A 55,837-nucleotide genomic window follows, 5' to 3' on the forward strand; every position below is an offset into this window, starting at 1 on the left:
CCGGCATCGTCGTGGCCGATGGCGAGGGCACGCTGCACATCCCCCGCACCGTCCAGCTGGCGCTCCGCGACGGCTGTGTCCGGCGCAGCCACGCCGCGCTGCGACCCTCCCCCAGCGGCTCCCCGCTCACCGAGCGCATCCCCGGCTCCCGCTCCGCCCAGGCCGTCGAGCGGGCCTTCGAAGCCCTACGGCTGCTGGGGACCGTGCGCGGATTCGACGAGGATCCACCGGGGGTGCTGCGCAAGGGCGGGCTGCCCCAGCGCGACCTGCGACGCCTCGCCGACCGTGCCGGCACGACCACCATCACCTACGCCACCGTGCTGCAATCCGCCTGGCAGGCCGGGCTGATCGGCCATGACGGGCAGGAATGGCATCCCACCCGGGACTGGGACGCCCACCGCGTCCAGGCCGCCGAGCAGCGTTGGGCGGAGCTGGTCCTGGCCTGGGCGCTCGGCCACCACCTCGCAGCCGTGGTCGGCACGCCCGACGCGGCGGGCGCGAACCGCTCCCTGCTCTCGGACCTCACCCGGCGTGACGGCGTGCGCACCCGTCGCGGCAGCCTGCTGCGCACCCTGCGCACCTGCCCCGGTCTCAGCGTCGACGAGGACTCCCTGGCGCTCTCCCTGGCCTGGGCGTTCCCCCTCGTCCCCGCCGACGTGATCGAGGAGGAGACCGCCGCGCTGCTCGTGGAGGGCGAAGCGCTCGGCGTGCTCGATGACGGGGCGCTGACCGTGCTCGGCCAGGAGCTGGTGCTCGCGCTGGACGAGGACGTCACCCAGGCCGATGCCCGCCTCGCCGGAGCACTGCGCACAGCGGCCCCCGCCCCGGTGGACGAGGTGCTGCTGGACGCGGATCTCACCGTCGTCGTCCCGGGCCGGCCCGCCGAGCGTCTGCTGCCCCTGCTGGACTGGGCGGAGGTCGTCTCCCGCGGAGGCGCGCTCACGCTGCGGTTCAGCACCGCCTCCGTCCGCCGGGCCCTGGGGTCGGGGCGTGATGCGGAGGCCCTGCTGGCGCTCCTGAAGAGCTCCTCGCGATCCCCGATCCCGCAGGGGCTGAGCTACCTGCTGCAGGACGAGCAGCGTCGTCACGGACGGATCCAGATCTCCCGGGCCACCACGGTGCTCACGGCGGACGCCGAGGTGCTCGATCTCCTGCAGGTCGCTCCCGAGGCGGCGGCGCTGTCGCTGTATCGCCTCGCCCCGACCGTCGCCGTGACCCTCTCCGACCCCGGCTTCGCCCTGCATATGGCGCGCGCGGCCGGGCTCTCCCCGCAAGCGGTGGGCCCCGACGGCAGCGCCGCCGGCCCCGAGCTCGCGCACTCCCTGCCCGGCGGCCCGGTCGACCCGGACCTGGTCACCGTCGACGGACCCGATCTGCGGGTCCCGGCGTTCGAGGCCGTCGGCAGGATCCGGGCGGCGGAGGCCGGCGCGACGGACCTGTCGGTCACCGACCGTCTGCTCGAGGCGATCGCGCAGGAGAGCGAGATCGCGATCGGGATCGTCGACGGACGCGGCGGAGTGGTCGTGAAGCAGGTGCACGCGCTGTCCCTCGAGGGCGGCAGATTACGGGCCCGCGAGGCGGGGAGCCCCGAGGAGTTCACCGTGCTCGTGCACCGGGTGACGCTGGGCTGACCGGACCGGCAGCGCTACGAACCGACCCATGGGGACTATTCCCCATAGCGGCGCCCCTCCTCCTTCACGTTAGAATTCGCTCGCCAGGAACGGAATGTCGAGAACATCCGGCCTGGGGAACGGGCGCATCTGCGGGCCCGGGATAGTGATCATCAGGAAGAAGGAATCCCATGACCATGCCCACCTCGAGCTTCGACATCGAGAAGATCAAGAAGAGCGCGCTCATCGCGACCATCGTCGGATTCGTCTGCGGCGGCGCGATCCCTGGGGTCCTCGGCCTCCTCGGCTACCTCAAGGCTGACACCGAGCCGGACACGGCGAAGAAGTTCACCAAGTGGGCCTGGATCGCCTTCATCATCATGTGGATCATCGCGATCATCATCATCGTCATCAACGTGATCGCCGCGATCGCACTGGTCAACAGCGCACCCACCACATACTGACTGATCAAGAATTCATCGATCTGCCCGTTCTGAGAGATTGCTCGACAACCCGGCGGATCCACGGACGTGGGGACTGCTCCCCATAGCGCATCAGGGTCTTCTCAGGGTTATGATTCCTCCCGACGTCGAGCGGGATCTCCGCGGCGACTGATGACACGTTCAGGGGACTCAACCCTTAGGAACCTCGAAGGGACCACCATCATGACCAACCCGAACTTCGCTCCTGCCGCGCCGACCGGAGGCGCCCCCGTCAAGAAGACCAAGTGGATCGTCCAGCTGATCGTCTCGATCCTCTGCGGCGGCAACATCATCACCCTGGTCCTCGCGATCGTCGGACTCGTCAAGGCGGATACCGACCTCCCGCTGGCGAACAAGCTCTACAAGTGGGGTTGGATCGTCTTCGCGATCATCTGGATCCTCTACATCATCCTGATCGTGATCGTGATCGCCACCGGGGGACTCTCCGCGAGCGTCAACACGTACTGATCTGCGGATCGAGGCGCGGAGGAGTCACCGCTGGCCCGCCAGCAGCATGAGGAAGGCCCGGACCGAAACGGTCCGGGCCTTCCTCATGTCCCTGTACGGAGCGGACGACCAGTCCCGACCGGTCGTCCGCTCCGAGGCGGATCAGTCCTGCTTGGTCTCGCGACGATCCTCGGACCACTCCACGTGGAAGGTGCCCTCGGCGTCGACGCGCTGGTAGGTGTGCGCACCGAAGTAGTCGCGCTGGGCCTGGACCAGGGCGGCGGGGAGGCGCTCGGAGCGCACCGCGTCGTAGTACGACAGGGTCGAGGCGAACACCGGCACCGGGTAGCCGCTGGCGGCCGCGAAGGCCACCACACGACGCCACGCCGGGATGCACTTGGCGATCTCGGTGGTGAAGTACTCGTCCGAGAGCAGCAGCGGCAGCTTCGCGTCGCGCTCGTAGGCCTCGGTGATGCGGTTGAGGAAGCGGGCGCGGATGATGCAGCCCCCGCGCCAGATGCGGGCCATCGCGCCGAGGTCGATGTCCCAGCCGTACTCTGCAGCGCCGGCCGCGATCTCGTCGAAGCCCTGCGAGTAGGAGACCAGCTTCGCGGCGTAGAGCGCCTTCTGCAGGTCGTCGATGAACTGGGCCTCGTCGGCGATCTCGAGGGTCTGCGCCTCGGCGGGGAGCACCTTGCGGCCGGCCTCGCGCTGCGGCGTGGAGCCGGAGACGGAGCGGGCGAAGGTGGCCTCGGCGATGCCGGTGACCGGGACGCCGAGGTCCAGGGCCGTCTGCACGGTCCAGGCGCCGGTGCCCTTCTGGGCGGCGCGGTCGAGGATGACGTCCACGAACGGCTTGCCGGAGGTGACATCGGTGTGGTGGAGCACCTCGGCGGTGATCTCGATGAGGAACGACTCGAGGTCGCCCTTGTTCCACTCGGCGAACACGTCGCCGATCTCGCCGGCGTTCTTGCCCAGGGCCTTGGACATGAGGTCGTAGGCCTCGGAGATGACCTGCATGTCGGCATACTCGATGCCGTTGTGGACCATCTTCACGAAGTGGCCGGCGCCATCGGCACCGACGTGGGTGCAGCAGGGGTCGCCGTCGACGTGCGCGGAGATCTTCTCGAGCATCGGGCCGAGGCGCTCGTAGGACTGCTTGGTGCCGCCGGGCATGATCGAGGGGCCGTTGAGGGCACCCTCCTCGCCGCCGGAGACGCCGGAGCCCACGAAGTGCAGGCCCTTCTCACGCAGATCGGCCTCACGACGACGGGTGTCGCCGAACAGAGCGTTGCCGGCGTCGACGATGATGTCGCCCTCGTCCATCAGACCGGCGAGCTCGTCGATCACGGCGTCGGTGGGCTTGCCGGCCTTGACCATGATGATCGCGACGCGCGGCTTCTGCAGGGAGGCGACGAAGTCGGACATCGACTCCGAGGGGTAGAACTCGCCGTCGGTGCCGTGATCGGCCATGACCTTCTCGGTCTTGCCGACGCTGCGGTTGTGGAGCGCGACCTTGAAGCCGTTGCGGGCGAAGTTGCGGGCCAGGTTGGAGCCCATCACCGCCATTCCGGTGACACCGATGTCCGCGACATCGGCGGGGGACGGAGCGAAGCTAGCCATGGGTTCTCCTCAGATCAGGTGACTGTCGGGCCGGGCCGGACCGCATCGTCGAAGACGTCGACGGGCTGCGGGGCCCGGTCCATCGCCACCCATTCTAGTGAAAAGCCCACGGGGGTAGCCCCACGTGCCAGGGCTTGCCGTGGTGCGGTGCCTGGGACGCACCGGGGAGCACGTCGTGGGGCGCTTCGTACTCCACGGATTCGAGGCGGTCGACTCCCTCCGTCCGTCGACCGGGATCGTCCGATCGTCGGGTATCGCCGAGGGCGGCCCCGCCCGTACCGTGTACCTGCGTGCGCCGCGGAACGGCGCCGCGAGCCGAGCCGCTTCGGCCCCTGAGGACCGGCCTGCACGGGCCGGGACGCCGCGACCGTGAGAGAGACCCGACACATGACAGTCCCCCCGCCCCCGCACGAACCCTCCCCGTACGGACAGTCCGCCCAGCCGGGAGGGGCGAGCCCTCATGGACAGCCCTCCCCTGCCGGCGACTACGGCCAGCCGTCCCCAGCCGGGTCCTACGGCCAGCCCTCCGCAGCAGACCCTTACGGACAGGCGTCGCCCGCGGCGGCCTACGGCCAGCCGTCTCCCGCCGGGGCCTACGGGCAGCCGGCGCCTGCGGGCCAGGCGGGCCAGCCCGGCCCCTCGCACGATGCCGCGTGGGGGCTGCAGGATGGCCAGGTCGGGTCGGGCGTTCCCGCTCCTGGGCAGGACCTCGGCGCAGATCTGGGGGCCGCCCTCAAGTTCGCCGGCAACGGGTTGCTGCGCAACTGGGTGACCTACCTGGTCAGCGGGCTGATCTTCTGCCTCATCTACCTGGTGCTCATCGGCGGCGGGCTCGGCGTCGGGATCGCACTGATGATCCCGCAGCTCGACGGAGCAGCGACCTCCGACACCGCCGAGTTCGGCGCGATCATGACTCTGTACGGAGCACTTTTCGTGGGCGCTCTGCTGTGCATGCCCTTCTCCCTGCTCTGGCAGTCGGGCGCGGCCCGCTCCGCCGAGATCGTCCGTGAGGGCGGTCGCCCGTCGATCGGCCAGGCGATGATCGGGCCGGGACGGGTGATCCTCACGGCTCTCCTGTACGGCGTGATCGTGTTCGTCGGCATGCTTCTGCTCTACATCCCCGGCCTCATCGCCGCGGTGCTCTTCATGTTCGCGGTCCCCGCTGCGCTCCGCGGCGCGTCCCCCGGGAACGCGCTCAAGGAGAGCATGACGCTGGTCCGCGCGAACCTGGGCACGTCGATCGTCGCCTACCTCGTGCTCATGGTGATCACGTCGGTCGCCTCCGCGGTCATGCTCCCCCTCCTCGTGCTCACCCCGTTCATGCTGCTCTTCGAGCTCGGGATGTACGAGCGGCTGAACCGCCGAGAGCTCCCCGAGCCCGCGAAGGCCTGAGCCCCGCGCCGTCGACGGCCCTGCGGTCCGGCGGGCCGACCGACTGGCAGGCCATCTGGCCGACAGGCCGACGGGCCGACGGGGAGTGTCCCGGCACACCCCGTCGGCCCGTCGCCTGTAGGCACCTGCGGCGTAGCCTGAGGGGATGACCGACGGCCCCCTCATCGTCCAGAGCGACAAGTCCCTCCTGCTCGAGGTCGGACATCCGAAGGCGCAGTCAGCCCGCGCCTCGATCGCCGCCTTCGCCGAGCTCGAGCGGGCCCCCGAGCACGTTCACACCTACCGCATCACGGACCTCGGTCTGTGGAACGCGCGCGCCGCCGGCTACGACGCGGAATCCGTGGTCGCAGCCCTCGTGGACAACTCCCGCTACCCGGTCCCCCATTCGCTGCTCATCGACGTCGCGGACACGATGGACCGCTATGGCCGCCTGCAGCTGCGCTCGGATCCCACCCATGGGCTCGTGCTCCACGCCCTGGACCGCGCGGTGCTCGAGGAGGTCTCGCGGGCGAAACGGATCCAAGGCATGCTCGGCGAGCGTCTCGACGAGTCGACCGTGCTCGTGCACCCCTCCGAACGCGGCGCGCTGAAGCAGGCGCTGCTCAAGCTCGGCTGGCCCGCGGAGGACCACGCCGGGTACGTCGACGGCGAGCACCATCCCATCGCGCTGCGCGAGGACGGCTGGCAGCTGCGGCCCTACCAGGCCGAGGCCGTGGACGGCTTCCGCCATGGCGGCAGCGGGGTCGTCGTGCTCCCCTGCGGAGCCGGGAAGACCCTGGTGGGCGCGGCCGCGATGGCGGCGATGCAGCGCACCACCCTCATCCTCGTCACCTCCACGGTCTCCGCACGGCAGTGGAAGAGCGAGCTGCTGCGCCGCACCGACCTCACCGAGGACGAGATCGGCGAGTACTCCGGAGCCACCAAGGAGATCCGTCCCGTCACCATCGCCACCTACCAGGTGCTCACGATGAAGCGGAAGGGCATCCATCCCCACCTCGAGCTCATGAGCGCCCGCGACTGGGGACTCATCGTGTACGACGAGGTGCATCTGCTGCCCGCGCCCGTCTTCCGCATGACCGCCGATCTGCAGGCCCGTCGGCGGCTGGGGCTCACGGCGACGCTCGTGCGCGAGGACGGCCGCGAGGGCGAGGTGTTCTCCCTGATCGGCCCCAAGCGCTACGACGCCCCCTGGAAGGACATCGAGGCCCAGGGCTACATCGCCCCCGCGGACTGCACCGAGGTGCGGGTCGCGATGCCGGCCGACGACCGCATGGCGTACGCGATGGCCGAGGCCGCCGATCGACCCCGGCTGGGGGCGGCCCATCCGGCCAAGAACGCCGTCGTGGAGCGGATCGCCGCTCGGCACGAGGGCGAGCCGATGCTCGTGATCGGGCAGTACATCGACCAGCTGGAGGAGCTCGCCGCCCATCTCGACGCCGAGCTCATCACCGGCAAGACCCCGGTGCGGCGCCGCCAGGAGCTGTTCGACGCCTTCCGCGCCGGAGAGCTCACCCGCCTGGTGGTCTCGAAGGTCGCGAACTTCTCGATCGACCTCCCCGAGGCATCTGTCGCCGTGCAGGTCAGCGGCGCCTTCGGTTCTCGTCAGGAAGAAGCCCAGCGGCTGGGTCGCCTCCTGCGCCCGAAGGCCGACGGCCGCACCGCACACTTCTACACGGTCGTCATGCGCGACACGCAGGACCAGGACTTCGCGGCGCACCGCCAGCGCTTCCTCGCCGAGCAGGGCTACGCCTACACGATCCTGGACGCCGACCAGCTGGACGCACCGGCCGCTACGAACTGAGGACTCCCGGACTGAGCGTTCCCGGAGCGGACGCTCGGAATCGCTAGAGTGTGCTCAGCGGCGACCTTCCTCCGAAGGCCGCTCGGGACACTTCCCCAGGACCCGACATCGAGGAGCGACCATGAGCACCGGACCTGAGAACACAGGACACCCCCTCGACCGCGAGCCGGTCGATCGTGCACCCGAGGCTGCGCAGCCCGCCGCCGCGGACCGTGCCCCGGAGGACCCGGCCGCCGGCCGCCGCGCCGCCGATCCGGCTGGCGGGGTGACCGATCCTGTCCGCGACGCCCCGCGCGAGAGCACCGGCCGCCGCGCCTCCCAGACGCCCACCGAGCGCACCTCTGCTGATCGGACGCCTGCCGAGCGGACGCTGGCCGAGGAGCCGCTGGAGGCTCCCCGCTCCGGCGGCAAGACCGCCGGACTGTGGATCTCCCTGATCCTCGGCGCGATCGTGCTGGTGCTGCTGCTGATCTTCGTGATCCAGAACAGCCAGAGCGCGAGCTTCGAGTACTTCAACGCCACCTTCGACCTGCCGCTCGGTGTGGCCATGCTCCTGGCCGCCATCGCCGGCGCGCTGGTCATGGCGCTGGTGGGCTCGGTGCGGATGTTCCAGATGAGCTGGACGATCCGCAAGATGCGCAAGCAGCAGGAGAAGATCCAGCGCGCCGTCCGCTGATCTCGCCCAGGAGACGTCCAGCTGATTCCCACACTGCAGGAGCACGGTAGGGGCATGAACACGACTGCAGAACAGGACTACGAGGCTCGGCTCCTCGTCGTCGACGACGAGCCGAACATCCGCGACCTCCTCGCCACCTCCCTGCGCTTCGCAGGGTTCGAGGTGTTCACCGCCTCCACCGGCAACGAGGCGATCCGTGAGGCCACCGAGCATCAGCCCGATCTCGTGGTCCTCGACGTGATGCTGCCGGACATGGACGGCTTCACCGTGACGCGGCGCCTGCGGGATCGGGGGGAGCAGTACCCGATCCTCTTCCTCACTGCGCGGGACGAGACCCAGGACAAGGTGGCCGGGCTCACCGTCGGCGGGGACGACTACGTCACCAAGCCGTTCAGCCTGGAAGAGGTCGTCGCCCGGATCCGGGCCGTCCTGCGCCGTACGCACGGCGGCCACGCCGCGACCGTCGACAGCTCCCTGGTGGTCGGCGACCTCCGCCTCGACGAGGACTCCCACGAGGTCTACCGGGCAGACGTCACGATCGAGCTCTCCCCCACCGAGTTCAAGCTCCTGCGCTACCTCATGCTCAACGCGGGCCGTGTGGTCTCCAAGACGCAGATCCTCGATCACGTCTGGGACTACGACTGGTCCGGCGAGGTGGGGATCGTCGAGTCCTACATCTCCTACCTGCGTCGCAAGATCGATGTCATCGGCGATCCGATGATCCACACCAAGCGGGGCATCGGGTACGTGCTGCGCGCCTCCGAAGGCAGCTGACGATTGGCGCTGCCGACCCTGCGCGCTGAACGGCCCGTGTCCCTGTGGACCCGGATCGTCGCTCTCATCTCGCTGCTGCTGGTCGTCGGCGTCGTCATCACCGGGAGCCTCTCGCTCTTCCTGCTCAACCGCACCCTCATCGAGTCGGTCGACAACAACCTCCATGCGAGCACCCGCGAGATGATCGCCCTCGCCCAGGAGGCGCTCTCCGGGAAGGAGGAGGCGGCCGCGCCCAGCAGCGCGTACACGCCCGTCGAGTACGCGGTGGAGATCCGCGACGCGCACGGCGAGGTGGTCCATCGCGACGTCATCCGCTACGAGAACTCCCCCGTCACGGTTCCTTTCCCTGATCTGAGCGAGGAGCAGATCGCTGCGCGTGACGGCCAGCCGTTCACCGTCCTGGACTCCTCGGAGAACCGCTGGCGGGTGGTCGCCCTGGTCACCCCCGGACCCGACAGCGGCGCCGTCTACGTCGCCCTGCCCCTGACCGGGGTGGACCGCACGATGCACGAGATGGCGCTGGTCATCGTGCTGGTGGGGACCCTCGTGGTGCTGGTCGGCATGGGCCTGGGCGGCTATGTCACGCATCGCTCTCTCGAACCCCTGCACGATGTGGAGGCCACCGCGTCGCAGATCGCCGGCGGCGACCTCTCGCGGCGCGTCCCGGTCACCGACACCAGCTTCGAGGTGCATGCCCTCGCCCTGTCGCTGAACGAGATGCTGGTGCGGATCGAGCAGTCCTTCGCCGCGCAGGCAGCCTCCGAGGAGCACGCCACCCTCTCCGAGGCCAAGATGCGGCGCTTCGTCGGCGACGCCTCCCACGAGCTGCGCACGCCGCTCGCGGCGATCCGCGGATTCGGCGAGCTGTACCGGATGGGGGCCCTGGGCACCGACGAGGACGTCGCCTCGGCGATGCGCCGGATCGAGGACGAGGCCCGACGGATGGGGTCCCTGGTCGAGAACCTGCTGCGCCTCGCGCGCCTGGACGAGAACCCCGACCTCGCGCTCGAACCCGTGGACCTCACCGATGCCCTCTTCGACGCCGCCCAGGATCTCCGCGCCCTGGACCCTCAGCGCCAGGTCATGGTGGTATCCCTGTCCGGGACTCCGGTCTCGGTGCAGCCCCACCTGTCGATCGGGGTACTCGGCGACGAGGCCTCGCTGCGCCAGGTCATCCTCAATCTCGTGGGCAACGCGAACCGGCACACCCCCAAGGGGTCACCGGTCGAGATCGCCGTCGGCTACACCGACCCCGAGACCGTGCGGATCGAGATCCGTGACCACGGCCCCGGCATCGACGACGCCCAGCGCGAGAAGGTGTTCGAGCGGTTCTACCGCACCGATTCCTCGCGCGTGCGCTCGGCGACCCAGGGCGGCGGCGCGGGCCTGGGCCTCTCGATCGCGGCGACGATCGTGAAGCAGCACCGCGGCAGCATCGGCGTGACGGAGACGCCCCAGGGCGGATCCACCTTCTGGGTGGAGCTGCCGGGCACCGAGATCGAGGCGGCGCGGCAGAGCCGGCCCGATCAGGTCCGCGCGGTGACCGACCCCGAACGGGACGACCGGCGAAGGTAACCAATCCCGGGCTGGCTGTCGGGTCAGCGGCCGTCGGCGAGCACCTGGCCGACGAACCCCTCCCCGCCGCGGCTCCGGGCCAGGCTATCGAGACGCTCGAGGAGCTCTGCTGCGGCGCGGCGTCCCGCCTCCTGATGCGCTTCGATGCGGGGCGGCGCCGCCAGGTCGTCACGGGTCATGCGGAAGGCCGCGGGCGCGGCGTCGGTCGCGGGCGGCAGCGGATCGACGTGCCCGCGGAGCCCCACGATCAGATCCCGCGGGACGAAATCCAGGCCGAGCTGCGCGGCGTGCTCGGCGCTGCGGCGGGCCCGCGCCGCGGGGCGGCCGACGAGAGGGATGCGCAGTCCCGAGCGGATCAGGATCCGCGTCAGCTCCCCGTTGTCGACGAGCTGGACACCGGCCTCGACCAGGCGGGGCTGTCCCGCCTCCGGCCAGTCGTAATGGTCGAGGTCGAAGGACCGCGGCGGCAGGCCGGCGAGCTCGGCGACCTCGTGCAGCTCGGCCAGGGACGTGTCGGAGATCAGGTGACCCCAGAAGGTGCCGTGCCGGGGCCAGCGCGGGGTGTCGGCGTAGACGCTCATGAGCGACCTCCGGTGGGGCTCGGGTGCGAGGACCGGTCGGGGACGACGCGGGGTGAGGCCGAGCCTGCCAGACGACGCAGCACCACCTCGAGCGGGCCCCGTCGGCCCCGACGTTTCAGGGCCACGGCACCCGGGATCATCGCCAGCCACACGGCCATCACGATCGCCGCGGCGCCCGCCGTGCCGAGCCGGGCTCCGAGGTCCAGCGTGTAGGGCGGGAACAGGGCGAGGAACACGAGTGACTGGCCCACATAGGCGCTCAGCGAGACGGCGCCCAGGGCCTCGATGCCCTGCACGAGACGGTCGGAGACGGGGCGGGCGACACGGACGGGACGGGCGGAGACCGGTCCGGCATCGCGCACGAGGTGACCGGACGGATCGGCCCCGTCGGCCCCGGAACTCCGTCGGACGCGATCGGAGACGAGGGCGGCCGCTGCGGCGAGTCCGAGGGCTCCGAGCAGCCCGGTGTACTGGTGCAGGACCCCGAGGCTGCCGAGCACGATCTCGGAATCCAGGTGCTGATGGGCGGGATCGAGCACGAGCACGGTCACCAGCGGCACCGCACCGAGGAGGCCGAGGCCGAGGCCCCAGCGGGCGATCGGCACGAGCACGTCGCGGTTCGCGGCGACCTCCTCGAACAGGCGCAGCCGCGCGGCGATCGCCCCGATCGCCATCGGGGTCAGCAGCCCGATGTCGGAGACCAGCGAGGTCGCGACCTCGGCGCCGGCCTCGTCGGTGCGCAGGCGCAAGCTGGTCAGATAGTCGGGGGCGGCGGCCGAGGGATAGCCGTCGGAGCCGAACAGCCCGATGGTCCCGTCGACCCAGCCCCACACGCCCAGCGCCGGCAGGGCGAGGAGGGCGGCGAGCGGCAGGACGGCGCGATGGCGGGTCGCGAGCAGCACGCAGAGCATCCCCACCATCGCGTAGGCGATGAGGATGTCGCCGCTGAACAGGAGGATCGCGTGGGCGAGGCCGATCACGAGCAGGGCGACATGGCGCCGCAGCATGCGCAGCACGACGTGCCCCGAGCGCTCCCCGGCCTCGCGCGAGCGGCGGAGGATGATGCCGATCCCGTAGCCGAAGAGCATCGCGAACAGCGGGAAGCCGCGGTTGTCCGCCGTGAGCCCGATCAGTGCGTCCACGATCCGGTCAGCCACGGTGGCGTCGAGCTGCTTGAGCAGCACGGTCCACGGGGAGCCGTGCAGCCAGCCGATCGTGTTGGCCAGGGCGATGCCGAGCAGGGCCAGGCCCCGTGCGAGGTCCGGTCCGCCGGCACGGCGGGCCAGGGGCACGGAGCCGACGCCGGCGACCTGGGTCATCAGGCCCCGTCGGCCGGGGTGCCCTGGTGGTGCCGCAGCAGCCAGCGCCCCTTCTCCCGCACCCATACGGAGCTGCGGGCGACAGCGCCCGAGCGGCCCGTGGTGCGGTACCGCAGCAGCACGACGCCGGGGGTGAGCTCGTCGGCGACGAACTCGTCGGCCTCGAGCCCGGGCACCGGGGCGAGATGGGCGAGGATCTCCTCGCGGTCATAGCTGCGACCGCTCGCACCGATCTCGGTGAAGTCCGGGTGGAGCAGCTCGGCGGCGCTGGGGGCGTCGGCGCGCAGCAGGTCCGACAGCAGCGCCTGCTCGCGCGCGGTGATCTGCTCGAAGTCGGTGGCGCCGGGGGCGTCGGCGGCGAGGACCGTGTCCTCACCGGCGGTGTTGCAGGAGCTCCGGCCACGAGAGGCCGAGGCGGGTTCGGGGGCGCTCTGGTCCAGCAGGCTGAAGAGGTCGTCCTCGGGCATCGAGCTCGGCGCGGGGCGGGACGGGGCGACCTGTGAGGACACCGCGGAGCTGCCCGTGTACCCGGGGCCGACCTGCGGGTCCTGCTTCTTGGAGAAGGCGGTCGCGGCGGCGTTGGCGCGCACATCGGCCGCTTCGTTCATCGCGTGCCCCGAGTGGCCCTTGACCCACTCGAACTCGACGCTGCGGCCGGCGAGGGCGCGGTCGATGTCCTGGAGCAGCTCGACGTTCATCACCGGCTTGCCGTCCTTCTTGCGCCAGCCCTTGCGCTTCCAGCCCGGCATCCACTTCGTCACCGAGTTGATGACGTACTGGCTGTCGCACAGGATGTGCAGGTGCTGGTCGGCGTCGACGGCGGTGGCCTCGAGCAGGTCCAGCACGGCCTTGAGCTCGCCCATGTTGTTGGTGCCGTGGGGCCAGCCGCCCGCGCGCCAGGTGGAATCGTCGATGTACCAGGCCCAGCCGGCCGGGCCGGGATTGCCCAGGGCGGAGCCGTCGGCGGCAGCAGTGATGGTCATGGCCCAATCGTTCCACAGCGGGCCGACGTCCCTGCACGGGACCGCGCCGTGCGCCGCCCGATGCGGGGTTCCTCTCGTGGCGCGTCGTCGTGCTGCGGCGTCGCCGCTCGTCAGCGCAGGCGGGCCACGGTCATCCCGGCGGTGGTGGGCGGCTGGTCCATGGCGAGCATCGCCGCGGGCAGGTCCTCGAGGTCCAGGATCCGGCCGACGGTGCGACCGAGGTCCAGGCGTCCGCTCGCGATGTCGGCGAGCAGGTCGCGGTACTCGGCGACGGCGAGGCCGTGGCTGCCGAGGATCTGCAGCTCCTGCCCGATCACCTGCCCCATCGGCAGGGCGGGGTCCGCGTCCTCGCCCAGCAGCAGCCCCACCTGGACGTGCCGGCCACGGGGGCGCAGCGAGCTGATCGCGGTGCGGGCTGTCGCCGCGGAGCCCAGGGCATCGAGGGTGACGTGGGCGCCGCCGCCGGTGGCCTCGCGCACCCGCTCGACGATGTCAGGACCGGACGCGAGGGCCGTCGCGCCGAGCTCGGCGGCGGCCGCGAGCGCGTGCTCGGAGACGTCGATCGCGACCACGTCGGCGCCCGCGGCGAGGGCGACCATCACGCAGGCGAGGCCCAGTCCGCCGCAGCCGAACACGGCGACGCTCTCCCCGGCGCCCACACGGGCCTGGGTGAGCACGGCGTGATAGGCCGTGCCGACGCGGCAGCCGAGGCCGGCGGCGAGGGTCATGTCGATGCCGTCCGGGAGGGCGACGAGGTTGTGGTCCGCCTCGATCACCACGACCTGCTCGGCCCAGGAGCCGGGCAGGTCGAAACCGGGCTGGTACTGGTCCGGGCACACCTGGGGCGCTCCGGCGAGGCACTGCTCGCAGCGTCCGCAGGAGAGGATGAACGGTGCGGTGACCCGGTCCCCCGGCGCGAACCGCGTGACGTCGGCGCCGACCTGCTCGACGACGCCGGCGAACTCGTGGCCGGGGATGTGCGGCAGCTGCACCGAGTCGTCGTGCCCCTGCCAGGCGTGCCAGTCGCTGCGGCACACCCCGGTGGCGTGCACCGTGATCACGGCGCCGCGGGGCGGGCACTCAGGGTCGGGGACCTCGACCAGGGACGGCTGCTCGCCGAAGGCGTCGTAGCGCACTGCTCTCATGGGTCCATCATGACGCAGGTCAGGTGATCGACTCGAGTCGCTGCTGGACTCCGGAATCCAGCTGGCGGATCCACGTGCGCATCCTGGACCGGAGCACGACGGTCAGCACGACGAATGCTCCGAGGAGGACCGTAATAGCAAGGGCCGCTCCGACGAGATCATCGACTCTGCTCCACGTGAGCAGCATGAGAGGCAACATCATGACGAATGCACCGAGCAGCCCCGCCAGGAAGTAGATCAGGACGCTGAGGACTGCCGCGTCCCATCCCGGCCGGCGTGTAAGGCAGTCTGCACCCATCAGGATTCCGGTCAGCAGAAGCGCCAGGCCCGCGTACAGCACGGCGATCACCGTCGTCACCAGCGTGGAAACCCCTGGTCCGGTCGACACTTTGAAGGTTGGCCCAGCACCCGTGCTGTCATGGCCCAGTGCGACCGTGATCAGGGTCGCGGCGCCCATGGCCAGGAGGATCACCACGGACTCGGCCGCGATCAGCGCGACTCTCCCTCGCACCCGGTCCGCCCGGGTCGTCCCTAGGCTCGCCCGCAGCTCTTGGCGATCGATCGTGTCCCCGCGACCGTAGCGGTACCAGGCCAATGCGGCCCAGATCGGGAGGAGCCCTGCGAAGCCGTCTGTGAAGAAGGCTGCGAGGACGAGGCTGATCGCGCACGTGAAGAGTGTCGCTGTGGCAGTTCGAATGTTCAGACGCAGGTCGACGAGGAATGCGCGACGTAGCGCGCCCGGTTGCGGTGCTGTGACGGAACCTCCTGCCGGCGTTACCGAGGAGTTGTGTGTCGTCATGAGGTCCTCCTCCGGGATTTTCCCTTCTCGGCATGTGCCCCACGGAGCCAATGCGTCACGAGCTCGCTCAAGCCGGGTCGGCGCAGAGCCGCCTCGGGGGACAGCCCGGCGGCGTCCTCCACGGCGATGAGAGCTCGAGAAGTGCCACCGGCGGTGGCCGACCCGATCAAGGGTGAGCCGGGGCCGTCGAGCTCGGACGCCTCCCCAGGCAGTTCGATGAGGAGGAACTCCTCGCACAGCGACTCGACGTCGCCTTCGAGGGCATCCTGTCCCTCGACGATGATCACAAGGTGATCGACGAAACGGTCCATCCCGTCGAGATCGTGGGTGGCCAGCAGGATCGAGCGGTTCTCGCGGGCCATCATGCTGCGCAGCTCATCCAGAAGCTCTGTCCGTGCCAGCGGGTCGAGGTGAGCCAGGGGCTCGTCGAGGATCAGCAGATGTGGATCCTGTGCGAGGGCGGCGGTGACACCGAGCTGGGTGACCTGCCCTCGCGAGAGCTCGCTGCGGCGCCGTGTGAACGGCACGTTCCGTGCTGCAAGTCGGGTTTCGAAAACACGAGCGTCAACACCGCGACCGATCCGACTCTGAAGGCGCAGTACGTCCTGCGCCGTCCAATGCCCGGGATAGGCGGGGACATCCGGTACATAAGCGGCAGGCGGCGGGAACACCACGTCGGCTGGCCCCATGGCGGTGCCGAGCACGTTGACCGATCCTTCCGCAAACGGCAAAGTGCCGGTGACGGCACGCAAGGCTGTGCTCTTACCCGCTCCGTTGGACCCGACCAAGGCGGTCACTTGACCAGCAGGGGCGGTGAACGTGAGCCCACGAAGCGCCTCGAGCGGGTCAGCATAGGGCTTCGACCATGCCGGTACCCGAACCCGGAGATCACGAACAGAAACTGCGTTGGGCGTGTTCATACCGATCGTGTCAGGGACGTTCATCGCTGCCCTCCTCCTCGATCAACTGCGTAAGGCGGGCGCGGATCTCGTCCGCACCGATACCGGCGGTGCGGGCGGTGCGAACCGCTTCGGCGAGGGCGCCGTCGATGCGCTCCAGGGCGCGGCTGCGCACCTGGTCAGGCTGCTGGGCTCGGACGAACACGCCCTTGCCGCGCACGGCATCGACGAGCCCGTCGGCCACCAGCTCGTTGTAGGCGCGGGTGGTCGTGATGACGCTGACCCGAAGATCACGGGCGAGGACCCGGATCGAGGGCAGGGCCTCACCGACAGAGAGGTCGCCCCGCAGGATCGCCTCGGCGAGGCGGGCACGGATCTGCTCGTAGATCGGTTCGGGAGCGGACGGGTCGAGCGGGATGTGCATGCTCCCCACTCCCCTTCGTCCAGAACGACCAACTGCCCCTACTGTCCATATTCACTATGAACAGTAGGGGCAGTGGTGTCAAGCGGGCGGGGTCAAGCCGGTGGTGCCACAAGGAGCCGTCGATGTCCGGAGGCCGAGCGCGGCGAGGGCAGCGGTCAGGCGACCGGCTTCTCGTAGGTCGCGTACACGCTCTCGCGCACGAAACCGAGGGCGTCGTAGAGACGGGTCGCACCGGTGAGCGATTCGGCGTCGACTTCGAGCTCGGCACTCGAGTACCCGGCCTGCGATGCCGCCTCGAGGGTCCGCGCGAGAACTGCGCGGGCGATGCCGCGACCGCGGGCCGATGGCCGCGTGCCCACCAGGGCGATGTGCAGCACCCCGGGCTTGTCCTCGGAGTTGATCACGTAGCCGAGCACGGTCCCGTCCGCGTCGATCGCGATGCTCGAGAGCTCGCGGCGGGAGGTGTGGGAGGACCACCAGATGTTCCAGCGCTCCGCGGTCACCGGGGCCGATCCCCAATGGTCGGCGAACGCATCGAGGTGGGCGAGGCGGGTGGCCTCTCGCTCCGAATCCTCCGGGGCGCTGACCCGCACCCCCGGCAGATCGACCGTCGGGAGAGCCGCTCCGGGCAGCTCGCGCACCATGGTCAGCCAGCTGCGGGCGCGCTGGTAGCCGCGCTGGGCGAGGAGCGGGCGCACCTCTGCGCCGCCGATGAGCGGGGCGACCGTCGGTGCGTTCGCCTGTGCTTCCGTCGCGGCGTCCGCCTGTCCGTCGACCTCGGGATCCCGGCCTCCGGAGACGCGGAACACGGCGACCTCGACGTCGGGGTGACGCTCGGCGGCCAGCTGGGCGGCGCGGGCCTCGGCCCAGGTGAACAGTTCCGTGCCCAGCCCCTGGCGGCGGCGAGCGGGGTCGACCGTGCCCATGAGCTGGCAGCGCACCCGCCCCTCCGAGTCCGGGGCCGTCGAGACGTCGACGGCGCAGAAGCCGAGCAGCTCCTCCCCCTCGCGCACCGCCACGGAATCGCGGGCGAGGTCGAGGTCGGGCATCGAGAGCCATTCGCGGATGCTCGGCTCCTCGGCCGGCTCGCCGGACTGCTCGACGGCGTCCACGCGGTTCAGCAGGGCGGTGAGGGCCGGGACGTCCTCGAGGGTCAGCGGGGTCCGGGTCAGCGCGGCCGAGGTCAAGGTGTTCGTCGTCGTGGTCACCGCTCCAGTGTAGGGAGCCGGTAGACGCTCACGTGGCTGCGGGACTCCGCCGTGAACTCCGTCCGATCCCAATCCGCCCAGCGGCTCTCGAGCGTGAAGCCGGCCAGCTGCGCCATGAGGTCGAGCTCGGAGGGCCAGATGTAGCGCTGCGGGGTGCGGCCGATGCTCGCCTCGCGGGAGCCGTCCACCTGAGGATCGAAGCGCACGTGATGGGAGACGAGGATCTGGTTCAGGGTGTCGTAGGTGTCCACCAGGAGGTAGCCGGGCTCAGAGACTTCGAGGGTGCCGCCGGTGCCCGGGGTGAGGGAGCGCAGATCCGGCACGTGGAGCTCGATCACGAAGCAGCCTCCCGGGGAGAGGTGCCGGGCGGCGTTGCGGAAGCACTGGACCTGCTGCTCCTGGGTGAGCAGGTTCCCGATCGTGTTGAACACGAGGTAGACGAGGGAGTAGCCCTCCCCCGCGCTCGTCGTGGTCATGTCGCCGGCGATGACGGGGATCTGCTGCTCGTCGGCCTTCTCGCGCAGCCGGGCGATCATCGCCTCGGACAGCTCGATGCCGGTGACCTCGACCCCGGCCTTCCGCAGTGGGATTCCGACTCGACCGGTGCCGATCGCCAGTTCGAGGGCCCGGCCCCCGGCGGCGAGCGACCTCAGGACGTCGATCGTCGGCCCCAGCACTTCTGGGGCGAACATGCCCTCGCCAGGGGTGTCGTACTCGGCGGCGGTGCGGGCGTCCCACAGGCGTGATTGATCGACCATGTCCCCATCGTGGAGCAGAGCGCCCGGGGCGTCACGGGAATATCCGTGGCGCCCCGGGCGGATCCCGGCCTCAGCCGGCGGGCGGGCGGGTGGGGATCTGCTGCGGGATCAGGCGTCCTGCTCGTAGGCGGCGGTCTTCTCCTGCACGGCGCGGAGCCGGGCCAGATCGAGCTTGCGGCCGCGCTCGAAGTCGACGATGCCGTTCTTCTCCTGGAACACGTCGGTCATCTGCGTGTAGCAGTAGGCGAACATCAGCGGGTCCTCGAGCAGCACCCGGGTGAGCCCCTCGAACCGCGTGTAGAGCTCCTCCTCGCTGCGGATCCGCTGGCCGTAGCCCCAGGACTCGGCGGCATTGTTCCCGGCACGGTCCGCCTCCTCGGCCTTCCTCGCCTCCTCCTCGTTCCACCAGATGCCGCCGTACTCCGAGACGAAGTAGGGCTGACCGGCGTAGGGCAGCGAGAAGGCGCCGTCGGCGAAGGGCATCTCGTCGGGCCCGAGGTCGCGCCGGTTCGCGAAGGGCTCTCCGGCGGCGAGGCCGGACTGCTCCTCACGGAAGCGCTCCGGATCCTGCTCGTAGGAGTGCGAGTCGTAGATGTCCGCCCCACGCACCCGGTGGGAGTAGCCGGAGGCGTCCAGCACCGGGCGCGTGGGGTCGGCGAGCTTGGTCGCGTCGTACATCGCCTGGGTGACCGCGTCGAGCTGGGTGATGCGGTCGTGCATCAGCTGATGGGTCTCGTTCAGCGGGCACCAGCCGATGATCGAGGGGTGGTTCAGATCGCGCTGGACCGCCTCGACCCACTGGCCCACGAAGGTCGCCGGGGGCTGCTGGTTGTCGCCGTCCGGTCCGAAACCGTGCACGCCCCAGTCGCCGAACTCGCCCCAGGTGAGGTAGCCGTGCAGGTCGGACCAGAAGTGCATGCGCTGCTCGAAGACCTTCTGGTGCAGGCGCGCGCCGTTGAAGCCGGCTTCGAGGGAGAGGCGGATGTCGGTGGTCATCGCCTCGTCGGTCGGGGAGGTCATGAACGACTCCTCCCAGTAGCCCTGGTCCAGCACGAGTCGCTGGAAGACCTTCTCGCCGTTGATCCGGAACTCGTGGTCGCGCAGCGAGGTCGAGCGCAGGCCCGCGTAGGAGCGGACCTCGTCGAGCACGGAGTCGTCCGCGTCGAGCAGCCGCACCGTGAGGGCATAGAGCTCGGGAGCTCCGGGGCCCCACATGCGCACGGCGTCCTCGGGGAACACGAGCTCGAGGTGCGGGGCCAGGTCGAGGTCGGCGCGTACGGCGGCGCGGGCCACCTCGTCGCCGCCGGGCACGGAGGCCACGACCTCGAGGCGGGAGCCGGGTGCGGTGCGGGCCAGCGGCACGTCGAGCGCGAAGGAGCGCCCGCCGAGCGAGGGCAGGATGCGCAGCGAGCGGATCTCGTCGGCCGGGACGCCCTCGAGCCACACGCTCTGCCAGATGCCGGTGGTGCGGTGGTAGTTCGCGGCCGTGGGCTTGAACTCGTGGGACTGCTTGCCGCGGGCCTGCGGGACGCCGTGCGGGTCGCGGGCGCGCACCACGATCTCGACCTCCGCGCCAGGGCCGACGGCGGGGACGGCCGAGAGATCGGCCGAGAATCCGGTGAAGCCGCCGCGGTGGCGGGCCACCTCGAGGCCGTTCGCCCAGACGGTCGCATCCTGATCCACGGCCTCGAAGCGCAGGATCGGGCGCAGGCCCTCCCAGTCGACGGGGATGGTGACGGTGCGGCGGTACCAGACGGCCTCGAGGTAGTCGCGGTTCCCGATCCCGGAGGCCTCGGTCTCCGGGGCGAAGGGCACGAGGATCTCGGAGTCCAGCTCACGCTCGAGCAGGCCGCGGTCGCGCCCGGAGTCGCCCTGGTCGATCTCGAACTGCCAGGTGCCGTTGAGGGTGAGCCAGTTGGGGCGGTGCAGCTGGGGGCGCGGGTGCTCGGGGCGGGGCACGTCGGTCACCGCGGACAGCGGGGCGTCGAGCTGGGCGGCGAGCTCGTCGGCGCGGGAGAACAGGGAGCTCAGGTGCTCCGGGAGTTCGGGGGTCTGGGCGTTCACGAACGGCTCCTGGGATCGGTGGTGCTCGGCGCTGAGTCTCCGACGCGCTCGAGGCGCCGGTACGGATCGGTCAGAAGCCAGTCAAGCGCACCCGCCCCATGATTGCAACGTGGGAAAGCAGGTTTTTCAGGGCGTTCTCGCGGCCGACGGTCACGACCGGGTGGACTCCCGCTCGATCAGACGGTGGGCGATCACGGTCTCCGCCCCACCCGTGCGTCCCGCCCCACCCGTTCGGCTCGCCGCGCCCGGTTGTCCCGCCCCACCCGTTCGGCTCGCCGCGCCCGTCCCGCCCGCGTCGGCGCCCACCGTAGCCTGGCCTGCGTCCCGCTCGGCACCCCGCTCCGCGCCGGAGATCGCGGCGGCGAGGGCGGCCGCGACGAGGGAGTCGAGGTCCGGGGCGACCGAGGTCAGCGTGGGCACGGACCAGGTGGCCTCGACCATGTCGTCCCAACCCACGACGGCGACGTCCTCCGGGACCCCGATCCCCCGCTCACGCAGGGCCGCGAGTGCGCCGATCGCCAGCAGGTCGTTGCCGGCGACGACGGCGTCGAAGGCGATGCCCTCCTCCAGCGCACGGAGCACCTCGTCGCGCCCGGACTCCCGGTCCCACGCGGCGGTGGCCCGGATCAGGGCGCGCTCCTGCGGCAGGTCGGCGAAGCGGCTCGCCGCTGTGAACCCGGCCAGGCGGTCCGTGCCGGTTGAGCGCACCGCGCCCTCCGCGCCGAGGAACAGGAGCCGACGATGGCCGGCGCCGACGAGGTGGCGGACCACGTCCGCTGCGGAGGAGACGTTGTCGATCGCCACGTGCACGACGTTCGGGGCGGCCGTGAGGCTCTCCCCCAGCAGCACCACCGGTGGTCCCGAGCGGCGATCCAGGAGATCGGAGGGCTCGAGCGCGGAGGGCGAGATGATCACCGCGTCGACCGGGCGCGCGGTGCGGCCGCGCACATGGGCCCGCTCCACCTCGGCGCTGTGGAGCGACACCTCCACGCTCACCGTGTAGCCGCGCTCGCGGGCGGCGGCCTGCATGCGCTCCGCGAGGCGGGCGAAGTAGGGGTTCTGGAGCTCGGGGACCACCAGGGCGATCGACTTCGTGGGGCCGCCGCGCAGGTCACGACCGATGTGATTGGGCACGTACCCGAGGTCGTCGATCGCCGCGAGCACCTTCTCCCGGGTGTCGGCGCGCACCACAGGGCGTTCGTTGACGACGTTCGAGACCGTCTTCCAAGACACCCCGGCGCGCTGGGCCACGTCCTTGATGCTCACTCTGCGTGCCATCGCTCGCTCCTCGTCGATCCTGTCAGCCCTGTCGACCCTGTCGATTTGCCGGGTCGCTATCGGACTCCGACCATCTCACGTGGGAAGGATACCGGCTCCCACCAGCCCTCCGAGGCGGTTCCACGCGACACCGGGCAGTGCCGATCGACACCGGGTGGTGCCAGGGTCGGGCGGTGCCGGGAAGCCCCGGGGTCGGGCGGTGCCCGCCCCGGGCGGAAACGACGCGGGGCGGCGTCGACGCGGGGGGGATCCTCGCTCCGCGTCGCGCACGTCACCTGCGGCGGGGCCGACGGCCGCGCGCGGACAGTGGTATCTCACATCCTGCGCGTCGATCATTCCCCCTGGACGGAGGCGGGTCTACCGTTGCTGCTGCGTGCCGTCATCCCGCCGCGGCACAGGTCCCACCTCACGGTGGTGACAGCGCAGCCTCTGAGCCGCTGCCACGGCAGCGCCCGGGCACCGGACGCATCGGGCGGGATCTGCATCTTCAGAACGGATCACCTTTCGTGACCTCCCCCGATTTCGCACGCCTCGGCGTGCCCGCTGTCCTGGTCGACGCCCTCGCGCCCCAGGGCATCACCCAGCCCACCCCCATCCAGGCCGCGACCCTGCCGGACTCCCTGTCCGGACGCGACGTCCTGGGCCGGGGCCGCACGGGCTCCGGCAAGACCTACGCGTTCCTGCTGCCCCTGGTGGCCCGTCTGATCGCCGAGCCCCGTCGTCGGGTCTCCCGTCGGCCGCGCTCGCTCATCCTCGCTCCCACCCGTGAGCTCGCCTCGCAGCTCGCCGAGTCCCTCGTGCCGCTCGCGGAGGCCACCGGCCTGCGCAGCACCGTCGTCTTCGGCGGCGTCGGCCAGAACCCTCAGGTCAAGGCCCTGTCCAACGGTGTCGACGTGCTCGTCGCCTGCCCCGGGCGTCTGCTGGACCTGATGGGCCAGGGCCACGTGGACCTCGGCGGCGTCGAGATCACCGTCATCGACGAGGCCGACCACATGGCCGACATGGGCTTCCTGCCCATGGTTCGCAAGATCCTCGACAAGACCCCGCCGAAGGGTCAGCGGATGCTGTTCTCCGCCACCCTCGACTCGGGCGTCAACAAGCTCGTCAAGCAGTTCCTGCACGAGCCCGTCACCCACTCGGCGGACCCGGCCTCGAGCCCCGTCGGCACCATGGAGCACCACGTGCTCGAGGTCGACGGCAATGCGCGCTTCGACGTGCTGCGTGACCTCGCCGCCGCTCCCGGTCGCACGATCATGTTCACCCGCACCAAGTACGGCGCGAAGAACCTCGCCCGCAAGCTCGCCGCCCGCGGCGTGGACGCGGTGGACCTCCACGGCAACCTCTCGCAGAACGCCCGCACGCGGAACCTCGAGGCCTTCGGCTCCGGCACCGCGACCACCATGGTCTGCACCGACATCGCCGCTCGCGGCATCCACGTCGACGAGGTGGCCCTCGTGGTCCACGCCGACCCGCCCGTCGAGCACAAGGCGTACCTGCACCGCTCGGGCCGCACGGCCCGCGCCGGCGAGTCCGGCACCGTGATCACCGTGCAGACCTCGGATCAGAAGCGCGATGTGAGCGATCTGATGCGCAAGGCCGGCATCAAGCCGACCTACCACCCGCAGGTCAACCCCTCCTCTTCCGTGCTCACGCAGCTCGCCCCCGGCGAGCGCACCGAGATGCATGAGCCCCGTGCCCCCGAGCCGGCCGAGCGCCCCGAGCGCACCAGCGGCGGACGCGGCGGCCAGGGCGGTCGCGGCGGACGCGGCGGCCAGGGCGGTCGTGGCGGCCAGAGCGGCGGCCGTGCTGGTCAGGGCGGTCGTGGCCAGGGCTCCGGCGAGCAGGACGCCCGCTCCGAGAGCGGTCAGCGCTCCGGTGGCGGTCAGCGCTCCGGTGGCGGCCGACGCGGTGGCCAGGGCGGTCGTGGCCAGGGCGGCGAGGGCCGTCCCGCACGCAGCGGCGGCCGTCGCGACAGCGCCCCCGCGCGCTACACGACCAGCTCCGAGGGCTCCGGGAACGGCTCCGCGAGCGGTGGCCTCGCGGCCTTCTCCTCGGGACGCAACCGGTGACCGAGGCCGGCGCCGGGCGGCGCCGGGCCGAGGCTCCTGCGTCCCACACGATCGAGGAGATCCTCGACGCCGCCCGTCTGGGCGTGGAGCGCATCGAGCCGACCGCGCTGCCTGATCTGGTCGAGCTGGGTGCCCACGTGATCGACATCCGCCCTGCGGCGACCCGGGAGTCCGAGGGACATATCCCCGGGGCGACCGTCATCGATCGCCTCGTGCTCGAGTGGCGGCTGGATCCCAGCAGCGCGCACCGGATGGACGGCGGCCCGGAGCACGACGACACGATCGTCGTGGTCTGCAACGAGGGGTACTACTCCTCGCTCGCCGCTCGTGACCTGCGGGATCTCGGGTTCGAGAACGCCACCGATCTGATCGGCGGCTTCCGCGCCTACCGCGACGCAGGCCTGCCCACGGACACAGAGGCGACGCGCGTCGTCGTCTGACGTCGAAGGACATCAGGGCCGGGATCGGCACCCTCACGGTTGCCGATCCCGGCCCGTTCGCTGTCAGGTCGGAGTCAGCTCAGCTCGCGCTTGAGGATCTTGCCCGTCGCGGTCATCGGCAGCTCCTCGAGGAGCACCACCTCGCGGGGGTACTTGTAGGACGCCATCTGCTCCTTGCCCCAGGCGCGCAGCTCCTCTGCGGTGACGGAGGCGCCCTCCTCGAGGATCACGAAAGCCTTGACCTCCTCGCCGTGCTCCTCGTTCGGCACGCCGACCACCGCGGCGAGCGAGACCTGCGGATGGGAGATCAGCACCTCTTCGATCTCCCGCGGATACACGTTGTAGCCGCCGCGCACGATCATGTCCTTGGAACGGTCCACGATGAAGTAGAACCCGTCCTCGTCGCGCTTGGCGAGGTCGCCGGTGCGGAACCAGCCGTTGCGGATGGCGGCCTCGGTGTCCTGGGGGCGACCGAGGTACCCGGTCATGATGTTGTGGCCGCGGACGGCCAGCTCCCCGACCTCCCCGACCTCGGTGACCTCGGCCCAGTCCGGGTCCGCCGGATCGATGAGCTTGGCCTCGATGCCCCAGATCGGCAGACCGATGGACCCCGGCCGCGGCCGGTCGGGCAGGGAGAAGAAGGCCACCGGTGAGGTCTCGGACAGCCCGTAGCCCTCCCGGATCGAGATCCCGAGCCGCTCCTTCGCGCCGTTGAGGATCTCGAGCGGCAGGGCCGCGCCCCCGGAGATGCCCAGCGTCAGGGTCTGCGCGAGGGTCTCCGCCGCGGCGCTGCCCTCGAGCGCGTGCAGCAGTCCCCACCACATCGTCGGCACCGCCGCGAAGAGGGTGACCTCGTGCTGGACCAGCAGGTCCAGGGCCTGCTTCGCCTCGAAGCGCGGCAGCAGCACCAAGGTGGCGCCCATCGAGAAGCCGGCATTGAGGTTCACGGTGGCACCGAAGGTGTGGAAGAGCGGGAGGGCCACCAGATGGGTGTCCTTGCCCGGCACGGTGCCGAACAGCCGGTTGCAGGTGAGCGCGTTGATGAGCTGGTTCGAGTGGCTGAGCTCGGCGCCCTTGGGCTTCCCGGTGGTGCCCGAGGTGAACAGGACCACCGCGGTGTCGGTCTCCCGGGCCTGCACGGTCTCGAAGGTGGGAAGCATCCCGGCGACGGCTTCGGTGAGCGTGGGCACGCCCTCGTAGGGGCTCGTCGCAGCAGGGTCCGCCGTCATCAGCACCATACGGGGCGGGGTCTTCGCGGCGAGGGCGCCGTCATGGCAGTACTTCCCGATGGGCAGGTCCTCAGTCCCCTCGAAGCAGAACAGTGCCTTCACGTCGGCGTCGTCGAGGTAGTACGTGACCTCCCGAGCCTTGTTCAGGACGTTCAGCGGGACCACGACCGCGCCGGCCTTGAGGATGCCGTAGTAGACGATCGGGAACTGGGGCAGGTTGGGGCAGCTCAGCGCCACCCGGTCGCCGGGCACGATGCCTTGCGATACCAGCAGGTTCGCGACCTGGTTCGCGGCGGCATCGACCTGCGCGTAGGTCAGGCTCAGCGGGCCCAGCACCAGTGCGGGGCGATCAGGGAAGGTACGGGCGCTGTCCTCCAGCACCACGGAGAGGTTGTACATGTGCAGTCTCCTTCGGACGACGGTGTCTCGACGATCGCTCACGATACGGGACCCCGGGTGCCGCTCAACCCACCTCCCCGGCCGCCCTGTCCCGTCGGCCCCGACGAACGGATCACCTTCCACACTTCGCTACTTGCGCAACTGACGAACTCGTATCAGGATCGATGCCGCACCCGGCACGCGGGAACCGCCCGAGAAGCGGTCCGGGGCCGACGTACTCGCACCCAGCACCAGTACCCAGTACCCAGTACCCAGGAGACATCGATGGACGGACCCCGCTCGCCCGGCCAGCAGGACCCCACCGAGCTGCAGCTCGCCGCCGCAGCGGACACCTTCGCCCTGCTCGCCTCCCCGGCACGCCTGCACCTGGTCAGCCTGATGAGCACCGGCCGGTTCGACGTCGGCGCCCTGGCCGCGAAGGTGGGGCTCAGCCTCCCCACGATCAGCCAGCACCTCAGCAAGCTGCGGCTGGCCGGCATCGTCTCCGCGCATCGCGAGGGCCGCCACAGCTTCTACACCGTGGAGGACCCGCACGTGCTCTCGCTCGTCGAGCAGATCTTCGAGCACATCGCCCCGGACGGCACCCTCGCCCCCGATCCCCCACTGTCCGGATCACCCGCTCAGCCCGACCCCTCCGACAAGGATTCCCGCTCATGACCGTCCCACCCCCCGACGCCGCCCCTCAGCGGTCGACACCCGGCCCGACAGTGGACCTGCGGAAGTTCGCCTGGCTCTCCATCGTCACGGCGATCATCACGATCGTGCTGAAGACCGGCGCCTGGGCGATGACGGACTCCGTGGGGCTGCTCTCCGATGCCGCCGAGTCCACCGTGAACCTCGTCGCCGCCGTCGTCGCCCTGATCGCCCTGACCGTCGCCGCCCGCCCCGCCACCGAGCGCTTCCTCTACGGCCGGGCGAAGGCCGAGTACTTCTCCGCCGCCGTCGAGGGTCTGATGATCTTCGTGGCCGCCGCGGTCATCATGGTCACCGCCGTCGAGGGTCTGATGATCTTCGTGGCCGCCGCGGTCATCATGGTCACCGCCGTCGAGCGCTTCGTGAACCCGCGCCCGCTCGAGAACCTCGGCATCGGCCTGGTCATCGTGGTGATCGCCTCCGTGCTCAACGGCGGCGTCGCCCTGGTGCTGCTGCGCGCCGGCAAGACCCACAACTCGATCACCCTGCGTGCCGACGGCAAGCATCTGATGACCGATGTCGTCACCAGCGCCGGCGTCCTGGTGGGCGTGGGACTGGTGGCGCTGACCGGCTGGGAGCGGCTCGATGCGCTCGTCGCCTTCGCCGTGGGAGTCAACATCATCGTCACCGGCATCAGCCTGCTCACCGAGTCGGTGTCCGGACTCCTGGACAAGGCCCTGCCGGATGAGGACCACGAGGTCATCACCGAGATCCTGCGCCGCCGCACCGATGGCATGCGCACCACCTTCCATGGCCTGCAGACCCGCGAGGCCGGCCGGGAGCGCTTCATGACCGTGCACGTGCTGGTGCCCGACGAATGGACCGTCAAGCAGGGCCACGACTACATCGAGGACCTCGAGGACGAGCTCAAGGGCGCTCTGCCCGGCCTCACCGTGCTCACCCACCTCGAGCCCATCTCCGATCCGGCAAGCTACGAGGACATCCCCGAGGCGCACGTGCCGATCCACGGTGATGACCACGACCCCACCCGTCCGCCGCGGGTCTGAGGAGTCCAGGCAATGCTCAGGGCTCAGGGCCGACGGAGGCGTCCGACGTGGAGGACCGGCGAGGATCGTCCGCCCTCGGGCCTACGATGTGCCCATGAGCCGGCCGACGAGGAGGACGCATGAGTCAGAACCCGTACGACGCGCAGAGGCCTGACGGCCGCACTCCGCCCACGCTGTCCGGCGAACTGGTTCCGTTGGGATACGTGGATTCCGGCCAAGTCGGGACGGGCGCCCGCAGCTACGATCCGCTCGCCGGGTCCCAGCATCAGGCGTACGCGCCCGTGCAGCCCTACGGTCCGCCGCCCGGACACCCCGGCATGGTCATGCCGCCGGCGTACCTTCCAGCACAGAAGAGCGTGGGCGTGGCCTTCGTGCTCACCTTCTTCTTCGGCCCGCTGGGAATGCTGCACTCCACGGTGGGCGGCGCCCTGGTGATGATCGGGATCGACCTGGTCCTGGCTGTGCTCACCGGCATCGTCGTCTTCTTCATCTCACTGATCACCCTCGGCATTGGCTCCGTCCTCGTGATCCTCGCGCCGCTGGTCGGCATCCCGACCTGGATCGTGAGCATGATCTGGGGCTGCGTCGCCGCCTCGAAGCACAACGAGCACGTGCGAGCCCAGCTCGGCATGCAGTTCGCCGCCGGCGCGCAGTCTGCATCCGCCGGGCAGTTCGCGCCCGGAGGGCAGCAGGGACCGGGCGGGTACGGCCACTCCGGGTACTGACCCCGTCGCCGACCTGCCGCCCCGCGGCCTGTGCACCTCGCCCAAGGAGCATCCGTGACCAGCACCGAACCATCCGGCCCCTCGACCTCGCTCGACGAGCTCGCCGCTCGCCTGCGTGACCAGCTCGGCGAGGACGCGGTCCCCCGGGTCCCCGACGCGAGCTACGGCGCGGATCGCGGAGTGCGTCCCGCGGCCGACGCGCGGTTCGTGCTGGTCCTCCCCCGAGATGTCGAGGGGGTCCAGGCCACGATGCGTCTGGCGAGCAGCACGGGCACTCCGGTGGTGCCGCGAGGTGCGGGCTCCGGGCTCTCCGGCGGGGCCACCGCCACCGACGGCGTGATCGTGCTGAGCCTGGAACGACTGACGACGATCCGCGAGATCGATCCCCTCGACGAGGTCGCCGTCGTCGAAGCGGGCGTGATCACGGCGGATCTCTCCACTGCCCTCGCCCCGCACGGCGTCTTCTACGCCCCTGACCCGGCGAGCGCCCGGATCTCCACGATCGGCGGCAACATCGCCACCAACGCCGGCGGGCTGCACTGCGCGAAATACGGGGTGACCCGCGAGTCCGTGCTGGCTCTCGAGGTCGTGCTCGCCGACGGCACCCTGCTGCGCACCGGGCACCGGTCGATCAAAGGCGTCACCGGCCTCGACCTCACCCAGCTGCTGATCGGCTCCGAGGGAACCCTCGCCGTGGTGGTGGCGGCCACGGTGCGGGTCCATCCGCTCCCGGTGGCCCGCCGCACCGTGCTGGCCCGCTTCCGCTCGGCCGCTCAGGCAGCCGCGGGGGTCGGGGCGATCTCCCGCAGCCCTGTGCGCCCGGCGGCGACCGAGCTGCTGGATGCCGGAACTCTCGCCGACATCGACTCCTACACCGGAGCGCAGATCGCGGACGCCGACAGCGCGATGCTGCTGCTCGAGCTCGACGGCTACGGCATCGAGGAGCAGGCGGGCGACCTGGTTCGAGTCCTCACCGACGCCGGGGGGACCGTGCGCGTCATCGAGGACGAGACGGAGGCGGAACAGCTCTGGGAACTGCGCCGCTCCAGCCGAGCCGCGGGAGGCGGCCGGGCACGCCTGGGCGAGGACGTGGCGGTGCCGAAGTCCCGACTGCCGGAGATCCTGGCGGAGCTGGAGGCCATCGGCCGCCGCCACGGGGTGCGCACCTCCGTGGTCGCCCATGCAGGCGACGGCAACCTCCACCCCGCCTTCTCGTTGCCCGGCGTGCCCGAGGATCCTGCCGCCGAGCTGCCGGACGCGATCCTCGACGCGGCCGACGACCTGGTCCGGACTGCTCTGGACCTCGGCGGCACGATCAGCGGCGAGCACGGCATCGGCACCGCGAAGCAGCGCTGGCTGGGCCTCGAGCTCTCAGCCGACTCCCGGGCCCTGCAGCGCCGGCTGAAGGACGCCTTCGACCCTCAGCACCTGCTCAATCCCGGCAAAGCGCTGTGAGAGCGCGAGTCCGTCGATCTCGCATGTCCCGCTGGAGCAGTGGCTGCGGGCCGCACCCGTCGGCCGACGCAGGATACTCAGCCCCTCAGGACACGTGCCAGCGCCTGGTCCGAGGCGCTCAGCGCCTCCCGGTCGTAGGTCGACCCGGTCGCGAGGACCTCGTGCGCGCCGGTGCGCTCGAGGATCTGCTCGATCCGTCGGCGCACCGTGCCCGCCGAGCCGGCGACCGTGGTGGCGAGCCCCTGCTCCACGCGCCGCGACTCCGAGGCGCTCCAGCTCGTGGCGCGGATCCGTGCGACCGGCTCGAGGGCCTCGAACAGGCCCGTGGAGCGGGAACGGGCCATCGCCCAGATCTCGGGCAGCGCCAGCTCCAGGGCCTCGTCGTCGGTGTCGGCGATCAGGGCGTCGAGGGAGACCACGATCTCCGGGGCGCTGCCGCGGTGGGCGCGGAACGCGCGGCGGTAGGAGGCGAGGCGTTCCGGCAGCTCCGGGGAGTCCAGGATCGGTCCGCCGATCACCACGGGAAGTCCGAGGTCCGCGGCGGTGTCCATCCCGGTGCCCGTCGCGAGCACGAACAGGGGCACATCGCCGACGTCGTCGGGCCGGGCGGTGAGCGGCGCTTCGCCCTCGAGGTGGTCACGTACCTCGGTGATCTCCTGCGCGAAGGAGTCGGGGCCCGCCTCGAGCCGGCCCAGGGCCTGGCGGACGGGCTCGGTGAACCCCAGCGACCTGCCCACGCCGAGGTCGATGCGCCCCGGGTACAGCGCGGCCAGCATGCGGAACTGCTCGGCGACCACGAGCGGGCGGTGGTTGGGGAGCATCACGCCCCCGGAGCCGAGCCGGATCCGGGAGGCGCGGGCACCGATCGCCGCGAGGAGCACGGCCGGGGACCCGCTCGCGATCCCGGGGACCGCGTGGTGCTCGGCCACCCAGAACCGTTCGTACCCGGCGCTCTCCGCCGCGATCGCGCGTTCGACCGAGTGCCCCAGCGCGGCCGCCTCCGGCTGGCCGTGGCGCGTGCGGGAGCGGTCGAGCAGCGAGAGCCTCATGCCGTGATCAACGTGGAGCACCGGCAGGATCTTCCCGATTCCGCGGTCGAGAACGTCTCATCCGCTCCCCCGCCATGTCCGATGCACCACGGCTAGGCTCGAGCCATGAACGCTCCCCATGTGCCGCTGTCGCTGCTCGATCTCGTCCCCATCTCGGAGGGCATGTCCACCCGGGAGGGCATCGAGGCCTCCATGGCCGGGGCGCAGGCCGCCGACCGCCTGGGCTACGCGCGCTACTGGTTCGCCGAGCACCACAACACCAACTCCCTCGCCTCGAGCGCCACCTCGCTGCTGATCGACCGTGCCGCGTCGTTGACGCAGCGGATCCGCGTGGGATCCGGCGGCATCATGCTGCCCAACCACTCCCCGCTCGCGGTCATCGAGCAGTTCGGCACCCTGGTGCAGTTCCACGGGGATCGCATCGACCTGGGGCTGGGCCGCGCGCCGGGCACCGATCAGCTCACCGCGCAGCTGCTGGCCCGCACCTCCGCGGAGCCGCAGGCGTTCATCGCCGCCGTCGAGCAGATGCGGGACTGGTCCCGCGAGGAGGCGACCTCCGGCGGTCTGCCGATCTCGGCGGATGTCGCCCGCGGCACCGAGGTGCCCATGTGGATCCTCGGCTCCACCGCCAACGGCGCGCGCCTGGCGGCCCAGCTCGGCATGCCCTTCTCCGTCGCGTCCCACTTCGCGCCGTTCCAGTACCTCAAGGCGCTGGAGACCTACCGGGAGAACTTCAACCCGCGCGCCGAGGCCGCCCAGATCGAGGCACCGCACACCATGGTCGGGGTGAACCTCGTCGTCGCCGAGACCGACGAGGAGGCGCAGCGGCAGTTCACCACGCTGCAGCAGATGTTCCTCGGTGTGGTCACCGGTCAGCGTCAGAAGATCCAGCCGCCGCGTCCGATCGACGAGGTCGCCGCGCCACACCTCGTCCAGCAGGTCGACCAGACCCTCTCGATCCGCGCCGTCGGCTCGCCGGCGACCGTGGTCCGTCAGCTCGAGGAGATCGTCGCGACCACGCAGGCCGACGAGCTCATCCTCACCGCCTACTCCTTCGACCCCGCCGATCGGCTGAAGGGCCTCGAACTCCTCGCCGAGGCCTGGGGGCTCTGACCTCAGGCTCTGCTCCACAGAGCGTGCCCGGCACCCTCTCAGGAAGCTGCCGGGCACGCGGCTCACGGAACGGCTCAGGCGACAGCAGGGCGCACCACTGCGGCGACCGCGGCGTGGTCGCTCGGGGCACGGCCCTCGAGCAGATGCCGGTGCGTGGTGGTCCACTCCACGTCCATCCCGCGGGTGAGGATCCAGTCGATCCGGGTCTCCCCCACCACCGGCTCCCCGTAGTCGGGGAAGGTGCCGATGTCCTCGCCCTCGAAGGTGTCCGCGACATCGTGCGCGTCCGCGAAACCCGCGCCCTGCAGCACGCTCCACGGCGCGCTGCTGCCACCGGCGGCGTTGAAGTCGCCCATCAGCACGGCCGGCGCCCCGTCAGCCGCCTCCTGCAGGCGCCGGGCCACCAGCTCGGCCCCCTGCTCGCGGGCGCGCTCCCCGGCATGGTCGAGATGGGTCACGGCGAGCACCAGCTCCTGGCCGGTCCCCCGGTCCCGGACCCGAGCCCAGACGGCGATGCGGGGGCAGTGGCCGTCCCAGCCCACGGAACCGATCAGCGCGGGCTGCTCGGAGAGCCAGAACTGGTCCCAGTCCAGCAGTTCGAGACGGTCCCGCCGCAGGTAGAGCAGGTTGTGCTCGCCGCGCCCGCCGCCCTCACGACCGATGCCGAGGCGCTGATGGGTTCCTGCCAGTGCCTCGTCGAGCACCGGGATCTGGGAGGCGAGGACCTCCTGGACGCCCACGACGTCGGCGTCGGCGGCGGTCAGCAGATCCGTGAGCACCGGAGCCCGATCACCCCAGTGGTCCGGCTCCCCCTGCAGCGTCCCACTCCCGTGATAGCGGATGTTCTGGGTGAGGATCGTCAGGGCGGGCGGCTGGACATCAGGGAGGATCATCCCTCCATCCTCGGTGATCCGAGGCTCATCCGTCAGGCCGATCACGAACCCGATACCTGCCAGATGGCGGCGTATGACGCGGTCGCGGGCCGTCGGGCACGACCTCGTCGCATACTTGCCCCATGCGAGCTCTAGTCCTGCAATCCGATTTCGGCCTCGACGACGGCGCGGTCAGCGCGATGTACGGCGTCGCCGTGGGCGTCGATTCCGCTCTGCGGATCCACGACGTCACCCACAACATCCCTCCGTACGACATCTGGGAGGGCTCCTACCGGCTCGCCCAGGTGCTCACGTACTGGCCCGAGGGCACCGTGTTCGTCTCCGTCGTCGACCCGGGCGTGGGCTCGGACCGACTCTCCGTCGTGGCCCGCACCGGGACCGGCCACTACATCGTGACCCCGGACAACGGCACCCTGACCCATCTCGAGAACATCTTCGGCGTGACCGAGCTGCGGGAGATCGACGAGACGAAGAACCGTCGGCCTGGGTCCGAGGAGTCCTACACGTTCCACGGTCGCGACATCTACGCCTTCACCGGGGCCCGCCTCGCCGCCGGGGCGACGAGCTTCGAGGACGTCGGCCCCGTCGTCGAGCTCGAGCAGATGGTGCGCCTGCCCGTCACCGAGCCCGAGCTGCGCGAGGGCGGCGTGGTCGGCATCATCGACACGCTCGACGTGCGCTACGGATCCCTGTGGACGTCGATCCCCCGCACCCTTTTCCGCGAACTCGACGTCGCTCCCGGCGACCGGGTGACGGTGCGGGTCCACCACCACGACACGGTCGTGCACGCCACCCAGGTCACCTATGCCCGCAGCTTCGCGGCCGTCGAGGTCGGCGAGTCGCTGCTGTACGTGAACTCCCTGGACCGGATGGCGATCGCCATCAACCGCGGTCACTACGCCCGCGCCTTCTCCCTCGGCACCGGCGCCTCCTGGCACGTCACCCTCGTGCCGGTGCGCTGACGCCCCTGCCCCTCCACCCCAAGGACACCTCAGGATCCGTTCCCACTCCCCCGTGACCCAGGTGGTCGCGATCGGCATCGGCGCCGCACTGTTCTTCGTGCTCGGACGCTTCGCCGCGATCCCGACGCCGATCCCCAACACCTCGATCAATATCCAATACGCGATCCTGGCTGTGTTCGCTGTGCTCTACGGGCCCCTCGTGGGAGCGCTGGCAGGTTTCATCGGCCATCTCCTCATCGACGTCACCGGCTACGGGATCTGGATCAGCTGGGAGCTCGCCTCGGGCGTCTTCGGCCTGGTCGTGGGCGTCCTGATGCTCAAGCACGCGATCGCCGACGGCGAGTTCGGGAAGCCCCCGGCGATCCGGTTGAACCTCTCGATCCTCCTCGCCAACGCGGTGGCCTGGTTGCTCATCGCTCCGCTCGGCGACGTGCTGATCTACTCCGAGCCGGCGAACAAGGTGTGGGCGCAGGGAGCGCTCGCCTTCGTCGCGAACTCGGTGACGGCCTGCGTCCTGGCCACGATCATCGTGTCGGTCTACGCCCGCACCCGCACCCGGAGCGGATCGCTGAGCCGCGACCAGTGACGGCACCGCACGCCCCGGGCCCACCTGGAGAAGGCCCGCTGGAGAAGGCCCCGCTGCTCGAGCTGCGCGGCTACACCTTCCAGTACCGCGCCCAGGCCGAGCCGACCCTGCACGACATCGACCTCACGGTGCGTCGCGGCGAGAAGATCGCGATCGTCGGCGCTTCGGGGTCGGGCAAGTCCACTCTGCTCCACGCCCTAAACGGGCTGATCCCGCACCACCACCGCGGCACCGCGAGCGGCACCGTGAGCGTGGGCGGCACGGACCCTGCCGAGGTGCCCATCGTGCGGACGGCCTCCGTGGTCGGCACCGTGCTGCAGGACAGCAACAGTCAGTTCGTGGGCCTCACCGTCGCCGAGGACATCGCCTTCAGCCTCGAGAACCAGCAGGTCCCCCGCGCGGAGATGCCCGCACGGATCGCTCGCGCCGCCGAGCTCGCCGGGATCGGGGACCGCCTGGAGGACGCCCCGCAGGCGCTCTCCGGCGGGCAGAAGCAGCGCGTGGCCATCGCCGGGGTGCTCGTGGACGACGTCGAGGTGCTGCTGCTGGACGAGCCGCTGGCGAACCTCGACCCCGCCTCCGGTCGTGCTGCCGTGGAACTGCTGGACGACCTGCATCGGGACCACGGCCGCACCATCGTGATCGTCGAGCACCGCCTCGAGGACGTCCTGCACCGGGACGTGGACCGAATCGTGCTGATGGCCGACGGCCGCATCGTCGCCGATGCCGCCCCCGACGAGGTCCTCACCTCGGGCCTGCTCGAGGAGCACGGCATCCGCCCGCCCCTGCATCTCACCGCTCTGCGCTATGCCGGGACGCCGGCCACCGCCGCGCAGCATCCCGCGCGCAGCAGCGACATCGCCCTGACGGACGAGCAGGTCGCCGCGGTGCGCGACTGGGTCGGCGACGAACCGGCCGACGGCGCACGGTCCGGCAGTTCGCGGTCCGATGTCGTGCCGGCCGACGGCGTGCGGTCCGACGTCCCGCCGTCCGACGGCCTGCGATCCGAGAGGGGCCGGACCGAGCAGCCCGGGACCGCCCTGGACCTGCGGGACGTGCGCTGCGAGATTCCCGTCGGCCCTGAGCGCGCCACCCTGGCGCTCGACGGGATCACCGCGCGCGTGCAGCGTGGGGAGATGCTCGGCGTGCTCGGCTCCAACGGCGCCGGCAAGTCGACCCTCGCCCGCGTGATCTGCGGCTTCGAGCGCCTCAGCGGCGGGGAGCTGCGGATCGGCGCCGTCGACGCCCGCGGCTGGAGCCTCGCCGAGCGCGGCGAGCACATCGGCTTCGTGCTGCAGGAGCCCGGCCAGATGCTCTCGCGGCCGCTGGTCACCGAGGAGATCGCCCTGGGCCTGCGGGCCCGCGGCATGGCGGAGGAGGAGATCGCCCGACGCACCACGACGGTGCTCGAGGCCTGCGGGCTCGCCCCGTTCCGCTCCTGGCCGGTCTCGGCACTCAGCCACGGCCAGAAGAAGCGCGTGACCATCGCCAGCGTGCTCGCCCTCGAACCCGAGATGCTGATCCTCGACGAGCCCACCGCTGGGCAGGACTTCGCGCACTACACCGAATTCATGGACTTCCTGCGCACGCTCCACGACTCCGGCACCACGGTCCTGCTCATCACCCACGACATGCACCTCGCGCTCGAGTACGCCGACAGGGTGCTCGTGCTCTCGCAAGGGCATCTGCTGGCCGACGCCGACCCGGCCGTCGTGCTCACCGATCCGGCGCTCAGCGGCCGCGCCGACCTCGTGACCACGGGGCTGTACGACCTCGCCCGTCGCTGCGGGATCGAGGACCCCCACCGCCTCGTGCACCGCTTCGTCGCGGTGGACCGGGCCGCGAGGGCAGCGCCGACGGAGCGGGCCTCACAGGAGGACGCCGGATGAGCAGTCCGCTGCTGGGATACGTCGACCGCACCGGCCCCCTCCATGCCCTCTCCGGGGTCTCGAAGCTCGCCCTCGCTCTCGGAGTCGTGCTCGGAGCGATGATCGGGTTCGACGTGCGCTATCTCGCCGCGGTCGCGGCCGGTTCCGTCGTGCTGTGGGCGGTCTCCGGGGTGCGACTGCGGGACCTCTCCGTGGTGCTCTGGCTGATCACGATCTTCATGGCCCTCAACAACATCGGGATCTTCCTGTTCGCCCCGGGCTACGGCACAGAGCTGTTCGGCACCCGGCACGTCCTGCTGGACGGGCCCTGGCACTGGGACGTGACCACCGAGCAGCTGTTCTACCAGCTCGCCGTCACGCTCAAGTACCTCGCGGTGCTGCCGGCCGTGCTGCTGTTCGTGGCAACCACCCGGCCGCCGGAGTTCGCCTCCTCGCTCGCCCGGCTCGGGGTGCCCTACCGGTTCTCCTACGCCATCTCCCTCGCCCTGCGCTACATCCCCGACGTGCAGCGGGAGTTCCGCACGATCTCCCAGGCCCAGCAGGCGCGCGGACTCGACACCTCCCGCGGAGCCGGCCTCCGCACCCGGCTGCGGAATCTCAGCGCGGTGCTGATGCCGCTGCTGCTGGGCACCTTCGACCGCATCGAGTCAGTCTCCGCCGCGATGGAGCTGCGGGGATTCGGGCGGGGGAAGGGCCGCACGTGGCTGGTCAGCACCCCCGTGCGCGGGTGGGACGTGCTGGTCATGCTCCTCGCCGTGGTGCTCGTGGCGGTGCCGATCGTGCTCGTGATGGTCAACGGCGGGCGGTACTGGAATCCGTTCGTGTGACGCGGCCTGACGCGGAGAGGGCCACGGCGTGATCGCCGTGGCCCACTCCGTCCCGTGGTCGACTCGGTCCTGTGGTCGACCCCGTCCTGTGGTCGACCCCGTCCTGTGGTCGACCCCGTCATGCTGCCGATCTCCCGCTCAGCGGGCGGCCTGTGTCATTCGCTGGACATGCCCAGCAGGTTCGGGATGAACATCGAGATCTGCGGGACGAAGACGATCAGCAGCAGGCCGGTCACGAGCGGCACGTAGAACGGCAGCAGACGCCTGATCACCGGCTCGACCTTCATCCGACCCACCCGGGCCCCGACGAACAGGATCACTCCGACCGGCGGGGTGATCGTGCCCAGGCACAGGTTGAAGGTGATCATGAGGCCGAAGTGGATCGGATCCACGCCCAGCTCCAGCGCGACCGGGAGGAAGATCGGGGTGAAGATCAGGATCGCCGGCGTCGGATCCATGAACATGCCCACGACCAGCAGCGCCAGCATCATCAGCAGCAGCACGATGATCGGGGAGCTCGAGACCCCCAGCAGCGCCGTGGCGATGAACTGCGGGATGGTCGCGTAGGCGAGCACCCAGCCGAGCACCCCGGAGACCGCGATCAGCAGCAGCACCACGGCAGTGGTGCGCGTGGCCGAGAGGATCACCGCGGGCAGCTTCTTCACGGTCAGCTCGCGGTAGATGAAGCCCAGCACCAGCGAGTAGACCACCGCGATCACCGCGGACTCCGTCGCCGTGAAGAACCCTGCCACCAGACCGCCGATGACGACCACCATCATGAAGATGGCGGGCACGGCGGCGAGCAGAGTGCGCAGTGCGGTCGCGAGGGTGAGCTCGCCGCGCGCGGCGCCGTCGTCGGACCCGACCAGCGCGGGGTTGCGCTTGGCGGCCAGCCAGACCATGACGACGCAGGCGAGCATCCACACCAGGCCCGGGCCGTAGCCGGCGGCGAACAGCGTCGCCACCGAGGTCGATGACACGAGCGAGTACACGATCAGCGTGTTCGACGGCGCGATCAGCATGCCCGACGGGGCGGAGGCGACGTTCACCGCTGCGGAGAAGGCCGGGTCGTAGCCCTCCTTGCGCTGCCGAGGTCCGAGGATGCCGCCCACCGCCGCGGCCGAGGCCACGGCCGCACCGGAGACGGACCCGAACAGGGCGTTGGCGACCACGTTGGTCTGGGCGAGGGAGCCGGGCATCCGGCCCACCAGCACCTTCGCCGCGTCGATCAGTCTGGCGGCGACGCCGCCGGTGTTCATGAGCTGCCCTGCCAGCACGAAGAACGGGATCGCGAGCAGGGAGAACGAGTTCGCGCCGGTGAACATCTGCTGGGCGGAGACGAACACTGCGGGCTCGAAGCCGATGACGGCGATGAGCGCCACCACGGAGGGCAGCCCGATCGCGATGGCGATGGGGGCGCCGATGGCGATGAGGACGAGGATGCCGATGATCAGGATGATCCCGGCGAGCATGGCGGGATCCATGATCAGTGCTCCTTCTCGGTGTCGGTGCGAGAACCGGGACGTGCGGTGGTATCGGTCCCGCCGCCCTGGTCGAGGTGAAGGTCGTGGCCCGGATCGACGTCCCGGTCCTCGACGACCGCGGCAGCGGCTGCGGCGCCGGAGCTCTCGGCCGCCTCGTCGTCGGTCTCCTCGAGCGGGGCGAGCTCATCGCCGCGCAGTGCGAGAACGAGGTCCTCGAGAGCCAGGAAGGCGATCATCGTTCCGGTGACGGGCAGGGCGAGATACATCAGCCCCACGGTGAAGGGAAAACCAGGGATCACCTGGTCCCAGGACATCGACATCCCGCGGATGCCTCCCCACACCATGACCAGCACGGCGAAGGCGAGCGTGCATCCCTGCACGAGGACGATGAGCACGTGACGGGCGACGCCCGGGGCGCGCAGCGCCAGGAAGTCGACGGCGATGTGGCCGCGCTCCCCGAAGACCAGCGTGGCGGCGAAGAGGCTCAGCCACACGAACATGTACTGCGCGGTGACGGTGGTCCAGGGGCTCGGTGCGCCGAGGACCTGGCGGGTGAACACCTGCCAGACCACGACCAGCACGAGCACCGAGAACAGCACGATGCACAGCACCTTGAGGACGTTGAGCAGTCCTTCACGGATCAACAGCATCAGGCACCTTCCTTCTCGCTCACGGCGCGGATCGCGTCGTACAGGGCGATGTCCGCGGGATCCTCGAGGATCGACAGCCCGGTCTCCTCGATGATCGGCAGGAACACGTCAGGATCGGGCTCGGTGATCACGACACCGCGGTCGAGCATCTCCTGGGTGGCGTCGGCGGTCTGCTGCTTCCAGATCTCGACGAACTCGCTCTGGGTGACGGCCCAGGCCTCGCGCAGGGCGTCGGCGTCCGCCTCGTCCATCCCCTCGAGGAGGTCCGTGTTCGCGAGCATGAAGTCGTAGCCGACGAGGTGGTTGGTCATCGTGAAGTGCTTGGCGACCTCGTAATGGCGCTGGGTGACGTAGGAGATCTCGTTGTTCTCCGCACCGTCGAGCACGCCGGCCTGCAGGCCGGTGTACACCTCGCTGTAGGCCATCGGGGTGGGCACCCCGCCCATGTTGGTGATCAGGCGCAGGAAGATCTCGGACTCCTGGACGCGGATCTTCATCCCGGCGAGGTCCTCGGGGGTCTCGATGGGACCCTTCGTGGTGTAGAGGTGCCGACCTCCCTGCGTGTATCCGCCGAGCACGGAGAGCCGCTTGTGCGGCTCGAGCGAGGCGAACAGCTCGCCGACGATCGACTCGTCGAGCATGACGCGGTTCTGGTGGTCGATGTCGTCGAACACTCCCGCCACGTTCATCGGGAGGAAGCGGGGCGAGGAGTTCTCGATCTGGGTGCCGGAGATGACGGCCATGTCGATCGCGCCGTCGGAGACCAGCTGGACCGTCTCCTGCTGATCGCCCAGCGAGTTGTTGGCGTAGACGCGGGCGCCGTAGCGGCCGTCGGTGGCCTGGGCGATGCGCTCGCCGAAGGAGATCAGCGAGTCATAGCTGGGGTGCGATTCCGCTTGTCCGAGCGAGATGGACAGGACCCGGTCCACGTCGGTCACGGCGCCTTCCTGGGTGGCGCAGCCGCCCAAGAGGGCGGCGCCCGCGCCAGCGACGGGAAGGGCCCTGAGGAATCCTCGTCGGCCCACCCCCCTCGTCGCACCGTGGCCGGCGACGGAGCGGTCGGCTCCTCGACGGCGGGGCAAAGGTGTTCGCACTGCATTCCTCCTCGAATGGGACGCTCCTGGTCCGGCGTCACGCGGTGGAGCGGTACCGCGTGCGCGATCTGCCTCGGCGGCGGAGCCGGGCTCGCGTCGTCCCCCGCAGATCCCGGGGGCCGAGACCAGGCGCGATACAGGGGATTCGGGCCCTGGGAGGCCCGTCGTCCTGGGCTGCCCCGCCCGAGGGCGGCAGCGCCCGGTCGCATCGCGTGGTCGACCTCGACCAGGTTGTCAGTGCTCGGGAAATCGGTCTCATCGCTTGCCGAGAGTTGCCAGGTGCGATCGTGCACGAGGCATCCCACGTCGCTGACCAGGCAGACGGCTGCCACCGCCGGGTCGCCGGTGTCGACGACCTCGCGCCTCCTCGCCCCAGCCGGTGTTGACGAGGATCGCCTCGCGCTTCATCAGCGCGAGCTGGTCGGCGCTGGTGAGGTGGTGCGTCCGCAGCCTGAGCAGCGTGTGCAGAGAGGACGCGTCCGCGGCGAACGCCTTGTCGCATCGGCCGTGTCCGTGCCCTGCCGCATGGGACCCACGCCGCCCTCAGCACGCAGGATCCTTCTCGGCACCGCGCGGACCGACCGCTACGCTCCTGGACATGAACCTCCCCGAGGACCTCACCTGCCCGGACCCCGGGATCACCGCGGCGGGCCAGATCGCATGGTCACCCCATCCGACCTGGGGCAGTGCCTTCACCGCGTCGAAGGTCATCGGTACCGGACAGAGCTGCTGGGATCGAGCCTCCCGCGACGTCCTTCAATGGGCCGTGAAGACCCGCAGCGGTTTCGCTCTCGCGCCGTCCACAGCGGCCCCCTTTCCGGGGCAGACGCTGACCATCATCGCGTCGCTGGGGCCGTTGCGCGTCCGTGAACCGGCGGTCGTCCTCGACGTGATCGGCGAGCAGAACCGAGTGGCGCTCTCCTACGCCACCCGTCGGGGCCACCCGGTGCGCGGGGAGGAGGCGTTCATCGTCCATCGCGATGAGCGAGGCACCGTCACGTTGACGCTGCGTTCAGTCACCGCGGCCGCCCCCGGATGGCGAGGTCTCCTGTTTCCCGCAGCGCTCGTCCTGCAGCGCCGGTACCGACGGCTCTACCTGCGCTCATTGCGCTGACCCAGACCTGGCCCCGACCCCGGCTCTGTCCGCGCCCTGACGACGCCGGTTCCCGGGAGTTCCCTGGGGCAGCACTGGGGCAGGCCCCGGGAAGCACCTGGGGACAGCAACGGGCCCCGACCCTCCGGAGAGGATCGGGGCCCGTGACGCTCAGGCGAGCGGAGGGTGATCAGCCGTGAGGCTGGATCACATCATGCCGCCCATTCCGCCCATGCCGCCCATGTCGTCGCCGCCGCCGACCGGGGCCTTGGGCTCCGGCTTGTCGGCCACGACGGCCTCGGTGGTCAGGAACAGGCCCGCGATGGACGCCGCGTTCTGCAGCGCGGAGCGGGTGACCTTGACGGGGTCGATGATGCCGGCGGCGAGCAGGTTCTCGTACTCGCCGGTGGCAGCGTTCAGGCCCTCGCCGACGGGAAGGTGGATGACCTTCTCCGCCACGACGCCACCCTCGAGACCGGCGTTGACCGCGATCTGCTTGAGCGGAGCCTGGATGGCGACCTTGACGATGTTCGCACCGGTCGCCTCGTCGCCGACGAGCGAGAGCTTGTCGAAGGTGTCCTTGCCGGCCTGCAGCAGCGCGACGCCGCCACCGGCGACGACGCCCTCGTCCACAGCGGCCTTGGCGTTGCGCACGGCATCCTCGATGCGGTGCTTGCGCTCCTTGAGCTCGACCTCGGTCGCCGCGCCGGCCTTGATGACGGCCACGCCGCCGGCCAGCTTCGCGAGACGCTCCTGGAGCTTCTCACGGTCGTAGTCCGAGTCCGAGTTCTCGATCTCGGCACGGATCTGGGACACACGACCGGCGATGCGCTCGGCGTCGCCGGTGCCCTCGACGATGGTGGTCTCGTCCTTGGTGACGACGATCTTGCGCGCCTGGCCGAGCTGCTCGAGACCAGCGGTCTCCAGCTTGAGGCCGACCTCCTCGGCGATGACCTGGCCACCGGTGAGGATGGCCATGTCCTCCAGCATCGCCTTGCGGCGGTCGCCGAAGCCCGGGGCCTTGACGGCCACGGACTTGAAGGAGCCCTTGAGCTTGTTGACGACGAGGACCGCGAGGGCCTCGCCCTCGATGTCCTCGGCGATGATCGCGAGGGGCTTGCCGGCCTGGATGACCTTCTCCAGCAGCGGCAGCAGGTCCTTGACCGAGGAGACCTTGGAGGACAGCAGGAGGATGTAGGGGTCCTCCAGCACAGTCTCCTGGCGCTCGGCGTCGGTCACGAAGTAGGGCGAGATGTAGCCCTTGTCGAACCGCATGCCCTCGGTCAGCTCCAGCTCGAGGCCCATGGTGTTGGACTCCTCGACCGTGATGACGCCTTCCTTGCCGACCTTGTCCAGCGCCTCGGCGATGAGCTCGCCGATGGCCGGGTCAGCAGCGGAGATGCCCGCGGTGTGAGCGATCTGGTCCTTCGTCTCGATCTCCTTGGCCTGCTTGAGCAGGGTCTCGGAGACCGCGGCGACGGCCTGGTCGATGCCGCGCTTGAGCGCGATCGGGTTGGCGCCGGCTGCGACGTTGCGCAGGCCTTCCTTGACGAGGGCCTGGGCGAGGACGGTGGCGGTGGTGGTGCCGTCGCCAGCGATGTCGTCCGTCTTCTTGGCGACCTCCTTGACGAGCTCGGCACCGATGCGCTCGTAGGGATCGTCGAGTTCGATCTCCTTGGCGATCGACACGCCGTCGTTGGTGATGGTGGGCGCGCCCCAGGACTTCTCGAGCACGACGTTGCGGCCCTTGGGACCGAGGGTGACCTTGACGGCGTCGGCGAGCTGGTTCATTCCGCGCTCGAGACCGCGCCGGGCCTCTTCGTCATAAGAGATGAGCTTGGCCATTATGGAATCTCTCCCGTGTGGTGTGGTGTCCACCCGACCCTGTGCCCGCGACGGACGAGACCCCGCACCGTGTTCATGTCCCACGGCGCAGAGCCCCTCACGGGGCCGGAATGTTCGTGGCCGGTCAGCAGTGTTCTGCTGTCCGATCAGGCCCACGACTCCCGAGCGCGACGACACCCTGAGGCGTTGTCACTCTCGATCATCGAGTGCCAGAACATCATAAGCACTCGGAGCCGGAGAGTGCTAACTCCAGAGGTCCGGATCCCACCTTTCCGCTCTGGGCCGACGGGCAGCGGCCGACATCGGGACGACGGCGGAGTCACGACGCAGGCGCAGCAGAACGCGCGCCGCCCGTCCCCGTCGGGGAGGGCGGCGCGCGTCAGCTGCTCTGCGTGCGGCGGCGATCAGCCCTCGTCGCCACCGCCATCGCCGTTGCCGGAGTCCGGGTCGGAGACGGCCACGTAGGTGATGCGGGCCTCGTACTCGTCGCTCTGTCGGGCCTCTCCGGCGTCGACCTCGTCCGCGAGGGCCTGGGCCGTCTCCGCGTCCGCCTCGTCGCGGTAGAAGACCACTGCCTCCTGCTGGACGTGATCCGCGGTGCCTACGTTCACCTTCTCCCACTTCGAGTCCTCGAGAGTGGACTGCCACCGGCCGGCCAGGCCGTTGATCCCCCCGGCGTTGACCACCTGGATCGGGATGGACTTGTCCGCCTCGGCGGCGGGCTCCTCCTCGGTGGTCTCCTCAGCAGGTGCATCGCTGGTCTCGCTCGCGGCTGGCGTCGTCGGATCCTGAGCACGCTCGTCACCGTCGCCACCTCGGCCTCCGATGAGGAAGAGCAGCACGATCAGCATCACGAGCGCGGCTCCGATGATGATGATGTAGAGCAGGTTCTGGCGCCAGAACGGCTCCTCGGCGCGATGCGCGCCGTGGAAGGACACGGAGTCGGCCTCGTCATCGAATCGGTCCGGCGGGAAGGGATACTGGGAATCAGCCACGGCCCCATTAAACCTGCTTCATGCGGTGAGGGTGTGGAGCACACGCCCCGTCGGCCGCTCCGTCGGGCGGCGAAGGCCGTTCCTCAGGCGACGCGACCGGAGTCGCGGGTCGGCGCGGAACCGTCCTCGGAGGTGCGTCGGCCGCGCAGCCGGTTGACCACGGACGGCGCCGCCCGGAGGGCCGCCGGATCATCGAGCAGCGAGTTCAGACGCACGTAATAGGCCACTTTGGAGATCCCGATCTCCTCGCGGATCGCACGCTCCTTGGCGCCGATGTACCGGAAGGTGCGGGACTCCAGCGCGAGGATCATCCGGTCGCGCTCGGCCAATCCGCCCTGCGGGCCCGGAAGTGACTGGTCGCTCACCTCGCCCGGCGCGTCACCGCGGCCGGCTCCGAGTTCGGAGCCGCCTGCGGGGCTCTCCCCCGGGCCGGACTCCTCCATCCCGCGTCCCACGTCACGCCCTGATCCGCGCACGGCGCGGTCGCGATCCGGGGCGGTATCTGGCGGCATAGCACGAGGTTACGCGGCAGCGGGCCTCTCCCGAACCCGGCTCGCCGCACCACCCCGGCCGGTGGAAGACTGCTCACATGCCGACGCCGCTCACCGAGACCCTCAGCACCGACTGGGCCCGCGCCCTCTCCCCCGTCGAGGACCGCATCCATGCGCTGGGCGAGTTCCTGCGCGCCGAGGTCGACTCCGGCCGCGGATACCTCCCCGAGGGCGATGCGGTGCTGCGGGCCTTCACCCGGCCGATGTCGGAGGTGCGGGTGCTCATCGTGGGCCAGGATCCCTACCCGACCCCGGGCCATCCCCTCGGGCTCTCCTTCGCCGTGCACCGCGACGTGCGGCCGCTGCCCCGATCCCTCGCGAACATCTATACCGAGCTGGAGAGCGACCTCGGGCTCCCGCGGGCCGTGCACGGCGACCTCACCGCCTGGCAGGACCAGGGCGTGCTGCTGCTGAACCGGGTCCTCACCGTCACCCCGGGGGCTCCTGCCTCGCACCGTCGACAGGGCTGGGAGCAGGTCACCGAGGCCGCCATCCAGGCTCTGGTCGCTCGCGGTGGGCCGCTCGTGGCGGTCCTGTGGGGGCGCGATGCACAGACCCTGATCCCGCTGCTCGGCGAGGTGCCCTACGTCGCGAGCCCGCATCCCAGCCCGTTGTCCGCGTCCCGCGGGTTCTTCGGATCTCGCCCGTTCTCCCAGGTCAACGAGCTGCTCGAGGCGCAGGGCGTTTCCCCGATCACCTGGCAGATCCCCGAGTGACGGCCGGATCCGGGGACACGACGCACATCGCGACGGCATCGGGACAGACCTCGGCCCCGGTGGGTCGACCGCCCACGGGCCGTCGGCCCCTGATCGCGGCATGGGTCTGCGCGGGAGTCCTGTTCCTCGTGCTGGTCCTCGTGATCGGCGGCGGGGTCACCTACCTCGTCGTCCAGCGCACTGCGGCGGATCAGCTGGAGACTGTTCCGCTCGAGCTGGAGGGCATCAGCACGTTCGCCCCGGCGGGATGGACGGCAGGAGAGGACCCCCGGATCCCCACCACGAGGCTGCTCGCCGCCCTGGTGTCCCCGGATTCGCAGCAGAGCGTCACCATCGCCCGCGAGACGGACGATGTCCTCGAGCCCGACGATCTCTGCTCGCTCATGCTCGACCTCGCGGAGGCGAAGGGCCTGGCGACGGTGTCCGCCGAGGTCCTGGACCCCGTCACGGTCGACGGCGTGGACGCGATCCACCAGCGGTGGGTCTCCTTCGCCGACGGGCAGTGGCACCAGGGCGACATGTACTGCATGGCGGAGGGCACGACCTCGCTCCTCGTCCTCGCCGAGAACTCCTCCGATGAGGAGGCCACCCAGAGCCCGGCCGCCGAGATCGTGCTCCAGAACTGGACCTGGCGCCCCGAGGCGGAGGCCACGGACCCTCAGGGGTGAGCGCTCACTCCTGCGAGGTCCACTTCCAGCTGTCGATGACCTTCTGCGCCTCGGAGATTCCGGCGGCTTCGGCCTCCGGGCCGCTCGTGCGACCCAGGACGACGACGATATGGAGATGCCGCGGCAAGCACCAGAGGTCCTTCACGACCGTCTCGCCGGATTCCGGATCCTCGCTGATGCTCTGGTAATGCAGGCTGACGCGGCCATCGACCTCGACCTCGGGCATCTCCTGATAGCGGAGGCGCTCCGCCTGGGACGCGCATTCCTCCTCGATGCCGTTCTCGACCACGTAGTCCATGACGGCCATCTTCGAGTTCTCCGCCGCATCGAGCGTGGTGAGCACGTACTCGAAGGATGAGATGTCCTCCCCCGGAGCCTGGGGCTTCCAGCTCTGCGGGTAGGAGAAGCTGTAGTTGTCGGTCTCGACCTGTGTCATCGGGCTCGGCGCCTCATAGGTCGCGTAGGTCGGGGCCGCGGCCGGCTCCGCCCGGCGGCTCAGCACCAGGTAGCTGACCGTACCGACGGCCAACAGGGTCAGGAGCAGGGCGCTGATCAGGAGGGCGATGATCAGGAGGATCACCGGTCGGCGGCCGCGCGGTCCGGCCGGTGGCTGGTTCGTCATGGGGTCTCCGGACGGTGAAGGGGCCGACGGAAGGGCACGGGAGGATCGCACCGGGCTCAGGTTCCCTCCTCGAACGTCCACTGCCAGCTGTCCAGGACGTCCTTCGTATCCGGCATCGGGACGGGACGGGCATCGTCGCTGAACGTCTGGGCGACGAAGAGGACCACCCCGTCGGGCTTGGTGATGCACCAGGTATCCACCACGCTGGAGGTGAAGTCGCCCTCGAGAGCAGTGGTGACGGCCCGGTGGTGGAGCGCGTCGCGACCGTCGACCTCCCGGGTGCCGATCACCTCGTTCTGCTCGGTGCCCAGGCCTTGCTGGTCCGCGATGACTCCGACCTCGGCGCAGGCGTCCTCCGGCGTGATCGGCCCGGTCCGGTCGAGCACGGTCACGTACTTCGTCTCGTCGGAGCTGCGCAGCTCGAGCACCTGGTCCGGATCGGGCAGCTCGGCGCCGGTCGTGGTCTCCGCCCAGTCGACGGGATGCTCGAAGGTGTAGGTCGCCCCGTGGAAGGTGGTCGTCGCCTCGGCGACGCGCTTCTCCAGCACGAGGTAGGTGATGCCGCCGGCCGTGGTGGCCAGCACCAGGAGCACCGCGGCGGTGAGGCAGCCGATGGCCACGAGCAACGGGGTCCTGAGCGCCCGGGTGCTGCCGGCGCTCGTCGGTGCGTCCGCCTCCTGAGCGCCCATCGTGTCCTCGTTCCCTGCTCCGCTGTGCCGTGTGCTGCTGTGTCGTGCCACGGGGCGGGTTCCGCCGGGCCGCAGATCGACCGCGGTCGACGCGGGAAGTCTACTGTCCGGCCCTCCGTGCGGCCGTCGGCCCTTCGTCGCGCATCATGCCTCCGGGACGGGCCCCACGGCGCCTGCGGAAGCGCACTACTGTGGGGGCACGCCGAGCGACCGGCCCATCGTCACTGCTGCCGCGGAGGATCCGATGCCCCTGAACTCCAGCCAGTTCTCGCCCCAGGGCCCCGGGGTCGACTACGACCCCCACTGGTACCGCAAGGCCGTCTTCTACGAGGTGCTCGTGCGCGCCTTCGCGGACGGCAACGGGGATGGCACCGGTGACTTCACCGGCCTCATCGAGCGCCTCGACTACCTGCAGTGGCTGGGGATCGACTGCCTCTGGCTGCCGCCGTTCATGGCCTCCCCGCTCCGTGACGGCGGCTACGACATCGCCGATTACGAGGCGGTGCTGCCGGAGTTCGGGTCGATCACCGACTTCGAGCGGCTGGTCTCCGAGGCCCATCAGCGCGGCATCCGCGTGATCATCGATCTGCCGATGAACCACACCTCGGACAAGCATCCGTGGTTCCTGGAGTCCCGCTCGGATCCCGAGGGCCCGTACGGCGACTTCTACGTCTGGTCGGACACCGATGAGAAGTACTCCGAGGCCCGGATCATCTTCGTGGACACCGAGGAGTCGAACTGGGCGTTCGACCCGGTGCGCCGCCAGTTCTTCTGGCACCGCTTCTTCTCCCACCAGCCGGATCTGAACTTCGAGAACCCGAAGGTCCGCGAGGCCATGTTCGAGGTGGTGCGGTTCTGGATGGACAAGGGCATCGACGGCTTCCGGGCCGACGCGATCCCTTACCTCTTCGAGGAGGAGGGATCCGACGGGGAGAACCTGCCGGCCACCCACGACTTCCTCGCCGAGCTGCGCACCTTCGTCGACGAGCACTGGCCCGGCCGGGTGATCGTCGCCGAGGCGAACCAGTGGCCCAGCGACGTCGTGGACTACTTCGGGACCGACGACAAGCCCGAGTGCCACATGTGCTTCCACTTCCCGGTGATGCCGCGCCTGTTCTACGCCCTGCGCGAGGGCAGCGCCCGCCAGATCATCGACATCCTCGAGGACACCCCGGAGATCCCCTCGGGAGCCCAGTGGGGCACCTTCCTGCGCAACCACGACGAGCTGACGCTGGAGATGGTCACCGGCGAGGAGCGCTCCGCGATGCTCGGCTGGTATGCGCCGGACTCCCGGATGCGGGCCAACGTCGGCATCCGCCGGCGCCTCGCCCCGCTGCTGGACAACTCCCGCGGCGAGCTCGAGCTGATCCATGCCCTGCTGCTGTCGCTGCCGGGCTCCCCGTTCCTCTACTACGGCGACGAGATCGCGATGGGCGACAACATCTGGCTCACCGACCGCGACGCGATGCGCACCCCGATGCAATGGACCCCGGACCGCAACGCCGGGTTCAGCGAGATCACCGATCCCGGGAAGCTGTACCTGCCGGTGATCCAGTCGCTCGTGTACCACTACGCCACCGCCAACGTGGAGGCGCAGATGGCGCACTCGAGCTCCCTGCTGCACTTCGTGCGCTGGATGCTCGCAGTGCGCAAGGAGCACGAGGCGTTCGGCATGGGCGCCTACCGCAACGTCCCCGCGGATTCCGACCGGGTGCTGGCCTTCACCCGCACCTACGACGGCGCCGAGCACGGCGAGGAGGCGTCCTTCCATGCGGAGACCCTGCTGTGCGTGTTCAACCTGTCCGGCCAGCCGGTCACCGCGAGCCTCGATCTCGGAGGGCTCGCACGACGCACCGTCCGCGACCTGTTCGGAGGCCACGAATTCCCGCCCATCATGGAGGACGGCTCGCTGACCGTGATGCTCGGCGCGCACGGCTACTACTGGCTGAAGGTGCGCGAGCTGCATCCCGACGGGGAGCCGATGACCGTCACCACGACCATGCCGGCGATCTCCGTGGAGGACGCCCGGCCCGCGTCGGACTGAGGCCCGCTGTCCGGCGGAGCCCTCCGTCATCGCTCCGGACGGAGCACCCGGTCAGGCCATGAGACCGCTGATGAGGTTCACGGCGGCGACGACGACGCCGGCGATCATCCCCAGGATCCCGATGGCCCGACGGCCGTCGGCGATGACGGACTCGATCATCTGCGCTGCCTCCTCGGGGCTGCGAGGCTGCGTGTTGCCCACCACGAGGGACCCGCGATCCGCCGCCTCCTCGAGGCGGGGCCGTTCGACCGCCTCCCACTGGTTCGCCCGCTTCCGCGGTCCGATCACGTTGAGGTACCACCCGTGGACGGTCGCGAGCGCGACGCCGATGAGGATCCCCAGGCCGGCCAGCACTCCCGCCGCGGTCGAGGACTGGAGGATCGAGGCGCCGAGCAGCCCTCCCAGGAGGGCCGCGCACAGGGCGATGTACACGATGGCCAGGACTCCCCAGCCGCGCCAGATGATCATGGGGTCCCTTTCGTCGGTGCACGGCCGCTCGGTGTCGTGCCGGTGCCTGCCTGGCGAGTGCCTGTCAGGCGAAGTGCGATGCAGTGCGATGCAGTGCGGTGCACGTCGAACCCGCGAACAGTGCCCCAGCACGCACCCCCGGAACCCGTCGAACCGAGCGGCGGGATCACCGTGCGGGGGCCGACGCAGAGCGCGCGCGAGCATGCTGTGCGTCACGCAGGACCCGGATCATCGAGCCGTCCCGACCCTCACCGGACGATCTGGGCAGGAACGCTGGTCATCCGGCGCACGACCGTTCTGCGTCGGCCGTGCGGGCACGGCGTCGACGCGGTCGAGGTGGACCCTCGCGGTGCGTGGTGTCAGACTCTCGGGGGTTCTCTGCGCGACCATCCGCGCTCGAACCAGTCCTGGGCGCCCCCGTGAGCCCGTGTCGACACAGAGGGAGTGGGATGTGGCAGAGCCACGATCAGCCGCCGAGGAAGCACGCGATCCGAGCACCACGCCGGAGCGCCTTCTCGAGCTCACCGAGAAGCATCCCCAGCTGCAGAAGCTGATCGTGCTGAACCCGTCGTGCCCCGACGTGGCACGGCAGTGGATCCTGGCCACGAACCCCTGGGCCAAGTCGGCCTATGACGAGTCCACGAGCGGAGCGGACGGGTCAGCGCACAGCGAGCTGCCCCAGGCGGAGGACGGGCACGAGCAGCCCGCCCAGCAGGACCAGAACGACGACGAGCAACCCTCCCAGCAGAACGCGCACGCTGAGAACGACGAGCAGAACGAGCCCGACGAAATCTCCGTGTGGGGCGATTTCTCCGAGGACGGGCTCTGGGGTGATGCCGCCCAGAACTCCGACGGCGCATCCCAGAACGCCGACGGCACGAAGAGCGCCGCGGCCAGCGGGCCTGCCGGAACTGCCGGAACCGCGGGCTCGGCAGGATCCCGACCAGTGACCGTGCGTGTGGCGGAGGACCGTGGCGTGGTTCCGCTGGGTCCGGTGAACTCCGCAGCGAGCTCGCCCGCAGCGCCCGCCTCACCTCCTGCTGCTCAGGCTCCGTCTCCGGCCGCGCCGAGCTCGTCCCGACCAGCTCCGTCCGGACCGGCGTCAGCACCTGTTCCCTCGCCGACCACGGCGTCGGCCCCGCCGTCGGCCGGGCCGGATGCCCCGGCACCGGCGCTCGCAGCGTCTGCCGGGCAGGGCCCGTCGCAGCAGCAGTACCCCACGGAGCAGACCCCGACAGCCGCGTACGGTCTGCCGGCGTTCTCCGGCCCGGCCGCAGCGCAGTACGGTGCGGCTGCTCCGCCACCTCCCCCGGAGTCCGAGAAGCCCGACGGCTCCGATCCGTCGCGGCGCCGCCTGTGGTTCGCCTGCGGCGGCTGCCTGCTGCTGACGCTCATCCTGCTGATCGTCGGCGGCTTCGGTGCTCGCGCCCTGCTGGCCGGCAACGACGACGAGTACCAGCGCGACAGCACCACCACCGCCGAGGAGGCGCCCTCGTCCGCTCCCGAGGAGTCGCCGGCCACCACGGAGGACACCCCGTCGAAGGACCCCGTCTCCCCCGCACCCGATGGTGCGCACGAGATGACCGAGCTCCGCTCGCCCTCCGGGAACATCACCTGCCAGCTCGAGAAGGACACCGTGGCCTGCTCGATCGTGGACCGCAGCTTCTCCGGGGCCGGGCTCGAGGACTGCGCCGACGGTCCCTTCTCGATGAAGGTCAGCAAGGGCACGGCTGTCCGCGCATGCGGCTCGTCGTACCTCAGCGATACCGCCGAGACGCTCGAGTACGACGAGAGCGCCACGCACGGCAACACGGCCTGCACGAGCCGTTCCGAGGGCATGACCTGCTGGAACACGAACACCGGCCACGGCTTCTCCGTCAACCGGGCGTCGTACGAGACGTTCTGACCCGCTGACGCCCGGGCGACGGGCGAGCACGACGGATGGCGCGCCCCGGACGACGGACGACGGACGACGGACGACCGACAACGCAAGACAGACGACGAGGACCCCCTCGGATCGATGATCCGAGGGGGTCCTCTCACGAGCTGGAGACGGGAATCGAACCCGCAACCACCTGTTTACAAGACAGGTGCGCTACCGTTGCGCCACTCCAGCGGGCGGGTGCGGCCGATGCCTCGGCCGCACCCGGAAGTCTAGAGGACCCCTGAGGGCCCTGCAGACAGTCCGATCAGCCCTGACCGGCGTCCGAGGCGCCACCGGCGTCGGAGGCCGCGGACTTGCCGCCTGCGGCCAGCACGGCCTCGCGCAGGGCGCCCGGGGTGACCCAGTCCTGGAACTGGGTGCCGTCGATCTCGACGTAGGGCGTGCCTTCTGTCTTGTCCTTCGCGTACGGCTCGGCGACCTTGCGAACCCACGGCTGATAGGTCTTGGCGTCGATCGTGGCCTTGACGTCCTCCGACGCTCCGGCCTCCTTCGCATAGGCCCAGATCTGATCATCGGTGAGACCGGCCGAGTTCTCCGCCGGCTGGTTGGCGAAGAGGAGCTGCATGAAGGCCATCGCCTGGTCAGGGTCCTCCTCGTACACGGCGACCATCGCGGCCGCGGTACGGGTGGAGTAGTCACCGGTGGTCGACGCCGAATCCAGCAGGCGCCGCGGCACGAGGTGGAGGGTGACCTCCTCGTCGTCGACCATCTTCTGGACGTCCTTGCCGTTGATCTCCTCGAACTGGCCGCAGATGGGGCACATGAAGTCCAGGTGCATCTCGAGCACCGGCTTCCCGGAGTCCTCCGGGGCGCCGAACGTGAGGTACGGCTGGTCCTCGCTCATGCTCTGCGGCACCGCGACGGGACCTTCGGGCTGCGCGGAGCGGTAGATGAGGACCCCGAGACCGGTCGCGATGGCCAGCGCCACCACGACGATCACGGCGATCACCACGGTGCGCACGGTGCGCTGGCGGCGCAGCTCGTTCTGGCGCTGCTGGCGGAGGGCCTCCCGCTGCGCCTCGCGACGCTCCTGCGTCGACTTCGACGGCGTGGACTTCGACGAACCGGACGCGGCCATGAATGCTCCTAGCCCCCGATCCGGGGCTGCGGTGGGTAACAGGTCGGTGAGAGTTTAACTGTCGATCCCTGGGTGGGAACGGGATGGATGGGCCACTTCACGATGCCGGGATCCGTCGGCTGGGGCGAGGCGGTTCGTGTCGCACCGGTCTCAGCGGGCACCGCGCACCGTTCTCGGCGGGCAGCGCACGCCGCCTCAGCGACGCCAGATGGCGATGTCCGCCAGGGTGGGAGCATCGGGGAAGGGGAAGTAGTCGACCATCCCCTCGCGGGCGAGCAGGGTGAAGACCACAGCGCCGACCAGCAGCACGAGCAGCACGAGCACGACGGCGGTCCAGACTCTGTCCGGGGCGGCCGAATCGAGCATCCGGTGCGCGCCGTTGCGGGTGGTCCGGCTGCCGATCCCGACCCACGTGATCAGCAGCGTGACCGCCATCGCGGTCGCATACGCGGCCCCGTCCGGCGGCGCGGCCCCCTGGAGCAGCGTCCAGGCGGCGTCGAGGGCGATCCCGACGAGCACCCCGAGGATGAGTGGGAACAGTGCCTGCAGCGCGATCTCGAGCAGACCGAGCAGGAAGCGGAAGGGGCTCGCGAACCCGGCCGCCCAGGTCGGGCCGGAACCCGTCGAGCCTCGCAGACGCTTGCCGGCGACCGCGTTGTGCGACCGCTCCCAGGTTCGTGCGAGCGCACCGAGCAGGAGGAACACAGCCAGCGCCGCATAGGGGGCGACGCCGGCGAGCGTGACGATCAGCAGGTGGCCGATCCACACCAGGAATGGCCGCCGCGGCGGCATCGGGGAGGCCCAGGCACCCAGCGGGCGCTGGCCGCCGTCTGCACCCGGGACACCCTGCCCCGGCACGAACTGCTGGTCCGCGTACTGCTGGGGGTGGGGCTGCTGCGACGCGAGCTGCTGCGGAGTCGGCTGCTGGAGCGCCTGCTGCGGGGGCATCGCCTGCTGCACCGGAGGATGCTGCTGGACCGGCGGGTACTGCTGCACCGGCCCCGCGGAGGGCGGGTAGGGGCTGCGCTGGACCGGGTGCTGCGAGGGTCCGGGGAAACCGGTGCTCTGCTGCTCGGCCGGGGCCGGCGGGATGACGGGAAGCTGCTGCGTCGGGGCGGCGACCACCGGGAGCGCCTCCGTGGGCGCGTCGACCGGCGAGCTCTGCCGTGGCAGCGCCTCCGTGGGGGCGTCCACCGGGGCGTCCTGCGCAGTGGTCACGCGGGGCAGCGCCTGGGTGGGCTGCTCGGTCGGCGTGCCGGTCACCGGGAGCATCTCCGTGGGCGGGTCGTCGGCCGCCGGGCCGGCGCTCATCGCCTCGGTCCGCGCCTCGCCGGCGGCGGCCGCGTCCGCGCCGGCGGCCGACGGCAGCGCGGCAGTGGACCCGAGCGCAGCGGCGGACCCCAGCGGCGCGGTCGACCCGTCGGCCCGCAGGGCCTCCGTCGGCCCGGCGTCCTCGAAGCGCGTGAGATCGAGCTCTGCCAGACGTGCGAGCAGATCCTGCGGCGCAGGTCGCCGCTCCGGATCGGACTGCAGGGCCGAGCGCAGCCAGTCGGCGAGCTCGACGGGGAGCCCGTCGACGTCGAGCTCGCCGCGCTCGGCGCGCAGGAACACCAGATCGGCGCGCCCGCTGCCGAAGGGATCGCGGCCGGTCGCCGCGAAGGACAGCAGCGCCGCCCACGACCACCAGTCCCCCGCCTCGCCGGTGTGGTCGGTGCGGATCACCTCGGGATCCAGATACGCGGCCGTCCCCATCACCAGCCCGGTCGATGTCAGGCGGGACTCCTCGGCGGCGATCGCGATCCCGAAGTCGATGATCACCGGGTCGAGCCGGTCGCCGTCGGGGTCGAAGACCGCGAGATCCTCCTCGGAGCTCCCCCGCAGCATGATGTTGCTGGGTTTGAGGTCGCGGTGGATCACGCCGGAGCGGTGGATGGCTTGCAGGGTGTCCCCCATGACCAGGCCGATCTCCCGCACCGCCTCCGGGTGCAGACCGCCGTTGACCCGCACCGCGTCCTCGAGCGTGGGGCCCGGGACGAACTCGGTGACGACGAAGGCGTCGGAGGATTCGAGCTCCGCATCGAGGATCCGCACGATGTTGTCGTTGCGCACGAGCTTCTGCGCGGTGACCTCGCGGGCCAGGCGCTCGCGCGCTCGGGGGTCGTCGGAGATCTCGTGGCGCAGCAGCTTGATCGCGACGTCGTGGCCGTCCGCGTCATGGGCCCGGTAGACGATCCCCATGCCCCCCGCACCGATCCGACCCAGGATCTCGTAGCCGGAGTCCTCGGCGAGCGCCGTCAGGCGCGGATCCTGCCGCGCGCCGCGCGACGTCTTCGACGATCCCGACGCCCCGGAGAGCCCAGAGGGCCCGGGGGAGCCGGCAGACGGATTCTCGACCATGACTGCCATGCTACGAGGCACCGGACCCCGATCGCGCCGACTTCACCGCTCCCCCACACGGTCCCCACCGCGGATGCGCAGGCCTCAGTGCGGATGCGCAGGCGCAACCCGCGCCGCGTCGACCCGGATCTGCTCGTGCGCTCCCGTGGCGCGGGCACCTCGTGAGAAGATCCCGGAGCGGTGCGGTGGGCACCGCGATGACCGCGGCCACGGCCCGGCATCCGAGAGGAAGGGCTCCCATGCGCTCCAATTTGTTCGACGCCGGCAATCAGGAACGACAGACGACCGACCGATGGGCGCTGCAGTCCAACAAGATGCTGCGCT

The 55,837-nt window shown here is 70.5% G+C and carries 51 protein-coding genes, 1 tRNA gene and 1 pseudogene (2 of these 53 running past the window's edge); 25 read left to right on the top strand and 28 right to left on the bottom strand.

Annotated features, from left to right (window positions below; all coding sequences use genetic code 11):
• The 3 genes from ACT3UL_RS01520 to ACT3UL_RS01530 form a co-directional block, all read left to right on the top strand.
• Positions 1 to 1,631, top strand: partial view of a helicase-associated domain-containing protein gene (locus ACT3UL_RS01520; protein ID WP_444576361.1) — the 3' portion only. It extends 532 nt beyond the left edge of the window; the window shows 1,631 of its 2,163 coding nt (coding positions 533-2,163); its start codon lies off the left edge, out of view; it ends in the stop codon at positions 1,629 to 1,631.
• 170 nt (positions 1,632 to 1,801) lie between these two features.
• On the top strand, positions 1,802 to 2,074 hold the full coding sequence (locus tag ACT3UL_RS01525; protein ID WP_443343431.1) for a hypothetical protein: 273 nt from the start codon (positions 1,802 to 1,804) through the stop codon (positions 2,072 to 2,074).
• Positions 2,075 to 2,275: 201 nt separating this feature from the next.
• Positions 2,276 to 2,560, top strand: a complete 285-nt coding sequence (locus ACT3UL_RS01530) for a hypothetical protein (protein WP_443343429.1) — start codon at positions 2,276 to 2,278, stop codon at positions 2,558 to 2,560.
• Between the two features lie 141 nt (positions 2,561 to 2,701).
• Here the strand turns inward: ACT3UL_RS01530 and gndA are convergent, their stop codons facing one another.
• A complete protein-coding gene (gene gndA, locus ACT3UL_RS01535; protein ID WP_444576362.1) occupies positions 2,702 to 4,162 on the bottom strand; it encodes an NADP-dependent phosphogluconate dehydrogenase in 1,461 nt (486 codons plus the stop codon).
• A 387-nt stretch (positions 4,163 to 4,549) separates the two neighbouring features.
• On the opposite strand from gndA, the gene ACT3UL_RS01540 reads away from it, so the two are divergent.
• The 5 genes from ACT3UL_RS01540 to ACT3UL_RS01560 all read left to right on the top strand — a co-directional run bounded on the left by ACT3UL_RS01540 (position 4,550) and on the right by ACT3UL_RS01560 (position 10,380).
• Entirely contained in the window at positions 4,550 to 5,554 is a 1,005-nt protein-coding gene (locus ACT3UL_RS01540; protein ID WP_444576363.1) for a hypothetical protein, read from the top strand.
• Positions 5,555 to 5,699: 145 nt separating this feature from the next.
• Positions 5,700 to 7,355, top strand: coding sequence for a DNA repair helicase XPB (locus ACT3UL_RS01545; protein WP_444576364.1), 1,656 nt, complete (start codon positions 5,700 to 5,702; stop codon positions 7,353 to 7,355).
• 121 nt (positions 7,356 to 7,476) lie between these two features.
• Positions 7,477 to 8,031 carry a LapA family protein gene (locus ACT3UL_RS01550; protein ID WP_343923847.1) on the top strand — a complete coding sequence of 185 codons (555 nt, stop codon included), beginning with the start codon at positions 7,477 to 7,479 and terminating at the stop codon, positions 8,029 to 8,031.
• Between the two features lie 54 nt (positions 8,032 to 8,085).
• Positions 8,086 to 8,805, top strand: a complete 720-nt coding sequence (locus tag ACT3UL_RS01555; RefSeq protein WP_444576365.1) for a response regulator transcription factor — start codon at positions 8,086 to 8,088, stop codon at positions 8,803 to 8,805.
• A gap of 3 nt (positions 8,806 to 8,808) precedes the next feature.
• Positions 8,809 to 10,380 (top strand): ATP-binding protein, encoded by a 1,572-nt coding sequence (locus ACT3UL_RS01560; protein WP_444576366.1) that lies wholly within the window; start codon positions 8,809 to 8,811, stop codon positions 10,378 to 10,380.
• Positions 10,381 to 10,403: 23 nt separating this feature from the next.
• Here ACT3UL_RS01560 and ACT3UL_RS01565 read toward each other — a convergent pair whose 3' ends face one another.
• The 11 genes from ACT3UL_RS01565 to ACT3UL_RS01615 all read right to left on the bottom strand — a co-directional run bounded on the left by ACT3UL_RS01565 (position 10,404) and on the right by ACT3UL_RS01615 (position 21,838).
• Positions 10,404 to 10,961 (bottom strand): DUF4031 domain-containing protein, encoded by a 558-nt coding sequence (locus tag ACT3UL_RS01565; protein ID WP_444576367.1) that lies wholly within the window; start codon positions 10,959 to 10,961, stop codon positions 10,404 to 10,406.
• Positions 10,958 to 12,280, bottom strand: coding sequence for a DUF418 domain-containing protein (locus ACT3UL_RS01570; RefSeq protein ID WP_444576368.1), 1,323 nt, complete (start codon positions 12,278 to 12,280; stop codon positions 10,958 to 10,960). Before ACT3UL_RS01570 ends, ACT3UL_RS01565 begins: the two co-directional genes overlap by 4 nt.
• Entirely contained in the window at positions 12,280 to 13,263 is a 984-nt protein-coding gene (locus tag ACT3UL_RS01575) for an RNase H family protein (protein WP_444576369.1), read from the bottom strand. Before ACT3UL_RS01575 ends, ACT3UL_RS01570 begins: the two co-directional genes overlap by 1 nt.
• Before the next feature lie 110 nt (positions 13,264 to 13,373).
• Positions 13,374 to 14,408 (bottom strand): zinc-dependent alcohol dehydrogenase family protein, encoded by a 1,035-nt coding sequence (locus ACT3UL_RS01580; RefSeq protein ID WP_444576370.1) that lies wholly within the window; start codon positions 14,406 to 14,408, stop codon positions 13,374 to 13,376.
• A 19-nt stretch (positions 14,409 to 14,427) separates the two neighbouring features.
• The gene (locus ACT3UL_RS01585) at positions 14,428 to 15,207 is read right to left on the bottom strand and encodes a hypothetical protein (RefSeq protein WP_444576371.1); all 780 of its coding nucleotides are present in this window, start codon (positions 15,205 to 15,207) and stop codon (positions 14,428 to 14,430) included.
• The gene (locus tag ACT3UL_RS01590) at positions 15,204 to 16,151 is read right to left on the bottom strand and encodes an ATP-binding cassette domain-containing protein (RefSeq protein ID WP_444576372.1); all 948 of its coding nucleotides are present in this window, start codon (positions 16,149 to 16,151) and stop codon (positions 15,204 to 15,206) included. Before ACT3UL_RS01590 ends, ACT3UL_RS01585 begins: the two co-directional genes overlap by 4 nt.
• Positions 16,138 to 16,530: a GntR family transcriptional regulator gene (locus ACT3UL_RS01595; protein ID WP_444576373.1), complete on the bottom strand. Its 393-nt coding sequence runs from the start codon at positions 16,528 to 16,530 to the stop codon at positions 16,138 to 16,140. The genes ACT3UL_RS01590 and ACT3UL_RS01595 overlap by 14 nt, the downstream gene beginning before the upstream one ends.
• Before the next feature lie 155 nt (positions 16,531 to 16,685).
• Positions 16,686 to 17,738, bottom strand: a complete 1,053-nt coding sequence (locus tag ACT3UL_RS01600) for a GNAT family N-acetyltransferase (protein WP_444576374.1) — start codon at positions 17,736 to 17,738, stop codon at positions 16,686 to 16,688.
• Positions 17,735 to 18,496, bottom strand: coding sequence for a class I SAM-dependent DNA methyltransferase (locus ACT3UL_RS01605; protein ID WP_444576375.1), 762 nt, complete (start codon positions 18,494 to 18,496; stop codon positions 17,735 to 17,737). Before ACT3UL_RS01605 ends, ACT3UL_RS01600 begins: the two co-directional genes overlap by 4 nt.
• A 108-nt stretch (positions 18,497 to 18,604) precedes the next feature.
• Positions 18,605 to 20,560 (bottom strand): glycoside hydrolase family 2 protein, encoded by a 1,956-nt coding sequence (locus tag ACT3UL_RS01610; RefSeq protein ID WP_444576376.1) that lies wholly within the window; start codon positions 20,558 to 20,560, stop codon positions 18,605 to 18,607.
• A gap of 150 nt (positions 20,561 to 20,710) precedes the next feature.
• Positions 20,711 to 21,838, bottom strand: a complete 1,128-nt coding sequence (locus ACT3UL_RS01615) for a LacI family DNA-binding transcriptional regulator (protein ID WP_444576377.1) — start codon at positions 21,836 to 21,838, stop codon at positions 20,711 to 20,713.
• Between the two features lie 506 nt (positions 21,839 to 22,344).
• On the opposite strand from ACT3UL_RS01615, the gene ACT3UL_RS01620 reads away from it, so the two are divergent.
• Positions 22,345 to 23,907 carry a DEAD/DEAH box helicase gene (locus ACT3UL_RS01620; RefSeq protein ID WP_444576378.1) on the top strand — a complete coding sequence of 521 codons (1,563 nt, stop codon included), beginning with the start codon at positions 22,345 to 22,347 and terminating at the stop codon, positions 23,905 to 23,907.
• Positions 23,904 to 24,347, top strand: a complete 444-nt coding sequence (locus ACT3UL_RS01625) for a rhodanese-like domain-containing protein (protein WP_444576379.1) — start codon at positions 23,904 to 23,906, stop codon at positions 24,345 to 24,347. The genes ACT3UL_RS01620 and ACT3UL_RS01625 overlap by 4 nt, the downstream gene beginning before the upstream one ends.
• 74 nt (positions 24,348 to 24,421) lie before the next feature.
• Here ACT3UL_RS01625 and ACT3UL_RS01630 read toward each other — a convergent pair whose 3' ends face one another.
• Positions 24,422 to 25,975, bottom strand: coding sequence for a long-chain-fatty-acid--CoA ligase (locus ACT3UL_RS01630; protein WP_444576380.1), 1,554 nt, complete (start codon positions 25,973 to 25,975; stop codon positions 24,422 to 24,424).
• 264 nt (positions 25,976 to 26,239) lie between these two features.
• Between ACT3UL_RS01630 and ACT3UL_RS01635 the strand changes: the two genes are divergently transcribed.
• From ACT3UL_RS01635 to ACT3UL_RS01650, 4 genes are all read left to right on the top strand, one after another.
• Entirely contained in the window at positions 26,240 to 26,632 is a 393-nt protein-coding gene (locus tag ACT3UL_RS01635; RefSeq protein WP_444576381.1) for an ArsR/SmtB family transcription factor, read from the top strand.
• Entirely contained in the window at positions 26,629 to 27,675 is a 1,047-nt protein-coding gene (locus ACT3UL_RS01640; RefSeq protein ID WP_444576382.1) for a cation diffusion facilitator family transporter, read from the top strand. Before ACT3UL_RS01635 ends, ACT3UL_RS01640 begins: the two co-directional genes overlap by 4 nt.
• A 119-nt stretch (positions 27,676 to 27,794) precedes the next feature.
• A complete protein-coding gene (locus ACT3UL_RS01645) occupies positions 27,795 to 28,400 on the top strand; it encodes a hypothetical protein (protein WP_444576383.1) in 606 nt (201 codons plus the stop codon).
• Between the two features lie 54 nt (positions 28,401 to 28,454).
• Complete coding sequence (locus ACT3UL_RS01650; protein ID WP_444576384.1) at positions 28,455 to 29,855, top strand: FAD-binding oxidoreductase; 1,401 nt, start codon at positions 28,455 to 28,457, stop codon at positions 29,853 to 29,855.
• A gap of 77 nt (positions 29,856 to 29,932) precedes the next feature.
• Here the strand turns inward: ACT3UL_RS01650 and ACT3UL_RS01655 are convergent, their stop codons facing one another.
• On the bottom strand, positions 29,933 to 30,904 hold the full coding sequence (locus tag ACT3UL_RS01655) for an MsnO8 family LLM class oxidoreductase (RefSeq protein WP_444576385.1): 972 nt from the start codon (positions 30,902 to 30,904) through the stop codon (positions 29,933 to 29,935).
• 105 nt (positions 30,905 to 31,009) lie between these two features.
• On the opposite strand from ACT3UL_RS01655, the gene ACT3UL_RS01660 reads away from it, so the two are divergent.
• Positions 31,010 to 32,017 (top strand): LLM class flavin-dependent oxidoreductase, encoded by a 1,008-nt coding sequence (locus ACT3UL_RS01660; protein WP_444576386.1) that lies wholly within the window; start codon positions 31,010 to 31,012, stop codon positions 32,015 to 32,017.
• 74 nt (positions 32,018 to 32,091) lie between these two features.
• On the opposite strand, the gene ACT3UL_RS01665 is transcribed toward ACT3UL_RS01660, so the two are convergent.
• Positions 32,092 to 32,910 carry an endonuclease/exonuclease/phosphatase family protein gene (locus ACT3UL_RS01665; RefSeq protein ID WP_444576387.1) on the bottom strand — a complete coding sequence of 273 codons (819 nt, stop codon included), beginning with the start codon at positions 32,908 to 32,910 and terminating at the stop codon, positions 32,092 to 32,094.
• Between the two features lie 122 nt (positions 32,911 to 33,032).
• Between ACT3UL_RS01665 and ACT3UL_RS01670 the strand changes: the two genes are divergently transcribed.
• The 4 genes from ACT3UL_RS01670 to ACT3UL_RS01685 are packed head-to-tail and all read left to right on the top strand — an operon-like array spanning position 33,033 to position 37,174.
• On the top strand, positions 33,033 to 33,872 hold the full coding sequence (locus ACT3UL_RS01670; protein WP_444576388.1) for an SAM hydrolase/SAM-dependent halogenase family protein: 840 nt from the start codon (positions 33,033 to 33,035) through the stop codon (positions 33,870 to 33,872).
• Positions 33,873 to 33,924: 52 nt separating this feature from the next.
• On the top strand, positions 33,925 to 34,458 hold the full coding sequence (locus ACT3UL_RS01675; RefSeq protein ID WP_444576389.1) for an ECF-type riboflavin transporter substrate-binding protein: 534 nt from the start codon (positions 33,925 to 33,927) through the stop codon (positions 34,456 to 34,458).
• Complete coding sequence (locus ACT3UL_RS01680) at positions 34,455 to 36,347, top strand: ABC transporter ATP-binding protein (protein WP_444576390.1); 1,893 nt, start codon at positions 34,455 to 34,457, stop codon at positions 36,345 to 36,347. Before ACT3UL_RS01675 ends, ACT3UL_RS01680 begins: the two co-directional genes overlap by 4 nt.
• Positions 36,344 to 37,174 carry an energy-coupling factor transporter transmembrane component T family protein gene (locus ACT3UL_RS01685; protein ID WP_444576391.1) on the top strand — a complete coding sequence of 277 codons (831 nt, stop codon included), beginning with the start codon at positions 36,344 to 36,346 and terminating at the stop codon, positions 37,172 to 37,174. The genes ACT3UL_RS01680 and ACT3UL_RS01685 overlap by 4 nt, the downstream gene beginning before the upstream one ends.
• 155 nt (positions 37,175 to 37,329) lie before the next feature.
• Here the strand turns inward: ACT3UL_RS01685 and ACT3UL_RS01690 are convergent, their stop codons facing one another.
• The 4 genes and pseudogenes from ACT3UL_RS01690 to ACT3UL_RS01705 all read right to left on the bottom strand — a co-directional run.
• Positions 37,330 to 38,658 (bottom strand): TRAP transporter large permease, encoded by a 1,329-nt coding sequence (locus ACT3UL_RS01690; protein ID WP_444576392.1) that lies wholly within the window; start codon positions 38,656 to 38,658, stop codon positions 37,330 to 37,332.
• Positions 38,659 to 38,660: 2 nt separating this feature from the next.
• Positions 38,661 to 39,308: a TRAP transporter small permease gene (locus tag ACT3UL_RS01695; RefSeq protein WP_444576393.1), complete on the bottom strand. Its 648-nt coding sequence runs from the start codon at positions 39,306 to 39,308 to the stop codon at positions 38,661 to 38,663.
• Entirely contained in the window at positions 39,308 to 40,246 is a 939-nt protein-coding gene (locus ACT3UL_RS01700; protein WP_444576394.1) for a TRAP transporter substrate-binding protein, read from the bottom strand. The genes ACT3UL_RS01695 and ACT3UL_RS01700 overlap by 1 nt, the downstream gene beginning before the upstream one ends.
• Before the next feature lie 411 nt (positions 40,247 to 40,657).
• Positions 40,658 to 40,873, bottom strand: a pseudogene (locus tag ACT3UL_RS01705) (NAD(P)-dependent oxidoreductase); the annotation flags it as partial.
• 127 nt (positions 40,874 to 41,000) lie between these two features.
• On the opposite strand from ACT3UL_RS01705, the gene ACT3UL_RS01710 reads away from it, so the two are divergent.
• Positions 41,001 to 41,516: a DUF1990 family protein gene (locus tag ACT3UL_RS01710; protein ID WP_444576395.1), complete on the top strand. Its 516-nt coding sequence runs from the start codon at positions 41,001 to 41,003 to the stop codon at positions 41,514 to 41,516.
• 186 nt (positions 41,517 to 41,702) lie between these two features.
• On the opposite strand, the gene groL is transcribed toward ACT3UL_RS01710, so the two are convergent.
• The 3 genes from groL to ACT3UL_RS01725 all read right to left on the bottom strand — a co-directional run bounded on the left by groL (position 41,703) and on the right by ACT3UL_RS01725 (position 44,847).
• Positions 41,703 to 43,340: a chaperonin GroEL gene (gene groL, locus ACT3UL_RS01715; RefSeq protein WP_444576396.1), complete on the bottom strand. Its 1,638-nt coding sequence runs from the start codon at positions 43,338 to 43,340 to the stop codon at positions 41,703 to 41,705.
• Between the two features lie 404 nt (positions 43,341 to 43,744).
• Positions 43,745 to 44,335, bottom strand: coding sequence for a LytR C-terminal domain-containing protein (locus ACT3UL_RS01720; protein WP_444576397.1), 591 nt, complete (start codon positions 44,333 to 44,335; stop codon positions 43,745 to 43,747).
• Positions 44,336 to 44,418: 83 nt separating this feature from the next.
• The gene (locus ACT3UL_RS01725) at positions 44,419 to 44,847 is read right to left on the bottom strand and encodes a DUF3263 domain-containing protein (protein ID WP_444576398.1); all 429 of its coding nucleotides are present in this window, start codon (positions 44,845 to 44,847) and stop codon (positions 44,419 to 44,421) included.
• A 77-nt stretch (positions 44,848 to 44,924) separates the two neighbouring features.
• Here ACT3UL_RS01725 and ACT3UL_RS01730 point away from each other — a divergent pair, with 77 nt between their 5' ends.
• Both ACT3UL_RS01730 and ACT3UL_RS01735 read left to right on the top strand, forming a co-directional pair.
• A complete protein-coding gene (locus ACT3UL_RS01730; protein WP_444576399.1) occupies positions 44,925 to 45,602 on the top strand; it encodes a uracil-DNA glycosylase in 678 nt (225 codons plus the stop codon).
• A complete protein-coding gene (locus ACT3UL_RS01735; RefSeq protein ID WP_444576400.1) occupies positions 45,599 to 46,270 on the top strand; it encodes a hypothetical protein in 672 nt (223 codons plus the stop codon). Before ACT3UL_RS01730 ends, ACT3UL_RS01735 begins: the two co-directional genes overlap by 4 nt.
• 4 nt (positions 46,271 to 46,274) lie before the next feature.
• Here the strand turns inward: ACT3UL_RS01735 and ACT3UL_RS01740 are convergent, their stop codons facing one another.
• Positions 46,275 to 46,892: a hypothetical protein gene (locus ACT3UL_RS01740; RefSeq protein ID WP_444576401.1), complete on the bottom strand. Its 618-nt coding sequence runs from the start codon at positions 46,890 to 46,892 to the stop codon at positions 46,275 to 46,277.
• A gap of 56 nt (positions 46,893 to 46,948) precedes the next feature.
• Positions 46,949 to 47,581: a hypothetical protein gene (locus ACT3UL_RS01745; RefSeq protein WP_444576402.1), complete on the bottom strand. Its 633-nt coding sequence runs from the start codon at positions 47,579 to 47,581 to the stop codon at positions 46,949 to 46,951.
• A 244-nt stretch (positions 47,582 to 47,825) separates the two neighbouring features.
• Here ACT3UL_RS01745 and treS point away from each other — a divergent pair, with 244 nt between their 5' ends.
• On the top strand, positions 47,826 to 49,625 hold the full coding sequence (gene treS, locus ACT3UL_RS01750; protein WP_444576403.1) for a maltose alpha-D-glucosyltransferase: 1,800 nt from the start codon (positions 47,826 to 47,828) through the stop codon (positions 49,623 to 49,625).
• A 51-nt stretch (positions 49,626 to 49,676) separates the two neighbouring features.
• Here the strand turns inward: treS and ACT3UL_RS01755 are convergent, their stop codons facing one another.
• Complete coding sequence (locus ACT3UL_RS01755) at positions 49,677 to 50,093, bottom strand: hypothetical protein (RefSeq protein ID WP_444576404.1); 417 nt, start codon at positions 50,091 to 50,093, stop codon at positions 49,677 to 49,679.
• Positions 50,094 to 50,544: 451 nt separating this feature from the next.
• Here ACT3UL_RS01755 and ACT3UL_RS01760 point away from each other — a divergent pair, with 451 nt between their 5' ends.
• Complete coding sequence (locus ACT3UL_RS01760; protein ID WP_444576405.1) at positions 50,545 to 51,999, top strand: variant leucine-rich repeat-containing protein; 1,455 nt, start codon at positions 50,545 to 50,547, stop codon at positions 51,997 to 51,999.
• Positions 52,000 to 52,137: 138 nt separating this feature from the next.
• Here the strand turns inward: ACT3UL_RS01760 and ACT3UL_RS01765 are convergent.
• From ACT3UL_RS01765 to ACT3UL_RS01775, 3 genes are all read right to left on the bottom strand, one after another.
• Positions 52,138 to 52,209 (bottom strand) — tRNA-Thr (locus ACT3UL_RS01765).
• A gap of 73 nt (positions 52,210 to 52,282) precedes the next feature.
• Positions 52,283 to 53,116, bottom strand: coding sequence for a DsbA family protein (locus ACT3UL_RS01770; protein ID WP_444576406.1), 834 nt, complete (start codon positions 53,114 to 53,116; stop codon positions 52,283 to 52,285).
• 195 nt (positions 53,117 to 53,311) lie between these two features.
• Positions 53,312 to 55,513: a protein kinase domain-containing protein gene (locus ACT3UL_RS01775; protein ID WP_444576407.1), complete on the bottom strand. Its 2,202-nt coding sequence runs from the start codon at positions 55,511 to 55,513 to the stop codon at positions 53,312 to 53,314.
• A 239-nt stretch (positions 55,514 to 55,752) separates the two neighbouring features.
• On the opposite strand from ACT3UL_RS01775, the gene ACT3UL_RS01780 reads away from it, so the two are divergent.
• A protein-coding gene (locus tag ACT3UL_RS01780) for an AIM24 family protein (RefSeq protein ID WP_444576408.1) crosses the window boundary here: on the top strand, positions 55,753 to 55,837 show its beginning. 593 nt of this gene lie beyond the right edge of the window; only the first 85 of its 678 coding nucleotides appear in the window; the start codon lies at positions 55,753 to 55,755; its stop codon lies beyond the right edge, outside the window.

Origin of the sequence: Brachybacterium sp. 107 (assembly GCF_052379725.1) — a bacterium.
GTDB lineage: Bacteria > Actinomycetota > Actinomycetes > Actinomycetales > Dermabacteraceae > Brachybacterium.

What these genes read in the sequence shown, in the direction of transcription:
- ACT3UL_RS01525 (WP_443343431.1), top strand. Translation starts at nt 1,802, where the DNA reads ATGACCATGCCCACCTCGAGCTTCGACATCGAGAAGATCAAGAAGAGC.
- ACT3UL_RS01530 (WP_443343429.1), top strand. Translation starts at nt 2,276, where the DNA reads ATGACCAACCCGAACTTCGCTCCTGCCGCGCCGACCGGAGGCGCCCCC.
- gndA (WP_444576362.1), bottom strand. Translation starts at nt 4,162, where the DNA reads ATGGCTAGCTTCGCTCCGTCCCCCGCCGATGTCGCGGACATCGGTGTC.
- ACT3UL_RS01540 (WP_444576363.1), top strand. Translation starts at nt 4,550, where the DNA reads ATGACAGTCCCCCCGCCCCCGCACGAACCCTCCCCGTACGGACAGTCC.
- ACT3UL_RS01545 (WP_444576364.1), top strand. Translation starts at nt 5,700, where the DNA reads ATGACCGACGGCCCCCTCATCGTCCAGAGCGACAAGTCCCTCCTGCTC.
- ACT3UL_RS01550 (WP_343923847.1), top strand. Translation starts at nt 7,477, where the DNA reads ATGAGCACCGGACCTGAGAACACAGGACACCCCCTCGACCGCGAGCCG.
- ACT3UL_RS01555 (WP_444576365.1), top strand. Translation starts at nt 8,086, where the DNA reads ATGAACACGACTGCAGAACAGGACTACGAGGCTCGGCTCCTCGTCGTC.
- ACT3UL_RS01565 (WP_444576367.1), bottom strand. Translation starts at nt 10,961, where the DNA reads ATGAGCGTCTACGCCGACACCCCGCGCTGGCCCCGGCACGGCACCTTC.
- ACT3UL_RS01570 (WP_444576368.1), bottom strand. Translation starts at nt 12,280, where the DNA reads ATGACCCAGGTCGCCGGCGTCGGCTCCGTGCCCCTGGCCCGCCGTGCC.
- ACT3UL_RS01575 (WP_444576369.1), bottom strand. Translation starts at nt 13,263, where the DNA reads ATGACCATCACTGCTGCCGCCGACGGCTCCGCCCTGGGCAATCCCGGC.
- ACT3UL_RS01580 (WP_444576370.1), bottom strand. Translation starts at nt 14,408, where the DNA reads ATGAGAGCAGTGCGCTACGACGCCTTCGGCGAGCAGCCGTCCCTGGTC.
- ACT3UL_RS01585 (WP_444576371.1), bottom strand. Translation starts at nt 15,207, where the DNA reads ATGACGACACACAACTCCTCGGTAACGCCGGCAGGAGGTTCCGTCACA.
- ACT3UL_RS01590 (WP_444576372.1), bottom strand. Translation starts at nt 16,151, where the DNA reads ATGAACGTCCCTGACACGATCGGTATGAACACGCCCAACGCAGTTTCT.
- ACT3UL_RS01595 (WP_444576373.1), bottom strand. Translation starts at nt 16,530, where the DNA reads ATGCACATCCCGCTCGACCCGTCCGCTCCCGAACCGATCTACGAGCAG.
- ACT3UL_RS01605 (WP_444576375.1), bottom strand. Translation starts at nt 18,496, where the DNA reads ATGGTCGATCAATCACGCCTGTGGGACGCCCGCACCGCCGCCGAGTAC.
- ACT3UL_RS01615 (WP_444576377.1), bottom strand. Translation starts at nt 21,838, where the DNA reads ATGGCACGCAGAGTGAGCATCAAGGACGTGGCCCAGCGCGCCGGGGTG.
- ACT3UL_RS01630 (WP_444576380.1), bottom strand. Translation starts at nt 25,975, where the DNA reads ATGTACAACCTCTCCGTGGTGCTGGAGGACAGCGCCCGTACCTTCCCT.
- ACT3UL_RS01635 (WP_444576381.1), top strand. Translation starts at nt 26,240, where the DNA reads ATGGACGGACCCCGCTCGCCCGGCCAGCAGGACCCCACCGAGCTGCAG.
- ACT3UL_RS01640 (WP_444576382.1), top strand. Translation starts at nt 26,629, where the DNA reads ATGACCGTCCCACCCCCCGACGCCGCCCCTCAGCGGTCGACACCCGGC.
- ACT3UL_RS01645 (WP_444576383.1), top strand. Translation starts at nt 27,795, where the DNA reads ATGAGTCAGAACCCGTACGACGCGCAGAGGCCTGACGGCCGCACTCCG.
- ACT3UL_RS01655 (WP_444576385.1), bottom strand. Translation starts at nt 30,904, where the DNA reads ATGAGGCTCTCGCTGCTCGACCGCTCCCGCACGCGCCACGGCCAGCCG.
- ACT3UL_RS01660 (WP_444576386.1), top strand. Translation starts at nt 31,010, where the DNA reads ATGAACGCTCCCCATGTGCCGCTGTCGCTGCTCGATCTCGTCCCCATC.
- ACT3UL_RS01665 (WP_444576387.1), bottom strand. Translation starts at nt 32,910, where the DNA reads ATGATCCTCCCTGATGTCCAGCCGCCCGCCCTGACGATCCTCACCCAG.
- ACT3UL_RS01670 (WP_444576388.1), top strand. Translation starts at nt 33,033, where the DNA reads ATGCGAGCTCTAGTCCTGCAATCCGATTTCGGCCTCGACGACGGCGCG.
- ACT3UL_RS01685 (WP_444576391.1), top strand. Translation starts at nt 36,344, where the DNA reads ATGAGCAGTCCGCTGCTGGGATACGTCGACCGCACCGGCCCCCTCCAT.
- ACT3UL_RS01690 (WP_444576392.1), bottom strand. Translation starts at nt 38,658, where the DNA reads ATGGATCCCGCCATGCTCGCCGGGATCATCCTGATCATCGGCATCCTC.
- ACT3UL_RS01695 (WP_444576393.1), bottom strand. Translation starts at nt 39,308, where the DNA reads ATGCTGTTGATCCGTGAAGGACTGCTCAACGTCCTCAAGGTGCTGTGC.
- ACT3UL_RS01710 (WP_444576395.1), top strand. Translation starts at nt 41,001, where the DNA reads ATGAACCTCCCCGAGGACCTCACCTGCCCGGACCCCGGGATCACCGCG.
- groL (WP_444576396.1), bottom strand. Translation starts at nt 43,340, where the DNA reads ATGGCCAAGCTCATCTCTTATGACGAAGAGGCCCGGCGCGGTCTCGAG.
- ACT3UL_RS01725 (WP_444576398.1), bottom strand. Translation starts at nt 44,847, where the DNA reads ATGCCGCCAGATACCGCCCCGGATCGCGACCGCGCCGTGCGCGGATCA.
- ACT3UL_RS01730 (WP_444576399.1), top strand. Translation starts at nt 44,925, where the DNA reads ATGCCGACGCCGCTCACCGAGACCCTCAGCACCGACTGGGCCCGCGCC.
- ACT3UL_RS01740 (WP_444576401.1), bottom strand. Translation starts at nt 46,892, where the DNA reads ATGACGAACCAGCCACCGGCCGGACCGCGCGGCCGCCGACCGGTGATC.
- ACT3UL_RS01745 (WP_444576402.1), bottom strand. Translation starts at nt 47,581, where the DNA reads ATGGGCGCTCAGGAGGCGGACGCACCGACGAGCGCCGGCAGCACCCGG.
- treS (WP_444576403.1), top strand. Translation starts at nt 47,826, where the DNA reads ATGCCCCTGAACTCCAGCCAGTTCTCGCCCCAGGGCCCCGGGGTCGAC.
- ACT3UL_RS01755 (WP_444576404.1), bottom strand. Translation starts at nt 50,093, where the DNA reads ATGATCATCTGGCGCGGCTGGGGAGTCCTGGCCATCGTGTACATCGCC.
- ACT3UL_RS01770 (WP_444576406.1), bottom strand. Translation starts at nt 53,116, where the DNA reads ATGGCCGCGTCCGGTTCGTCGAAGTCCACGCCGTCGAAGTCGACGCAG.
- ACT3UL_RS01775 (WP_444576407.1), bottom strand. Translation starts at nt 55,513, where the DNA reads ATGGTCGAGAATCCGTCTGCCGGCTCCCCCGGGCCCTCTGGGCTCTCC.